We start from the raw sequence: 57,671 nt of genomic DNA, 5'->3' as shown, positions 1-57,671 counted from the left end.
TCGCGATCGCCCCAATAGGTTGCTGGATCAAACATCACCGGTACGCCTGTCACCGTCACCGCAGCATTCCCTGACCACAGATCCCCGTGGACAAGGGAGGGGTGAGGCTGGTGATGGAGCAGATTGGGAAGGGCGGTCAAAAGCGCTTCAGATTGGGGGAACTGTACCCCCCCGTCTCCGGGCAAGCTGGAATTGATAACCCAGGCGGTGACGGCTAAAAAACGCCGCCCAGTTGCTGTCCCAGAGATTGATCTGGGGTGTGGTGCCAATGGTGTTGGCAATCTCCCAGCCAAAGGCATCGCTGCCCCGGATCTGGTGGAGGGCTGCCAAGGCTCGACCCATGGCTTCCCAGGCAGGGAGCTTACCCGCCCCTAAGTCCAGCCATTCCAGAACCAGATAGCTGGAATCAGCCGCCACTCCCCAACAGATAGGTTGGGGAACCCGAATCGTCTGCTGTTGGTAGATCTGATGGAGACCACGGGCTTCTGCGGCAAACATCGCCAGCTGCTGCGCTTGGTTCAGTTTCACAAAGTAGGAGCGATGGGAGTCAGCCAATTGGTAGGTCTGATTAATACATCCCCCCGCCACGGATCGTGGAACCAGGGTTCCCAACCGTTTCCCAGTGGTGTGACTAATATGATCCGCAATGCTTGTCCACATAATCCCATGACTCAAGCAGGCTGTGGCCTGACAATCACTACCCCATAGGCATCTGGGGATAAATAGGTCTGAGCCGCTGTCTGTAAGTCTGCGGCGGTTAGTGCCTGAATCTGTGCCGGATAATCCAACGCCGATTCCAACTCTCCCATCAGGGCATGGTAATAACCATACAAATTGGCGCGATCGCTGGGGGTTTCATTGCCAAAGACAAACCGATTTACCACCTGGGTGCGCACCCGGTTAATCTCGGTAGTACTCACAGATTCTGCTTGTAAGCGGCGGATCTGTTGCGCGATCGCCGTCTCCACCGTTGCCAGATGCTCGGTGGGCAACTGGGCAGCGATATAAAACACACCCTGAGCCACATGACTCATATTGCTGGCCGAAATGCTAGAGACCAACTGCTGATGCTCCCGCAAATCTTGAATCAGGCGGGCTGTGCGTCCATGTCCCAAAATTGAAGCTAGAACATCCAGGGCATAGGTCTGCGATTGTTGCTGCAACCCTGGTACTCGCCACACCATCACCAAGCGAGCCTGTTGCAGGCTATCATCCACCCATTCCTGACGCACAATCTCCCGAAAAGCCGGTTCCACCCCTGGCTGATCCTGGGGACAAGGGTGAAGTCTGGCCCCATCGGTGGGTTGCTGCACCCCGTCGATCACGGTTTGAATTAAGGTGTCAACCGGTAAGTTACCTACCGCCACGGCTGTCATCCCTGAGGGCTGATACCAGGTGTGGTGGAAGGTGCGCATCTGTTGGGGAGTTAACTGGTTAACGACGGCGGCGGGACCCAACACCGAACGCCGGTAGGGGAGGCGCTCAAAGGCGGTCTCAATGGCTCGTTGAAATGTCCGCCGCCGTGGGTTATCTTCAGAACGACGAATTTCTTCCAGTACCACTAAGCGTTCTCGCTCAAAGGCTGCCTCTGGAATGCTGGCATTCAAGACCACATCCATTTGCAGGGGAGCCAGTTCCGCAAAATCTTGGGGAGCTGTAGTGATGAAGTAGTGGGTATAGTCCTGACTGGTGGCAGCATTGGTGACCGCACCTCGCTCCTCAATCAGTCGCTCAAACTCACCACTAACTAGTTGGGGAGTGCCCTTAAACACCATGTGTTCTAAAAAGTGAGCCATGCCGTTGATGGTGTCTGACTCTACGGCTGAACCCACGGGTAACCACAGACTGAGGTTGACAGCATCCACCGGAATCTGCTCGGCAATAATGGTCAGACCATTGGCAAGTCGGTGCAGGGTGGGAGTATTCAAGCAAGGAATCGAGGATGGGATCAATGCTGCGGACATAGAAAGACCTCTGGCACCAATGACAATGAGCGATAAACAGGTTGTGCCTGTTCCCAGGACTTAGAAAGAGGTCTATTGCCACTGAGAGTCGCGTCCTTGCTTTATTTTAACTGCCATAATGAAAATTTATGATAGTGGGCATGAGGTGCAGGCAAGCAGCATGAGGATAGGCATTGTTGGTCTGGGATTAATGGGAGGATCACTGGCCTTGGATCTACGACCCTTGGGGCATGAAATTCTGGGGGTGAGTCGGCATCAACGCACCTGTGAACAGGCGATCGCCCTGGGAATGGTGGATGCCGCGAGCACCGATCTGGCTCTGTTGACAGCTGCAGAGGTGGTGTTCCTCTGCACCCCACTGGCAGCCCTGGAGCCCACCGTGGGTCAGTTAGTTCCCTATCTGCATCCGGAGACGATCCTGACAGATGTGGGGTCAGTCAAAGCCCCGATCGTTGAGGCGATCTCCCCTCTGTGGCCCAACTTTGTCGGGGGACACCCCATGGCAGGTACCGCTGAAAGTGGATTAGAGGCTGCCCAGCCCCATTTGTTTGTGGGTAAACCCTACGTCCTAACTGCGATCGCCACCACGCCGGAAATCGCCATCACCACCATTGCCACACTGGTGCAGCAACTTCAAGCCCATCTGTACTACTGCCTGCCCACTGATCATGACCAAGCCGTTGCCTGGATCTCACATTTGCCAGTCATGGTCAGCGCCAGCCTGATTGCTGCCTGCTGCAACAACGCCGATACCAAGACACTGAAACTAGCTCAGGCACTGGCGAGTTCGGGATTTCGAGATACGAGTCGGGTGGGCGGCGGTAGCCCCGAGCTAGGCGTGATGATGGCTCGCTTCAATCGGCACCAACTCCTGCATACTCTTTGCGCCTATCGCAACCAACTGGATCAATGTATCGCCTGGATTGAGCAGGAAGACTGGGGTAGCCTAGAAAGCCAACTGCATCAAACCCAAGAAGCAAGGCCCCAATTTCATTCAGCACTAAGTTGATTCGACCCAGCCCCCACCGGATTGAAGCTAAAGAAAACCTTAAGCAAATTTATTTTTCTTCACAAGACTCTACATTCATATTAAGGGGTAAGCATAAATACGCATTGCCTCTGATTTCAGCACTGATTTTGTAGCCCATGCTGGTAATCCCAGCGGATTAATTTAGATTTCGTTTAATATGCAGAGGATAAATGCAGCAGACCTCCTGGCTGAGTATGCTAGGGGTCGGCGAAACTTCAATGCCATCGATTTAAATGCCGCCGATCTATTTGAAGCAAAACTTCCAGGTATTAATTTTCAAGCGGCAAACCTGTCTCAGGTCTACTTGCCCTATGCAAACTTAAACCAGGCCAATCTCTCTCAGGCAAACCTCCAGTCAGCCCAACTGAGTGCAACCCAGCTTTATCGAGTGAATCTCTCTCAGGCCAACTTGCAGGGAGCTGATCTCTCCCGTGCTAACCTGCGTCATGCCAATTTACAGGGGGCTGATCTCTCAGGAGCCAACTTGCATGGAGCCGATCTATACAGTGCAGATCTGAGTACTGCCAACCTGAAAACAGCCGATCTCAGCCAAGCCAACCTAGAGAATGCCAACCTCAGAGACACTCAGTTTGCTGGAGCTAATCTCGCCCGAGCACGGAAAGCTGACCTAACCCAGGCATTTCTAGACGGGGGAACCATCCATCCAGATGGGCACCGAGGAGACGGAATCAAGTTATAGCAGCACAACTAGAAATCGAAATCAGCGGGGAGAAAAATTGACCCCCCTGCTGTTTTAGGTTAGCGTGGAACCGCTGCAGGAGGTAGTTGCAGTTCGTCAGAGTCGCAAAGTGCAGATTCATCGCAGTCAAATGCACCGTGTCTACTGGTTTTGAATTGTCTTACATTTCACTTTTCCATGGGTTCCCAATAAATTAATCATCTAGAATGGAAACGGTGTGAGGATATATATTCAGATGCATAGATCGCATATTTAAGTTTGGAGCGGATAGAAGTTCTAGTATTTTATGAACACATTTTTTAGATAAGTAGCAGTATCTGTAACAGGAATGGCATACCTCTGTTTAATCGATCAATGGAGCGATGAGTTACTAACAAAAAAAGGCGGAAACAAATATGAAACTATACACCTAGATTTAATAAGTCTGCTTATATATACCAGTCCTAAGTCAGTTGTAAATTTTGATTCTTTCTGGGTGAGGATTTTAGGCTAATTTAGTTTGCGACTTATTTAGGATTGCTATAGAGTTTCGTCCGTTTTAATACACATCATGGTAACGCTAGAATTCTCTCAATGAAAAACTTCAAAATGCTACACCTTGAAGTTTAACTCGCAAAATCTAATTATTTAATAAGCCTCTTTTCCCATACTTCTGTCTTGCATGACCAATTCTGGAATCAGCTACAGATCTCTTGTTTAATCTTATACTAAGAGAGTAATAACGCTATCTCAACGCTTGACAACCCCAGTATTCTAGGAAGGTAACATGCAACAAGATAGAAGCAGAACCCAGGCATACTTCAACTCAAGAGTAATAAATTCAGACCTTTTGTTGAGAATGGAATCAAGAAGGATTATGCCTAATCTAAATCTTGTAGTACTAAAGAAGCTTTAGTGAGTGTCTGGAGAAGAATTTTAGGGAGGCTGTACTTCCTCAGGATCTGAGTCTATAGATTTTATCTAGGTGAAAATCGATAAGCTCTTTAGAGTTTATAACTTGTATTTTAAGCATCTAAGTATTAACCTCTGAATCTTGCGGGCTATCATACCCTCCTAGCCATTTTTTAATATCTTGCATGCGTCAGATGCTATATAACAAATTTCGCGAAGATCTTGTAATCACAAAAACCATACAAAAAGATGGTCATACCCCACTCTATTTGGTTAAAGATCCATTAACCAATGAGGTATTTGAGTTTGGCGAAGAAGAGTATTTTTTGTGTGAAGCAATTGATGGAAAATCTTCGCAATCAGGAATTTCCAAAGAATTTTATCGCCGCTTTAACTTATCACTTTCCGAAGAAGATTTAATTAATTTCTTCGATCAAATTAATTCATTTGGCCTCCTGACATCGTCTGAGAATAATCATGTTATCTCCCCGTCAATATCAAACAATACTCATCGCTCAACATTCACGAATGATCACCAGATACCACCTGTAGAAAGTAGGTTATTAGAATCTAATAATAGTAGTCATAAACTAGCTGTCAGTCCTGAAAAATTAATTGCCAAGAAAAGCAATAACCTTAAATGGTTTCTGCCAAATCCACATCCATTTCTCAGTTTTGCATTAGGAATTCTCAAGCCTTTTAGGTATGGCTTTATTATATTGGCGTGGAGCTTGGTTCCTTGCTCATTGATTGCTATTTATACATTTTTCAACAACAAATTATTGGTTTCTTTGAGCATACAACAATATTTAGCCCCATTGCCTTGGATAACTTTGCATTTATTAAATATGGCATTTGTCAATATGACAAGCAAGTTTTCTCAAGGAGTCATTGTTACTTATTATGGAGGTGAAGTTAAAGAATTAGGCGTAAAGTTGGCATTTGGAATTATGCCGCGATTTTATATTGATAGGCAGTCAGTATATAAATTGAAGAATCGTGATCAGCAATTGTGGGCATTTGCAACACCAATTGCAGTCCGGATGTTCCTATTTAGCTTTGGAATCTTTCTATGGTACTCAAATTTTGGAGCACCCACCTCTCTGAAGGTTTGGGCTCTGTCGCTAGCATACATGGGCTTACTTGACTTCCTCTTTGACAGTAGCCCTCTCTGGCCATCTGATGGCTATGGCTGGATTATTTCATACTTCCGCCTGTCGCCGACCTTAATTAAGCAAAACCGGCTTGTGTGGGACATGATGGTTAGCCGACGAGCCCTTCCTAAACAGCTAAGCCTTTGGAAAAAGCTGCAACTTCAAATATTCCCCCTATTAATGATTATTTCCTGGGGATATTTGGCATTTAAAGTTGCACACGAAATGGTCAAGGATATAACTCCTGGCATTCTGAGCCAAGGGGCTGTTGTAGTTCTAGTTTCAATTCCTTTTATTATAACGTTCCGTTGGTGGTTGAATACTGCTTTTAGAACAGTTCTGGAAGATCGCCAATCCTCAATTAAATCGCAATCCGCTCAGAAAAATTCCGAAGAATTAGTTCAATTTTCTGCGCCGGATAAAAGAGGAGGATTAGCGTCAGTGATGAAACTTCCTGGTAAAGAGAAGCTGACTAACTTTCTAGCAAAAAAATGGAAAACACTTTTGATATTAGCTGGCATCACTGTACTGTTTTTGTACCCTTATCAGTCCCGTCCAGGAGGGGTAGTCGAGCTTCTACCTCCTACCCAACAATTGATCCAGGCCCAGTGGGACGGTCAAATTTCCCAAGTCTTCTTCAAGGGTGGAGATGGTGTGCTGATTAAAGCTGGCACAGTGATTGCTACCATGAAAGCCCTGGATCTTGAGAGCAAAATTCAAACAACCCAGGAAGCCATTAAAGCTCAGCAATCAGACTTGGCTGCAAAACAGTCAAAACTCAATAAACTATTAAATACTCCAAGACCTGAAGATGTCGCAATCGCTCAAGAGCAAGTTGCGAATATAAAGCAGCAAGTTGAGGCTGCTCGTCAAATGGTGGAGGTGACTCGAGCTAAGTTTCAAACTGAAAAGAATAAGGCCATCTTTAGTGTTCGAGAAGCGAATCGTTTTAAAGAGTTGTATGACCAAGGGGCCACTTCGTTACAAGTCTATGAAAATGCAGAGAGCAAGGCACAGACTGATCAAGATAATGCTGATGAAAAGCAACAGAAGATGTTACAGGATCAACAAGATGTTTTAGTTAAGCAACAGGCTTTAGCAGAATCTCAAGCTAATTTAGCAAAGGTGATGGCCGGACCCTATCCCGATGAAATTGAAGCAGCCCGTCACGAGACTGAAGCAGCCCGAGCTGAATTACAAAAGTTAAGACAAGAATTGAAATACTATCAGGAGCAAGAAAAACAGACAACCTTTTTAATGCCCTTTACTGGTTATCTTGATACACCCTACCTAGATCAAAAAATTGGCAGTTATCTCAAAAAGGGAGAAACCTTCGCAGTCGCCGAAGATAATCGCAATATTCGAGGCGAGATTAATGTTCCAGAATATAACATTGGAGAATTTGATATCGGTGGCTCTGTGGAGATAAAGTTACTTGCATATTCAGATAAGCCCATTACAGGGAAAGTTATTTCCATTGAGCCTACCGCTTCTTCAAGCTCTACCAATTCATCCACATCTTCTGTTACTTCAACAACATCAGAGTCTCCTGCTATCACTCCGGAGCGATTTGTTGGAGTAATTATTGAAATTCCGAATTCTAAGCAGTTAATCAAAGCAGGAATGTCAGGTTATGCAAAGATCGAAGGAAGACAAATGCCACTTATCATTGCCTTTACTCGCCCAATTATTCGTTTTGTACAGGTTGAGATTTGGTCCTGGCTTCCATAGAAAAATTGGGAGAAAACTGTTTAACCTAGGAGGGTTGAACGTTAGCTTAAGGCTAAGAAATTGGGTCGCTTTTGTTGATTATGTGTTTTACGTTAGGTGCCAATCAAGCCACTTAATGCGTCTGCTCTCAATAAGCGAGGCTTTAAAAGCGCTCCAAAGGCCAAATGGTAAAACTTTACCATCAAGATTCAACACTTTTGCCTATAACCTAGTGATACCGAAGAGACGGGACGGCAATGAAAGTTATTCTTCTTGGAAACGCTGGATCAGGCAAAAGTACCCTGGCCAAGAAACTCATGGCAAAGCAACTCGCTGCACGCTTGTCGCTGGATGAAGTGGCGTTTCAATGCGGCACGGAAAGACGCTCTTTGCAAGACAGTCTCGCTGATGTGAAGCGTTTTATTGCAAATAATGAAAGCTGGATAATTGAAGGCTGTTACGCAGATATTGTTGAGCCAGTATTGCCGTATTGTGAGGAGCTCATCTTTCTTAACCCTGGGGTTGAGGCATGCATAGCACAGTGCCGCGCGAGGCCCTGGGAACCGGAGAAGTTTCCCTCCAGTCGCGAACAAGACGAGAATTTGGAGAATCTGATCGAGTGGGTTCGCTCTTATGAGATCCGCGAAGATGAATACGGACTCCGCAGTCATCGGGCACTCTTCGACTCCTTTCAGGGCAAAAAGCGTGAGTTTAATCATCCAAATCAATATGGATCGGTATCATAACCAGCTGCTACGCACCGTCGCTGAACCGGAGCATTAGCTGAGACATCTGTCCTGTGTCAAACCCTTGACTGCTGATCTAGCTTTTGCAGGCTGACGGTGACTAAAATCTCCCCGTCCCTCGGTGGGGGCTGAGAAGAATTACCGCTGTTCCCATCAAACACAGCCCTACGCCGAGCCAGTCTCCCTGATCCGGTTGAGTCCCTTCAATCAGCCACAACCATAAGGTTGACATCAGAATGTAAACTCCGCCATAGGCAGCATAGGCTCGGCCTGCCTGGGTGGTTTCTGTATAGGTAAGCGCCGTAGCAAAGATGACGAGAGCTATCAATCCTGGCAGCAGCCAAAGCACACTATTGCCTAGGCGCAGCCATCGCCAAAAAGTGTAGCAACCGGAAATTTCCGCCAGCGCCGCGATCGCAAAAATCAGCAGAGATTTCATGGAGGTTTGTCCTGTGCAACGGATCAATCAACTGGATCGACATAGGATGCGGCACGGATGCCGATATCCTTAGACTGTGGGATTAGTTCTGAATCCCATCCGGTTGACAGGATGTTTCAGATCCTTACCTAGCTGCCGTCAAGATAGCTCTCTGCTAACAAGTTTGGCTCCGACCGCCGCAGTTTCTGCTCACTCAGCAAAGGCTGTCAGCACTGATAGTGGCCAGCGAGGGAGCTTCGTCTTGCCAAATCTATAGGTTTTCTTGATAGGTAACTTTACTTATTAAAACTTTACAAGTTGCGCAGATTACGGTCAATAATAGGAGTAGAGATCAATATTCCATAACATTTTGGGAAGGGGGTCGCTGATGGTTGTAACTGCTGGTGGTGTTAAGGCAAGTTCAACAGCGCCGAAGCTGGGTCGATTGGCAGTACAGACGGTCGAAATTGCACCCGAGACATTGGCACTGCGATCGCTCGACTGGGATCGTGATCGCTTTGATATTGAATTTGGCCTGCAAAATGGCACCACCTACAACTCCTTCTTGATCCAGGGGGACAAAATTGCCCTCGTGGATACCTCCCATCGCAAGTTTCAAGATCTGTATCTGGAAATCCTGGCCCAGCAGGTTGACCCCCAACGGATTGATTATTTGATCATCAGTCATACCGAGCCTGATCACAGTGGGTTAGTCAGCGATATTTTGGCTCTGGCTCCTCAGGCTACGGTGGTCGCCTCTAAAGTGGCGATCCAGTTTCTCGAAAACCTCATCCACCAGCCCTTTGCTCGTCAGATTGTCAAAAATGGAGATCGCCTAGATCTAGGACAGGGACACGAACTAGAGTTTGTCATCGCCCCCAATCTCCACTGGCCGGATACCATTTTTACCTACGATGCCAAAACCCAGATTCTCTTCACCTGTGATGCCTTTGGCCTGCACTTTTGTGACGATTCTGTCTTTGATGAAGACCTCGATCTGATTGCCGAAGATTTTCGTTACTACTATGACTGTCTGATGGCACCCAATGCCCGCTCTGTGCTGTCAGCGATGAAGCGCATGGCAGAACTACCTGACATTGAGACGATTGCCACCGGGCATGGTCCTCTGTTGCGCCACAATGTTGGGGAACTGACGGGGCGCTATCGAGCCTGGAGTCAAGCTCAAACCAAAGGGGAAACCACCGTCGCCGTCTTTTATATGTCCGACTATGGGTATAGTGACCGCCTCTCCCAGGCGATCGCCCACGGAATCACCAAAACTGGAGTTGCGGTGGAGATGATGGATCTGCGGACAGCTGATCCCCAAGAGGTTCGGGAACTGATGAGCGAGGCGGCAGGCGTCGTGATTGGCATGCCCCCGCAGTCAGGAACCGCTGCTGCAACTGCTAGTACTGCCTTAAGCACTGTTTTGGTGTCAACCTCCAGTAAGCAGGCCGTGGGTCTGTTTGAAGTTGGGGGTGGGGATGATGAATCGGTGTATCCCTTGCGTAACCGTTTACAAGAAATGGGGGTGACAGAGGCATTTCCGCCAATTCTGCTCAAGGAAGTCCCCTCGGAGGCCACCTACCAGTTGTGTGAAGAAGCTGGCACCGATCTGGGGCAGTGGCTCACCCGCGATCGCACCGTCAAGCAGATGAAAGCCCTGGATACCGACCTCGATAAAGCCCTGGGACGACTGAGTGGAGGACTGTACATCATAACCGCCCAAAAGGGAGACCTGAGTAGCGCCATGTTGGCCTCCTGGGTATCTCAGGCCAGTTTTAAGCCCTTGGGCGTTACGATTGCCGTTGCTAAAGACCGTGCCATTGAGTCTTTGATGCATGTCGGAGATCGCTTTGTGCTCAATGTCTTGGAAGAAGGTAATTACCAACTCCTAATGAAGCATTTCTTAAAGCGGTTTTCCCCCGGAGCAGATCGCTTTGCTGGGATTAAAATCTACGCTGCTACCAATGGCTGTCCGATTCTAGCCGATGCTTTAGCCTATTTGGAATGTGAAGTCAGTAGCCGCATGGAATGCAGTGATCACTGGATTGTCTACAGTACGATTCAGGCGGGTCGAGTTTCTAAACCCGATGCCCTAACTGCCATTCATCATCGTAAAGTAGGGAATCATTACTAAATTTCTGAGGAGTCTCCTCGGGAAGCAACCAATCCTTAGCGATGAGATCGGGTATGTACAGAATCTATGCCTTAGTTAATGCCAAGCTGGATCGCTACGCAGGGCCGTACTTCGAGAAGGACATTACTGATATCTTGAGTCGAGAGAAGTTACAGGCCCTCGCCATCGACCTGCAGAAGGTGACGTTTATTGATAGTGCGGGTCTGGGAACCATGGTGCGGATTCTCAAAGCGGTTACCCTCGCAGGCGCTAAACTCTACCTCTGTTCTGCCAGTGAGCAGGTGGAAATGCTGCTGGAACAATCCGGGCTTTACGAACGATTTCGGCACTGTCATCTGCAAGACTTTCCAGACCACTTAGAAACCTGAGTCCCATGTCAGACACGAAACCGCGTGATGTCCAGGTTGCGACCATCGCCGCTGATACCATGATGCTGCGATCGCGGACTTGGGAGCGATTAAAGTTTGAGATCGAGTACTCCCTTCAGCGAGGAACCACCTCCAACTCCTACCTGATTCAGAGCGAGAAAACAGCCCTCTTCGATCCGCCGGGGGAATCCTTCACCGCCATCTACCTGGAGGAGTTACAGCAGCACCTCAACTGGCAGAAGTTAGACTATATCCTCTTGGGGCATGTCAACCCCAACCGCATGGTTACCCTCAAGACCCTGCTAGAATGGGCTCCCCATGTGACGCTGGTGTGCTCCCGCCCTGGAGCCATTACCCTCAAGGCTGCTTTGCCGGAACACGAATCAAAAATTTGGGGAGTGCGGAGCGAAGAGACGCTGGATCTAGGGAAAGGTCATGAGTTGCAGTTCCTGCCTACCCCACCCCCCGGTGGCCCGATGCCCTCTGTATCTACGATCCGGCGACTAGAATTCTATTTACCGACAAATTGTTCGGTGCCCATGTCTGCGGCGATGCCATTGTGGATGAGCAGTGGAAGCAGCTTGATGAAGACCGCCGCTTTTACTTTGATTGTCTCCACGCGGCTCAGGTGCGCCGTGTTGAGGCCGCCCTGGATAAATTTGCCCCCCTGAATCCCAAGTTCTATGCCCCGGCCCATGGCCCTCTGGTGCGCTACAGCCTCAGTCGCCTCACCTTAGACTATCGCCAGTGGTGTGCCCAGCAGCAGTCCAGTGATCTCAATGTTGTGTTGCTCTACGCCTCGGCCTATGGCAATACCGCCATCATTGCCCAAGCGATTGCCAAAGGCATTACCAAGGCAGACGTGGCCGTTGAATCGATTAACTGCGAAGCAGCGGAACTGGCGGAAATTACCAGTGCCATCGAACGGTGTGACGGCTTTGTGATTGGTTCCCCCACCCTGGGCGGCCACGCTCCCACCCAAATCCAAACTGCCCTCGGTATCGTTCTCTCCTCGACCTCAAAAAACAAACTAGCGGGGGTGTTTGGCTCCTATGGCTGGAGCGGGGAGGCGGTGGATTTCCTCGAAGGTAAGCTCCGGGATGCGGGCTATCGCTTTGGGTTTGAGCCGATTCGCGTTAAGTTTACCCCCACCGATATGACGCTCCAGCAGTGCGAAGAAGCGGGTACGGATTTTGCCCAGGCGCTCAAGAAGGTTCGCAAGCAGCGATTTGTCCGCCAACCGGTCACGGAAGGCCAAGCCGATCGCACCGAACAAGCAGTAGGGCGAATTATTGGCTCTCTCTGTGTAGTAACCGCACGCCGGGGTGATGTCACCAGTGGCATGTTGGCCTCTTGGGTCTCCCAGGCCACCTTTAACCCCCCCGGACTGACGGTGGCGATCGCCAAGGATCGGGCCATGGAACCCCTAGCCCATGTAGGGGATCGTTTCGTTTTAAATATTTTGAAGGAAGGCCAAACCCTGCGGCGGCACTTCCTCAAACCCTTTGCCCCAGGGGAAGATCGCTTCGCTGGTCTGGTAGTGCAAACCGCCAGTAATGACTGCTTTATCCTCAGCGATGCCCTAGCTTACCTGGAATGTACGATCCAAAATCGCATGGAATGTGGGGATCACTGGTTACTCTATGCCATCGTCAATCAAGGTAAGGTTCTGGATGGAACAGGTGTTACAGCTATTCAACACCGTAAGACGGGCAGCTATTATTAAGGCTGAGCCTGCGATTGGTTCCTCGTTTTCCACCCGGTTGATACCCCCCATGATGTTTTTCCTCTCTTGGTTGCTGAACACTGTTGTCAACTTGCTCTCATGGCGAACCCAGCCGTCAGTGCCASGGGGGGAGGGCCGCTGTTCTATAGCTACACCGTTCACTGAGCATCGTGCCCCGTGTCGAGGGTGGGGTTGGCTGCTGGCACTGCTTTTGCTGGTCAGTAGCCTCGGGATCGGCGTTTCCCCCGTGCAGGCTGGTTTGAATGATGATCGCTTTGATGGCAATATTTTTGCCCTTTATGCAGGGAATGGTTCCCTGGTACCGCCCAAAGTCACCCTTGCTGAGTCGATGCAGGGGGATAAGCCAACGCTTTTAGTGTTGTACACCGATGATAGTCGGGACTCTAAGGCCTACTCGACGGTTATTTCCCAACTCCAGGCCTATTATGGTCGCGTGGCGGATCTACTCCCCATCAGTATCGATGCCATGCCCATCAAAGCTGCCTATACGCCCACGGAACCTGGTTACTACTATCAAGGGGTCGTCCCCCAAACCGTCTTGTTTAACCAAGCTGGTGCAGTGGTGTTAAACGCGTCAGGGAATATCCCCTTCGAGCAGGTGGATGATGCCTTCCGAGGGGTCTTTAACCTGCTGCCGCGATCGCAATCTGTGGAGTTACGGCGGCGGGCAGTGAACGAACTCAACACGGAACTCGTGCCTTAAAGGTTCCATAGGAATCTTAGTAAAACGTTAGAGTCAGTGGCATCTGCTGTCTGAACAGACTCCCTGTGATTAGATGGAGGAAGTGTGCTGTGTTGTGGCAACCTCCCAAGCTGTCATGGTTCAGCGCTTCACTGTACAAGTCAGGATATTCCTCCGTTTAGACAACCGTTTTTGATCGCTGTTTTCATGCCAGTTGTACCCTTTGGTGTCCATCTCTTCCGGAACTGCCAGGAACTGTATCAGTTCCTCTTTGCCTGCAAACAGATCGCCATTGAGAAAGACCGTACCCAACTTGTCAGTATTTCCCTGGAGACCCCCACCCTTGACCCCCTAGGGGTGCTTCAGGTGCTCCATCAACCCCAACACCTGCACGTTTTACCTGGAAAAGAGGCATCATCCCGACAGTGCGGACGGCCTAGGATTCGGGTTGAGCAATGAACTGGGCAGTGGTTGGGCGATCGCAGCCATGGATGCTACCGCCTATCTGAAAACCGAAGGCCCCCAGCGGTTTAACCTTGCCCAAGACTTCATCCAAGCCTGCCTGGCTGACATCATCAAAGCTGGGACGCTGGATCATCCCTTTGCCGGCCCTCATTTCTTTTGCAGTTTCACCTTTTTTGATCACCACTCCCACCAGGCTCCGGTGTTTCCGGCGGCAACGGTGTTTTTACCTCGGTGGCAGGTGGCTTGCCAGCACGATCAGACGGTGATTGTAGCCAACCTTGTGGTCAGTCCCGACAGTAATCTTCAGTTGCTCACCACCAATCTCTGGCAAGAATGGCAGCGGCTGCAAGCCATCCCTGCGGCACCAGATCGATCCCCAGAGGGGCGCTGGGCAAAGATCGCTGTGCCGTCCTTTGCCCAGCAGGATGTAGTCCCAGCCCACCAGTTTAAGACCGCAGTGGGTTCTGCCCTCTCTGCGATCGCCGCTAATTACTTCCATAAAATTGTCCTGTCCCATCCCCTAGACGTGATTGCGCCGACACCCATTGACTGGGGACACGCCCTGGAAAACTTACGACAGCTCAACAGCGATTGCTATATTTTCTCCACCAGTAATGGGCAGGGGCAAACCTTTATCGGTGCCAGTCCTGAACGCCTCCTGAGCCTGCAACAGGCAAATTTAATCACCGATGCCCTGGCTGGCTCGGCTCCCAGAGGCAAATCTCCCCTTGAAGATGCCCAGTATGCCCATCATCTTCTCCGCAGCACCAAAGAACTGCATGAACACCAGGTTGTGATTGATTTCATTCGTCAACGGCTATCACGCCTTGGGTTAATCCCCCACTGCTCAACGCTGCAACCTTGCCTGCTGCAATTGCCAAACATTCAGCATCTGCGCACCCCAATTCAGGCCCAGGTGCCCCCTGATGTTCACCTTCTGGAAATCTTAGCGGAGTTGCATCCCACCCCCGCCGTTGCCGGAGCCCCCAGAGACATTGCCTGCCAGGAAATTCGTCGCCATGAAACCTTTGAGCGGGGTCTTTATGCTGCTCCTCTGGGTTGGGTAGACCATCATGGCAATGGGGAGTTTATCGTTGGCATTCGTTCAGCGCTCCTAGATGGCTGTCAAGCACGCCTCTATGCCGGTGCGGGGATTGTCGCGGGGTCAGATCCGGATCAAGAACTGGCTGAAATTCACCTCAAACTCCAAGCACTGTTGAAAGCACTCAGCTAAAATCATCTGGCAAAAAATATTGACAAAGCCTACCTTTGGCAAGATTATTAGAGATCGCGGTATTAATCGCGACCTGCGGAACTGGCGGAATTGGTAGACGCGCTAGATTCAGGTTCTAGTGGCAGCAATGCCTTCGGGGTTCAAGTCCCCGGTTCCGCATTTATCGTTGCGTTAACGGACATCAATCTGGGCGAGCTGAGTGTTCTGGTAGTAGTGAGCCAGAATCTGCTGGTAGGTGTAGCCCTGCTTGGACAGGTTATAGGCCCCCCACTGGCTCATTCCGAGACCATGGCCGAAACCCCGGCCATTGATCTGAAACCCCTTGGGTACAGACTGTAAACTGCCCGCGCTGGCAACTGGATCAAATAGGGGGGTGACCTTAAACCAGGTGCTTTTCAAACCCAGGGCACTCCGCACCGCATCCGCATCGATCACCCGTGTCCCTCTGTCCCCCATGACGCGCACACTAATTAGTCGTCCCGTTGGCGAAACTCGGGCGGGGGTAACGGAGATCACGCGTCCGACACCAGAAATCCGTTGGCTGATTTGATCCCGGGAGAAGGTTTGCATCCATTGAAAGACGGGAGACCCCTGATCATAGTCCGGAACACCACGCAGGTAGGGCAGGGGGCGAGACCATACATCCTCGACGTTTTCGGTGTGCCCTCCCGAGGAGGAATGGAATACCGCTTGAATAATTCTGCCTCCATAGCTGAGGACTTGCCCCTGGGTGGCATTCACCGCCGCTTGGGTACTGGGAGATTCTGTGGCCACCCCTTTATAAACTTGCCAAGCAACTGTATCACCGAGATCGAACAGGGCATTGCCTTCGGTTTGGCGTTTTTGCAGGGCATAGGATCGAGAAGCCACGGCCTGAGCCTTCAGGGCTTCCTGGGGCCAGTTGATGCCCATCTCAGCTCCGATCACACTGTATAAGTACTGCTCCAAATCCACATAGTTAATGGCATCTAAGCCCCCAGCCGTTGGCAGCAGTAAGGTTCGTCCTCGATACCAGCGATCGCCAATATAGACATATCCTCCCTGGGAACGGTTCAACCCAAAGCCGCCGCGACTGCCAGCGCTCCAGGCGCACAATGCCTCCAGACAGTTGGGCATTAAAGGCATCCATGGCAGCAATTTGCCCTAAGGGTTTACCCGCACTATCCCGTACAATCGCGGGGGTGGAACTACCCACTTTTACCTGGCTAGCCCCCTCTTGAATGGCAACCCGCAACTCCAGTGCCGCTTGGGCAGGGAGAACCACCAACATCCAGATCAGAGCGGTCAGCCAGCTCTGGCGTCCTAGTATTAATGGAGACTTGAGAAACCCGAGAAATTTTTGCCCCGGTGAGGTCTGATGGGATCTCAGTTTGGCAGTCGTTAACATGATTAGCAAGTCCTCTCCTCACAGCCAAAACATTGAACGAAGGTCACGAATCCTTACACATAGCTACACATAGCTCTGGTCAGGCAGCTGAGAGCATACTCAAACTGTCAAACGCCGATTCCAGGAGGCTACCTGATATACCATTGCCCAAAGCTTTGTAGCCATGGCGATACAACCACAAATTACAATCCAGTCAGTCTTCCTTCGCGTCCTATGTCACCATAGGTGAAGCAATGTCAATGACTCCAGAATTTTGCCGTAGGTTGCTGAGTTTTGCAAATTACTTTTCTCGGAACTAGTTCAGGGGTGCCCACGCGATCGCGCAATGTCTCGAGTATTGCCCTGCGATTGCCCCAACGGGCAGAGGTTTGGCTCTTGGACTGTGGAGAAGGCACCCAACATCAGGTGCTCCACAGTGAGATCAAAATCAGTCAGATCACCCGCATCTTCATTACCCACATGCACGGGGATCACATCTTTGGGCTGATGGGCCTCTTAGCCAGTTGCGGTCTGGCGGGCAACCCCAATCGCATTGATATCTATGGCCCCCCAGGATTGGATGACTATCTGCGAGCCTGTGGCCGTTACTCCCAAACCCACTTTTCGTACCCGATCAAGGTTCATACGGTTCAACCGGGTCTCCTCTTTGAGGATGAAGAATTTCGAGTCCGTTGTGGCCCCTTAAAACATCGCGTCCCGGCCTTTGGTTACCGGATTGAAGAAAAGGATCGCCCCGGCCATTTTGACGCTGATCAAGCCGCAGCTCTGGGAATACCCTTTGGTCCCCTCTACGGCAAACTCAAGCGCGGAGAACAAATTACCTTGCCCGATGGGCGTAAAGTTCAGGGTCGGGATCTTTGTGGCCCCACCCAGGTGGGGCGGAAGCTCGCCTACTGCACCGATACCATCTACTGTGACGAGGCGGTAGAACTGGCTGCGGGGGTGGATGTTTTGATTCACGAAGCCACCTTTGCCCACCAGGATGCAGCGTTAGCCTATCAACGCCTCCACTCCACCTCAACCATGGCGGCTCAAGTGGCATTGGCTGCCCAGGTACAGCAATTAATCATGACCCATTTCAGTCCCCGCTATGCCCCTGGCAATGCCCTAGAACTGGGGGATCTGTTGGCAGAAGCCCGGGCTATTTTTCCCCATACGGAGATGGCCTACGATTTTCTCACCTACGAAATTTCTCGCCACCCTAACACGGGGGGAGACCGTCGCGGCACGGCTGCCCTAGCCGATCTGACCCATCGCTAGGCGAAATTCAAAATAGAGGCTCCTATGGAAGTTGCATGGCAGGTTGCGAAAACCTACGAAGATATTCTTTATCACAAGGCAGACGGCATCGCCAAAATTACGATCAATCGCCCTCACAAACGCAATGCCTTCCGACCCGAAACGATTACGGAACTCTATGATGCCTTTAGCAATGCTCGGGAAGATGGTCGCATCGGCGTTGTCTTACTCACGGGCGCTGGCCCCCATACCGATGGCAAGTATGCCTTTTGTTCCGGGGGGGATCAGAGTGTCCGGGGGCAGGCAGGCTACGTGGATCGCGAGGGTGTGCCGCGATTGAATGTCCTGGATCTCCAACGCCTAATTCGCTCCATGCCGAAGGTGGTGATTGCCCTAGTGGCTGGTTACGCCATCCGGGGGTGGGCATGTCTTGCATTTAGTCTGTGACTTAACGATCGCCGCAGAAAATGCAATTTTTGGCCAAACAGGTCCTAAGGTCGGCAGTTTTGATGGGGGCTTTGGAGCCAGCTACCTCGCACGGGTTGTCGGTCAAAAGAAAGCCCGAGAAATCTGGTACCTCTGTCGCCAGTACACAGCGGCTGAAGCGGAAGCCATGGGACTGGTCAACTGCATCGTAGCCGTGGAGCAGTTAGAGGCGGAAGGGGTACAGTGGGCACGGGAGATCCTCGACAAAAGCCCGATCGCCATTCGTTGTCTCAAATCAGCCTTCAATGCTGACTGTGATGGCCAAGCTGGGTTACAGGAACTGGCCGGCAACGCCACCCTGCTCTACTACATGACCGCAGAGGGATCGGAGGGCAAACAAGCCTTTCTGGAAAAACGTCCTCCTAATTTCCGCCAGTACCCCTGGCTGCCGTAACCTGCAAATTTTCCCCTGATGAACTTACTGCCCACGAGTGTTGCTCTCTGCCTCTGTTTGCTGGCTGTCTTCGGGTTCCTGCTCAGCCTTTGGATTGTGATCCCAGCACCCACCGAGTGGCTCCTCCCCTTGGCCGTGGGTGCCCCAGAGTTGAGTCCCTGGTTGCTGGGGCTGAATCTGTTGGTCATGGTGCTGTCGTTCCTAGGATGTCAGCTGTTAGGCTGGCAACAGATGGGATGGCTACGTCTGAGTTTGGGGTTGAGTCTGGTGGCGGTGATCTGGAGTGCTGTCCCCTTGGTGCAACTACCTGGGGTGATTGACCATGCCAACCTGGTAATGCAGCGATCGCTGGGGGCTGACTATGCCTGGAAAATTCCTCACCAGGTGGTGTCCAAGCTGCGATCGCAGCCGTTTCAGTTCCAAACAGCCTTCACTGGCATTGCCATACCAACCGGGCGAGAGACCCTGGGCATAGAGTTTGCAGCCCCCGATCACCAGCCCTTAAAACTGGATGTTTACCATCCCGATGACGTGGGTCTCTATCCGGCCATTGTCGTTATCTACGGGGGCGCATGGCAGCGGGGCAGTCCCAGCCAGAATCAGCCGTTTAGCCGTTACATGGCAAATCAAGGCTACACCGTGGTCGCGGTTTCCTACCGACATGCTCCCAGATTTCATTTTCCGGCTCAGTTAGAGGATATTCAGGCGGCGCTGGGATTTATCCATGACCACGCGATCGCCCTCGAAATTGATACCCAGCGCCTCGCCCTCATGGGTTGGTCTGCCGGAGCCCACCTAGCGATGCTGGCCGCTTATCAGCCCTCGACTTTCCCCGTACAGGCAGTGGTGAGTTACTATGGCCCCGTAGATCTGGCCAAAGGATACTACGATCTGCCCAAACCTGATCCCATGGGAGCCCAAGCCATCCTCCGAACATTCATCGGCGGATCGCCTCCAGAATTTCCCCTAGCGTTCCAGCAGGCTTCCCCCATCCATTGGGTTAGATCCCAGTTACCGCCCACATTGCTGGTTTACGGGGGGCACGATCATGTCGTCGAGGCGAGATTTGGTCAACACTTATCAGAGGAATTGCAGGCAGCGGGCAACACCACGGTATTCCTAGAAATACCCTGGGCCGAACATGCCTTTGATGCGGTGTTTAATGGTCCCAGTAATCAGTTGGCTCTTTACTATACGGAGCGCTTTTTAGCTTGGGCCTTGAAACCGGGTACCTAGCCAATTTATCTGTCAAGTCCCCCAAGGGGTTTGTTCTCCGGTTGCCATGATTAAAATCCTGCATCTCTCTGATATTCACTTGGGTAGTGGCTTTATCCACGGGCGCATCAACCCTGCCACAGGGCTGAATACTCGCCTAGAGGATTTTGTCGCCACCTTGGGACAGTGCATCGATCGCGCCATTGCCGAGCCTGTTGATCTGGTGTTGTTTGGGGGCGATGCCTTCCCTGATGCCACCCCTCCCCCCGTCGTTCAAGAAGCATTTGCCAGTCAGTTCCGTCGCCTTGCAGATGCTCAGATCCCCACCGTCCTGCTCGTCGGCAACCATGATCAGCATTCCCAGGGGCAGGGGGGAGCGAGTCTATGTATCTATCGCACCTTAGGGGTACCAGGATTTATGGTTGGCGATCGCCTGCACACCTATTGCATCCAGACCTCCCATGGCCCGGTGCAGGTAATGACACTCCCTTGGTTAACCCGTTCGACGCTCCTCACCCGCCCCGAAACCGAGGGACTGTCCCTGGGGGAGGTCAACCAGCTCTTGATTGAGCGACTGCGAGTGGCGCTGGAGGGAGAAATTCGGCAGCTTGATCCCGATATTCCCACCGTCCTACTGGCGCATTTAATGGCAGATACGGCTCGTTATGGTGCTGAACGCTTTCTGGCCGTGGGCAAGGGGTTTACAATTCCGCTGTCCTTGCTGACCCGCCCCTGCTTTGACTACGTGGCCCTAGGTCATGTCCACCGGCATCAAATTCTCTGTGAGCAGCCCCCCGTTGTTTACCCCGGCAGCATTGAGCGGGTTGACTTCAGTGAAGCCCAAGAGGATAAGGGCTTTATGCTGATTCATTTAGGGCAGGGGCAGACCCAGTTAGAGTTTTGCCCCCTCTCCGTCCGCAGCTTCCACACCGTTGAGGTGGATGTCTCCGATGTTGCCGATCCCCAGGCCGCATTGATGGCAGCCTTAAAGCCCGACCAAATTGAATCCGCAGTGGTGCGGCTAATCTATCGCCTTCGCACTGAGCAGTTGGATCAAGTGGACACAGCACTGCTCCATCAAGCGCTAAGTTCGGCGCACAGTTACACGATCCAACCGGAATTGATCAGTCAACTGGCGCGATCGCGACTGCCTGAACTCGGAGCTGACAGCAGCCTCGACCCCCTAGAAGCCCTGAAGACTTATTTAGCAAGTCGTGAAGATTTACAAGATATTGCTACCGATCTCCTGGAAGCAGCTCAGCATCTATTGACGGATGCCAGCATCGACGACAAACCCGAGGTGGCATCGGTTACCGTTAGCCCAACCCTAGCAACAAGCTCCGACTCAGAACCCCAAGGACAGCTGCGGTTGCTATAGCGCCCTTGGGCCTTACCTACTTCACTTCACTGGGTTATCGTCCAGGGGATCGGTGACTAGCCGCCCAATGGCATCAATGGCTGCTAAGTCTTCCGCATTTAAATCTACGGTTACTGCCAGAGCATTTTCTCGCACTTGATCCGCTGCCCTGGCACCCACAATCGCCTGGGTTTGGGGCTGGGCAATTAACCAGGCCAGCGCTAAATTTCCCAGAGTTGTGTGATGGCGCTGGGCAATCGGACGCAATTTTTCCAGGGCTTGTTGCGCCCGTTCCATATTCTCGCCCTGGAAAAGTTTGTTCGCCGCCCGGTTATCTTCAGGAGGAAATTGATGCCCTCGCCCAAAGCGCCCGGTCAATAACCCCTGAGCCAAGGAAGAATACGCCAGAATGGAAATTTGGTGTTCAACGCAGTAGGCAACCGACGCTTGCTCCACCTGCCGCCAAAACAAAGAATAGGAGGGTTGCAGACTATCAATTCGCCCATATTGTGACGCTTCCGCCAGTTGTTCACAGGAGAAATTAGAGACCCCGATCGCTCGAATTTTGCCCTGTTGCTTCAAGGTATTCAGAGCTGTCATGGTTTCAGAAATAGGAACGATTTCTGCGCCGAAGGCTCCGGTCGGCCAGTGAATTTGATACAGATCGATATAGTCGGTCTTGAGATTTTTCAGAGAGCGATCGCAGGCTTGAAGGACCTGATCGAACTTTAAATGGGTAGGAAATACCTTGGTGGCATAAACGACCTGATTGCGGACTGTTGAAAGTGCTGCTGCCACCATCTGCTCAGAGTGACCCTCGCCATAAACCTCAGCTGTATCAATGGTGGTAATGCCGCAATCAAAAGCGGTGCGAATGGCCTGCACCGTCTCTGAGTCTTCAATCCCAACCCACCCCCGTTTTCCAGCCTGCCAAGTTCCCATCAAGATGGGAGTGATCAAAATATCCGTCGTCCCCAGTTTGCGTGGTTCCATTAGGTGCAATTGGCATCAGAGGAGCCATCGTCGCCAGCCGTTCGCATGGTGCCGATCAGGGTTGAAACCCAAACACAACGCCTAGGCATGGTTCTAGTTTTGGGGATGAAGGTAATTCTCCCCATTGAGCCATCTACCCAACCATCGTCTTGAAAGCGAATACTCCGATAGCTATTTCGCAGGGTCATAGAGCTATTGGTGGCATCGACCTGAATGTTAGTCCCCCCTGTAACCAGGGTCTGCCAAGCGCCCATGCAGTTATTCGCAGCAACCTCTGGTTGGGCAACGGTTTGTACCTGGTACTCAACCCCATTGGTACTACTGGTGCGAAAACAAGCTTGTACCTTTTGTGAACTCTGCTTGGCCGTTGATTGCGCTTGCCTGATTACATTTAAGGCATTGGCTTGGGCACTATTTAGCTGCTGCCGTGTGAGCAGGGCAAATAGACTAGGCGTGACTAGGGCAGACAAAACACCCATCACAACTAGCGTGATCATAATCTCAGTTAAGGTGTATCCCGAAGTAGAGTTTTTCATAACAGCTAAAAAATGAGTTATCCACTGAGTTATCCACACTTAATTAGGTGGGGTTCGTTGAAAGACACTGCGAGCTTGGGCTTGGGTTTGCACACTGGGTTTGTAAAGCGGTTGTTGGGCCGTACTGGCTTGAGAAAAATTAGCCCGTGTCAAGGCATTCCCCCGCAGGTATAGGATGGCATCCTGAACCAGACCAATATTCCTGTCTTCTACAGGACTTCTGACACAGGCATAGAAATTGCTATTGATCAGTGCTGATGCATCTGCAAACTGCTGACCACTTAGGGTATAACTGGTTGCACAGGTGACAGGTGCCGTCGCAATATCGTAGTCAACATAGTCAACCACGGTAATGGGCGATTCCATTGCCAATGATTCACAGGTGATAGTGCCGCCGCTTTCAGAACAAGGCCACTTTCTAAAGCTGGAATCAGGGTCGGTGGTGTAATTTTTGGTGAGGGTTGCCACACCACCAGACGGATATTGCTGCAACTGATAGCGACGCAGAAAGGCTGGCCCCTCCCAGAGCCTAGAGGGGTCTGTGGTGGAATTATCTGGCACCAAGGCATAGACCACTAAGGTGTAGGCATTTTGGACAATTCTGAGGGCTTCACATTCAGACCGCTGAAGATTCTGGGCCGTTGTGGCTGTGGCGGGGTTGGGGGCAAAGGCTGTACATTGAGCCGTGGTGGGCAGATTCTCATCGCCAGTGGGGCTATCCACATAGGGGACTTTATCCAGTTTCCAAAAAGCCACGACCGGAATCACTTTAGCGGCACCCGAGCTGGGTAGGTTGATGGTCGAGGCTAAAGAAGCCAGATAATTGGTGGTGGCTCCGACTACAATGCTACGGCTTGGGCAGTTGGTAGCAGAGGCTGTGGCATTCACACACCCTGGTTCGTAGATATAAATCGCTTGCCGCAGATCAGAGGCAATAAAATCGAGAGCTTGAGCCATTTCTCGCTGAACTTCGGTACGGGCAAAATCCCGCCGATCATTTTGCATCAACTCCACCACCATTGAGAGCATTGCCCCAGTCAAAATTGCGGCTACCAAGCCAGCAACCAAAAGTTCTATGAGGGTGAACCCCAGGGTGCCTCGTCGCCGAAGCCTGCCCCAATAGACTGCAAGGTATCTGGTAATTAAATGGTTCATAACCTCAAATCAATGCTACTTTGTTGGACAAGTAAAGGTCAGCCCTAGTCTCTGTTTTTCAAGATCACAGTAGTTTTTCAAAGAAGAATATCTGGGAGATAAGGTGTCGTTATTACCCGGAAAATCACTGCGAACGATGGGGGCGTATAACGTGATCAGAGGCCGCCGCCCTCCTGAACCAGGTTCGATCCGGCTCTGATTGGTGGATAAACCTAAGGTCGCATTGGCCACGGGGGGAGATTCTAAGGTACCTGCTTTCAGGGCATTGATGTCATAAACTCGTACCCCAATGCTCATCGACATTGGCAGACTGGTGACACTGTCTGTTACCGTATTCACTCGAAACGTCTGAATGCCCAAAACAATATCCCCACTGACGGGGTGCTTCACCATGCACCAACTGGTGGATGTTGAGGCAGGGAGGCAGGTTGTGTCTAAGTAGGTTAACGTCGAGGTAGTTCCAGAGGGGGCGGGTACACTCTGGGGGGTTGTTTGAGAGGCGATGGGCGGTAGCTGAGGATTTAACTCTGAATAGGTTAAATCTCCCCGTTCCACTAGCAAACGAATCCGATTCACTTCGCCCTGAGCCACTTGCAAAGCTAGCTCTGCCTTCTGATTCTGACCTCGAGTCATCACGGTCATGGCAATGGCTGGGAACAGGGTCAGGCCAACAATTCCTAAAATAAACGTTGCAATTAACGCCTCAATGAGGGTGAAGCCAGCCTCTGACCGTCGGGAAGGTATTCGTTGCATTGTGATTCCTCGATATCCAAGGATTAACTAACAAGGTTTGGTGGTAACAGCGCGGAGTTTGCAAATATAGGGGTCGGTGGCATCCAATTCGCGGTAAAACTCATCTCGACTTTTTGTGAGTTCTGCCATCCGCTTGGTAACGGGACTCGCCGCCGAATATTGCAGACCCACGTCATAGCCCCAACGCCGATTGGGTGGCGAGTAATAGCCAAAACAGATGCCCCCGGAACAGAGACCTGTGGAAGCTGCTGTGGGTGGCTCCCAAGCGTCTTGGTCAAAGGGACCATTGGCAGAGCTACTGTAGTTGAGTTGAATCAACGCACCGGAAATAAACAAATCGACACCAGACCAGTTTTCTAGAAAGCGGGGGAAGTTGTGCAACCCGCCATTACTGGCGTTGGGTCGTGGGGGGATGAGGCCACTAATGACAATGGCATTCACCCGTGTACCTGTAGAGTTGATCAACTGACTGCCACGCCGAGTTGAGGAACCCACGTTAAAGCTTTCTATCCCTGGAACTGGAATCGGACGGTGGGTGAGTTCATCCAGCAGCACCACCCGCACTGGGGTTCCCAAGTTACTACCATCTAGAGCCTTCGTCTCGGTGGCAGTTTCAACAGCAATGTTATAGGTGGTCGTGTCAGTCCCGTTGTCGAATCGCATCTGACCACTGGCATTGACGCGGAAACACACCCCTTCGGTTTTAAAAGCCTTACTTGTAACAGCCAGCGTTCCCACAGTGCTAGTGGTATTAGCCGTATTACTACCAGCAGCCACAGAAAACGGCTCCAGGTTCTGCACCTTCGGTATAGGGAATCAGAGGGTTACCTGCAACAACTGTGGTTCCCGTATCCGCTCTATAAGGGATAAAGCCGCTGTAGCTGCGGGTATAGTTGGGCGGCGTTGTCGTTGGGGTCGGCGGAATCGTGTCATAGGTGGGGCGAAACACACCCAGGATATAGTTGGTCGGGTCAGCGCAGTTGGGCAGACCATCAGCATCAGTGCCAACACCACGTCTATTTGCATCTTGGGCAGGCGTGGTGGCTTGAGTTGTATTGGCAGGCCAAATATCACTTCCTGATATGGTAGTCGCACTAGTCCGATCAATATTTAGCCGTCGAATTGTGCCAGCGGTATTTGACCAAGTGGTAGCCCCCGTATCAACAACAGGGTTGCCCTGGGCGGTAAATCGCACGGGGGTCATCACCTGCTCCAGAACCACCCAGTGCTGCCTCCCGCTGCCAGGTGAGATTTGCTACGGTCGTAGACGGCCAGTTGAGACCATTGGCATGAATGAGGTTCTGATTGATGTAAGAAGTGTTGTCAACACTGGTGTTGCAGCCATAGTGGTTATCTCGCACCGCGCTATCGGTCAAAATCCCACTTCCTGGGGTAATGTTTGCGGTGTCGTTGGTCAAATCTCCATCCTGGCGAATTAAATCTTCAAGACTGCCATCACAGAAGTTTGACGACAGCAGCGTGATCCCATCGGCCAGTAGCTCTGCGGGTCGCCAGGTGTCAGAGGTGGAACGGGCAAAGGCGTTGTTAATCTTCGATGCCACATCCCCACGGGTGTAGAAGTTACTATAATCTGCGAGCAGAAACGGAGAATTGAACTCCTCAATATCATTGGCGGCACCATTGGTGCTGTGGAAATTAAAGTTGCCCTGAACATAGGTAGGGTTATCAGAGACAAAGGTAATGCCGTAGATATTGTCGCCATCTGAAATTCCAACTCGCTTCAGGATTTCTCCCTGGATCAGACGGAAACCATAGGGTTTGCGCGCTGGATCGGGGAAGTAGTCAATCGGCTTCGGGCTAATGCCGCGATCGCTGCTGTTAGCGGTTGGTTTATAGACAGGTGGATCTTGCCCGATCGCCCCCAGACGTGGATCTGTGGACACCACATTGGTGTTCATAATGTTCGTCAAGCTGCTGGGGTTGGCGAAGGCCGTATTCCAGGCAGACAGGTAGGTACTCCAATTAGACAGCTGTGGTCTTGCAATGGAATCTTCCCTGGCGGCATCCTCTCGGAAGGCGAAGACCAACCCACTACTAGGCAACCAGGTGTCACTACTACCTGTGGGTTTGTTCTGCCGCAACAGACCCAGATCGAAATTCAGCACCCGCACGGCCATTTGTTCCCGACCATTGAATACCACCGTATCTTTGAGGGGAATTCTGTAGAAGGTTCCCCCGGTAACGGTGGGGGCTGTGGTGGGAGTACCGGGGGTGCTGCGCGTACCCCCGACATTGATCAAGTTAAAGTTGCTACAGTTCACCGTACTGGCGTTGTTGGGGCAGGTGGTGCCAGAGGTTTTCGGTAAGGTCCAATTCGCAAGGGTTCTGGGGGCAACCTGCCCAGCGATGGTATTTAGCTCTGAATCACTAATGGCCTGGTAGTAAGAGGTATTGGCTAAACCGGCACTGTTGATGGAGGCAATGGTGGGGTAGCCCAGAGTGTTGGTACGATCTTCCGCGTGGGCGGTTGAGGGGAAAATATAGTAGAGCGACCGATAATAGGGGACGCTGGTGCCGTAGGTGGTGGGGGTGCCATCCCGGCTTTTTTTAACACTTTGAGAGCCAGGGTTAACATAGGTTGGATCAGCATCGATCCGGGCATCTATGTTAAAGGCCAGCATTCCTAAGGTACAGGCTGCTGAGTGCAGGGTCGATTTGTCAGCAATGCTCAGGTTGGCGTAGGCAACTCCACTGTCAATCACCCGCCGTAGTTCAGAGAAGTTGCCCCAAGCGGTAATGGCAGGGTCAGGGTGGACTGGCACGGTTGCGGTGGTTGCAGTTTCTTGCAGGGGAGGGAAGGCTCCATTGGTGTCACCTGCAAACCGAGCCAGGTTGGTGAGTGCCTTCCACATCGGGGTACCACTGGCAAACACACTCTCCGGGGGAGGGGAATATTCCCACCCGTTGGTACCTTGACCCGTGAAAAAGTCAGCGGCGGTGGCGGTGGTGCTGGGAGCAGCTGAGAAAAAACGAGGAATTGGCTAGGGTCCAGGCAGTACCAGGATGAACGGTGGTTGACAGACACGCAAGGGGGTAGTAGCCCCTGCTGGTATCTGTGGGGTCTTTGTAGTGATAGATGGCTGTGCCTTGAACCGCCGCTAAGTTATCGCGCTCGAACCGCCGCTGCCGGGTTTCATTATCTCGACCGACTCCCAAAAAGCCTGCGGGGATGACATTATAGTTGGACAGGGGTTGAGCCAGTTCCAATCGTTGGCCAACAATGACCCGCATCCCTTCTCGACGGGCACGGCGCTCCCAATAGCCATCTAAACCAATATCTTCCGGATCTCCTCCGGTAGGAGGGTCGTCACGAATCAGGTCATCCCCGGTTTTGCTTTGGGGGAGGGTATCACTTGCCAGAATCGTTGTGCCGATGGGCTGCCCCGAAGATGTAATGGTACAAACACCGCTGGCATCGGCCAAACTTTTGGTGTAGCTAGGCTTGGGACCATAGCGATTATCGGCACGGTAGGTGTCATCCACATAGGGGGGGGCACTTGGGTGTTAACACCTGTACCCTTCCCGCCACTTTCTTCGTACCCGCCTCTGTACTGCCGGAATTGTAGACGGTGTCCCGATAATCTGTATAGCTTGTGCTTCCTGATCCGACCCCCCGAGGCTTAGACTGGTCGTTAATCAGGAGAGCCAAGGGGTCTTGAGTGAGTAGAGGAAAGGTATTAACAGCTCCCGTCGGATTGAAGGCATCTCGAGATGCGGTTGCACTTCCAGTAGTGGGGTTCAGATTAATCGTATTGGCGGCAGGGGGAGCTGTCGTAGTGCCGGGATGAATATCAAACTTTACCTCAGTACTTGATTGAGCAGTATTATCGTCGGCATTACCCGCAGCTAACAAGCCCCGAATTGTGATATCTGAGTTCTCAACCGGCAGGTAGAAACAAGACGCCGGGGCACTGACCATGTAGCTTCGGAATTCACTACCATTCTCATAAAGAAATAGACTACCTTCGGTATGAACTCGCCCGTTAGAGGTAAAAGGGGGAGTTTGCTGAATCATTAAGTCAGTACGGAACCAGGAGGCGTAGGTGTTGCCTGGTTTGATTTCCCGATCCTGTTGGTACTGAAGCGTGGCAAACCCCGTGGCGCTGGTGGGAACAGCAACGGCAAAAATTTGAAAGTTCTTTCGGGAAATCCCAGTGGAGGACTTGAACCAGCCCGATCCTGCTTGGGTCAGGGTGCCACTACTAGAAACTTGGCAAACGTTACCAACGGCACCCCGTGGGCCATTGCGAACCATGAGGTTATTAGCTTTTGTCGTGTCAGAGGGCTGGGGATCGTCACTAATGGTAACGGTGCCATCCGCGCTGGCGGCTCTGAGAAAGATTCCATAGACAATGGTGGCATCGTTGACCCCATCTGCATTGGAATCGATGGGAAAACTCCAAGCAGTGTCTTCATTGCCGTCCCCATCAATATCTTTTCGGGTTTCGCCAGGAAGGTTATAGGGATTGTTCGTCAATGCTGCCACCCCAGCAGCGCCATTATTAAGTAAGATGCCCAAGAGAGCATCCTCAGCTGGCTCCCCACTGGGTAGACGGGTGTCGTTATTGAACAGGTACTCCAGCTTGGCCTTCGCTCGGTCGATCGCGGGTGTCACCGCGTTGACGATCACTTGTTTTTGGCGTTCAGAAATCACCTGGGTAGAACGGTTAAAAGCCCGGAAGAGCAACGTACTGGTTACCAAAGTAACAATCAGTAGCAGGATCATTACGGTTGGTAGCACAAACCCCGCCAGCGATCGCTTTGACTGTTGACTGAGGAGAACTAGACTACGGAGCAGCCAGGTCATGAAGCGTTGGGTGACCGTGTAAGGCAGCTTCCAGATTGCTCTCAGGAGTTTTTGAACAGTTTGAGCGTGCTGAGGGGTGGACATGGTTGCTTTCCTGGCAAAGAACTGAAAGGCGGGGCAAAAATTAAACTTGGTTTCAGTCGATAGGCGACGGTGAGCCACTCAGGGGTAACGACAGCAACAGGTTTTTATGGGGAAATTGGGTAAATGGACAAGGGGGCTACTACTTAAACTATGATACCAAGACCTTCCAGTATCCACTGTGATCTGAAACCATGCCAACAGGAAATTAATAGGGAAGGATTCCTCTCAGGCAATGCTCTTGGATAGGCGGTGGCAGTGTTGGCAGGGATTATTGCTATAGATTGATCTCAATTCTTAGCAGCTCGACTCCAGGAACTTCATCCGCAAACACACAGAAATACAAAAAAAACTACAAATAAATTGATTTATAGCAATTCTCAAATGGATGAGTTAAGGCTCCTTGGTTAGAATTCAGCACCCAAGAGCCAGAATCACAAAACCTTTCTGGATTTGGGCTCCTGGATGCTGAAACCAGAATGTATCTCACGTGGGCGAGAACCGCTATATTAAATATCTTATAGAAGCTGGAACGCAGAAACTGTCTCGATCAAAACATCTGTCTGGCAGATTGCAGGACAAATCTTGAGAAAACTTTGCGTTTTCTGATACAGAATGTTTTTCCTTCCTATACTGGGGGGCAGTTGTCGAGATTCAGAGAGAGCTACCATGAACGAAGATGTCAAAAACTTAATGGGTGCGGCGGGGAATCTGATCAACCAGTTGAAAGACAAAGCCGGAGATGTGGTTGAGAATCTGCAAGAAGGGGCAGGAAACTTGGTCGAGAAGGCAGAAGACCTCGTGGGTGAAGAGAACCTCCAAAAAGTTAAGCAAACTCTTAACACCGATGTGGCTGTAGTGGCTGAGAACATCACCGATCGGGTGGGAGATGCCCTCGGCAATATCAAGGAGCATGCCGAAAACCTGGTGGATAAGGTTAAAGGCAACGAAGGCAACGATTGATGGATCGGATTTAATGCCTCAGTTACAACGACTGGCGATCGCAGCATCTCAAATTCAGTACCCCCAGATTACGTTGACCGCAGACCAGCAACACTATTTAAGTCGGGTGCTGCGATTATCAGTCGGCGATCAGTTTATTGCGATTAATGGCCAAGGACAGGCGTGGATTGCCGAGATAGCTGCCGATGCTGCACAGATTCTTGAAGTTGTAGAGATGGCACCCGAGCTGCCTATTGTCACAACTTTGCTCGTTGCTCTTCCCAAAGGCACTGGCTTTGAAGATGTGATCCGGCAGGTAACGGAGATGGGGGTTACCTGTATTCAGCCCCTTTTGAGTCAGCGCACATTACTCAAACCCAGCCTGCACAAGCTAGAGCGCTGGCAGCGAATTGCCCAAGAAGCTGCTGAACAATCTGAACGTGCGGTGATACCGACAATATTAGCGCCAGTTGCCTTCAGCGCTGCCCTGGCTCTGGCGACGCAGATTTCCCCCACGCACCACTATCTGTGCGTCGCCCGGGGCAATGCGCCCCATCTGCTTGATTGCTTACGCCAGTCTATGAATTGGATGCTGACACCCCCCCAGACTCCATTGGATGGAGCCAGAGGCCGATCTTTGATCATCGCAACGGGACCGGAGGGTGGCTGGACCGATTTAGAGATCAAACAGGCGATCGCTCAGAAATTTCAACCTGTCTCCCTGGGGAAACGGGTTCTACGAGCCGTGACAGCTCCCTTGGTGGCGATGTCTTTGGTGGCGGCGGTCTGTGAATCGCGACAACAACCCGCTGAAACACCAGTTAATCTAAGGCATCCTTGAGGGCAGTACGAGCGGCCAGATGGTTACGGGTAGAGGTCAAAATCTCCATTTCCCGCTCCAAGCGAGTGGCGGTATCCTGCATTTGCAGCATCGACTGCTGTTCACTCGCCACCCCATAGAGGTTACTGGCAACCCAGTAGGAAAGCTCGGTTGGTAGAGTAGGAATATGATCGGGCAGAGTGATGTCTTGACTGGTTAACTTTGCCGACAAGCACACCACATCCCGTAGGAGTTGCTCAACATTGGCAGCCAGATCATGGAGATCCTTCTCCGGGGGATGATCCTCAATCCACTCCACCAATCCGACGCGATAGGGCTTTTCACGGACGTAATCGAGAACCCGGAACCGCTGCTGCCCGAGAGTCAAAACCTTCATCCGATCATCGGGCAACCGCTGAAATTGGACAATCTCAGCACAGCAACCAACCATTGCCGACTTGCCTTCCACCGGGTCCCACATCAAGACACCAAAGCGGCGATCGCTCCCCAGAATCGTGTTCATCATAATCCGGTAGCGAAATTCAAAAATATGAAGGGGAAGGGGTCTGCCCGGAAACAGCACAACCTCTGGCAAAGGAAATAACGGCAGTTCGCGGACAGCAATTGAGGAAGAGGGTGTCATTATTGACGACGTGAAGACAGTGCTTTTGTCTCTACTGTATCTTATCTAGCCAGTGGTTCGAACCAGAACTCGGTAGCTTTTTCCACTGAATCAATGCACAGGCTAAAGCTTGACTTCAATATCAACCCCTGAAGGTAGGTCTAGTTTCATTAACGCATCAATGGTTTTAGAGGAGGGCTGATAAATGTCAATAATGCGGTAGTGGGTACGGGTTTCAAAATGTTCACGGGAATCTTTATCGACGTGGGGTGAGCGGAGCAAACAATAGATGCGACGGCGAGTTGGGAGCGGAATTGGCCCGATGGCCGTCGCGTTCGTTCGATTGGCCGTATCGACAATTTTTTCGCAGGACATGTCAAGCAGACGGCGATCAAATGCTTTCAGGCGAATGCGAATTTTCTGCTGTTGAATCGTTGCCATGGAAAATCAAATGCCTCTGTAAAATTGTCAAGGTTCAGCGCCATGGGGTAGCGTTTTTCAGACTGCGTCACGAATTCGGAAGTGCTACCCACAATGCAACGTCAATGATTGGAGTCTTTGGGTCACCTTCAATAGGTAGCCCTATAAGCTTTAGCCGATCTTGCTAGTATCCAGCATGCTGATTGCAGGCAAGATGCATGCACCGGAAAATCAGTCCCACCCAAGATTGGAGTCTGCTCCAAGAGCCAGACAAAAATATTAGCTGTCAGCCAATAGCTACGAGAGCCGATGACCGACAGCTAACAATTAGACGTTACTTGAGGATTTTGGCGACGACACCCGCGCCAACGGTGCGACCCCCTTCCCGGATGGCAAAACGCATCCCCTGTTCAATGGCAATGGGGTTGATCAACTCAACCGTCATTTTGATGCGATCGCCCGGCATAACCATCTCAGCTTCTTCCCCTTCATCGGTGGTGAAGGCACTGATCGTACCCGTCACATCGGTAGTGCGCACATAGAACTGGGGCCGATAGCCAGGGAAGAATGGGGTATGACGGCCACCTTCTTCCTTTTTCAGGATGTAGACCTCAGACTCAAAGGTGGTGTGAGGGGTAATCGAACCGGGCTTGGCAATCACCATTCCCCGTTCAATATCAGCCTTCTGAATCCCCCGGAGCAGGACGCCAGCATTGTCACCCGCCATCCCTTCTTCCAGGCTCTTCTTGAACATTTCAATCCCGGTCACCGTGGTACTGCGAGTATCTTTAATACCCACTAGCTCGACGGTGTCACCAACCTTTACCTTACCCCGCTCAATCCGACCAGTAGCAACGGTTCCCCGGCCTGTGATCGAAAACACATCTTCCACCGCCATCAAGAAGGGCTTGTCAATATCCCGTTCAGGGGTGGGGATGTAGGCATCCACGGCATCCATCAAGTCATAGATCTTATCGACCCATGGATCTTCGCCCCGCTTCGTCTTGGGGTTGGCTGTCATCTTTTCTAATGCCAACAGACCGGATCCCGCGACCACTGGAATGTCATCTCCAGGGAATCCATAGCTGCTCAGAAGATCCCGAACCTCGAGTTCGACGAGTTCCAAAAGCTCTTCGTCATCGACCATGTCCGTCTTATTCAAGAAGACCACCAAGCTGGGAACCCCTACCTGTCTTGCCAAGAGGATATGTTCACGAGTTTGGGGCATGGGACCATCTGCGGCGGAGCAAACTAAAATCCCGCCATCCATCTGAGCCGCCCCGGTGATCATGTTTTTCACATAGTCAGCATGTCCGGGGCAATCCACGTGGGCATAGTGACGATCTTCGGTTTCGTACTCGACATGGGCTGTGTTGATAGTAATCCCCCGAGCTTTTTCCTCAGGTGCCGCATCGATCTCATCGTACTTCTTGGCGGCTGCTTGCCCCAGTGCTGACAGCGTCATGGTGATAGCGGCGGTCAGGGTCGTCTTACCATGGTCAACGTGACCAATCGTACCAATGTTGACGTGGGGTTTTGTCCGTTCGAATTTTGCGCGTGCCATGAATTATGTCTTCCTCTTCCTGATTATGCGTTCCCTTTATTTTTGGCGATGATTGCTTCCGCAACATTGCGTGGCACCTCATCGTAGTGACTAAATTCCATGGTGAATATGCCTCGACCCTGAGTCATCGACCGGATATCTGTAGCATAACCAAACATCTCGGCGAGCGGAACTTTTGCTGTCACCTTCGCAATGCTCTGCTCTGAGCCTTGACCTTCAATCTGTCCCCTACGAGAAATTAGGTTGCCCATAATGCTGCCAAGGAAGTCCTCAGGAACTTCAACCTCAACTTTCATCATAGGTTCAAGGAGAACAGGTGAAGCTTTCATCACGGCTTCTTTGATCGCCATGGAACCGGCGATCTTAAAGGCCATTTCCGAAGAGTCAACGTCGTGGTAAGACCCATCCACCAAGGTCGCCTTCAAATCAATCACGGGATACCCAGCTAAGATCCCAGACTCGCAAGCCTCCCGCATGCCCTGTTCAGCAGGGGCAATGTACTCTTTGGGTACAACACCACCCACAATCTTAGAGACAAATTCAAAGCCTGTACCGGGTTCACCGGGTGATAGTTCAATCACCACATGACCGTACTGACCCTTACCCCCACTTTGGCGAATAAACTTACCTTCCTGTTTGACGGCTTTGCGGACGGTTTCACGGTAAGCAACTTGGGGGGCACCCACGTTGGCTTCCACCTTGAATTCCCTCAGCATGCGATCGACCAGAATTTCTAGGTGCAGTTCACCCATGCCAGCAATCACAGTTTGATTGGTTTCCGGATCGATGCAGACCCGGAAGGTGGGATCTTCTTCCGAGAGGGCTTTGAGCGCTTTGGAGAGTTTCTCCATATCCTGCTTGGTCTTGGGTTCAACGGCAACCGAGATCACCGGCTCCGGAATAAACAAAGACTCTAGAATCACAGGAGCGCTCTCATCACAGAGGGTATCCCCGGTAAGGGTATCCGATAGACCTGGAATCGCGCCTAAGTCGCCTGCGCGTAATTCATCAACATCAATGCGGTCATCCGCCTTCATCACAATCAGCCTGGAAACCCGCTCCTTTTTGCCTTTAGAGGAATTCAGGATATAGCTGCCTTTCTTTAAAACCCCCGAATAGACTCGAACGAAGGTCAATCGTCCCACAAACTTATCGGCCATCACCTTAAAGGCAAGGGCAGACAGGGGGGCAGCATCATCCGCTCGTCGTTCCACCGTGGTGCCATCTGGCAGGGTACCTTGAATCGGCGGTACATCAATGGGGGCAGGAAGGTAGTCAATAACGGCATCCAACATCAGTTGCACACCCTTATTTTTGAAGGCTGAACCACACAGAACCGGCACAATATTCCCTGCTATAGTACCTTTGCGAAGGGCTAGCTTGATCTCCGCTTCTGTGAGTTCTTCCCCTTCTAGATACTTCTCCGTCAGGGCATCATCGGTTTCAGAAACGGATTCCACTAACTTGGCGCGAAATTCCTCTGCCTGAGCTAGGACATCCGCAGGGATATCTGTCTCTTCAATATCCGTGCCTAGATCATTGTTGTAGATAAAGGCACGCATCCGCACAAGATCGACAATGCCCTTAAAGTTGTCTTCACTGCCGATGGGAATTTGGATGGGAACCGCATTCGTCCGCAGGCGATCGCAGACCTGGCTATAGACCTTAAAGAAGTTAGCACCCGTGCGATCCATCTTGTTCACAAAGACAAATCGGGGGACACTATACCGATCTGCTTGTCGCCAGACGGTTTCCGATTGGGGTTGAACCCCCCCCACCGAGCAAAACACGGCGATCACACCGTCTAGCACTCGCATGGAACGCTCAACCTCAATTGTGAAGTCTACGTGGCCGGGGGTGTCAATAATGTTGATCTGATGATCTTTCCAACTGGTCGTAATCGCGGCAGCAGTGATCGTAATCCCCCGCTCCCGCTCTTGTTCCATCCAGTCAGTTGTTGCTGTTCCTTCATGGACTTCACCAATTTTGTGTACTACACCTGAGTAGAACAAAATCCGTTCCGTCGTTGTTGTCTTGCCCGCATCAATGTGGGCAGCGATACCAATATTCCGAACTCTGTCAAGCGGGGTGCTACGGGCCACAGCTACCTCCCTAGGTTCTGCCGCAAAAACTTAGACAATATCACCAATCTGTTAAGATTTTATACTTTTTGTGGAAGCGACCACCGGAAATTAGTACCGATAGTGGGCAAATGCCTTGTTGGCCTCTGCCATCCGGTGTGTTTCCTCACGCTTACGAATGGCACTCCCAGTCTCGTTGGCTGCATCCATGAGTTCATTGGCGAGCCGAGAAGACATCGTTCGTCCAGAACGCTGCCGTGCAAACTGAATCAGCCATCTGAGTGCCAGGGCAGTGCCACGATCGGAACGAACTTCCATGGGCACCTGGTACGTGGCTCCCCCCACCCGGCGAGCTTTAACTTCAACCAGGGGAGTCGCATTGCGAACTGCCTTCTCAAATACCTCCAGGGGGTCGCCACCGGTGCGGTCGGAAATCAGCTTAAACGCATCGTAAATAATATGCGATGCGATGGACTTTTTCCCCCGTTGCATGACACGACGTACCATCATGCTGACCAATCGACTGTTGTAGACAGGGTCAGGAGGAACCGGGCGCTTCTGGATAACTGTACGACGAGACATAGTTAGCCTTTAGAGACGTGACAAGATAATTGGAACAAAGTGTTGGATGGAGCCAAAAAGAGAATGCACGAACTGGTTTTCTAAATTTTTCTCAGAAAACTGACGCGATCAAGGCTGAAAGCGTAGTGAGAGAATCCTGCGAGCCAGGAAATTATTTCTTTGCCTTGGGTCGCTTCGCACCATACTTAGAACGCCCCTGCTTGCGATCTTTGACACCGGCAGTATCCAGCGTGCCGCGAATAATATGATAGCGAACACCGGGCAGATCCTTGACCCGACCTCCACGAATCATCACCACAGAGTGTTCCTGGAGGTTGTGGCCGATACCGGGAATGTAAGCGGTGACTTCAAACCCAGATGTCAAACGTACCCTCGCTACTTTCCGAAGGGCCGAGTTTGGCTTTTTAGGAGTGGTTGTGTAAACCCTCGTGCAAACGCCGCGACGCTGGGGGCAACTCTTCAAAGCTGGCGATTTAGTTTTCTTAAGCGTTTTCTGGCGTTCACTACGAATGAGTTGCTGGATAGTGGGCATGGGTAAGGGAGACTGCTGTTTTTTGATTTGCAACTTTCAACAATCTCTAATCATATCGGGCTAATGCAATTACTGTCAATTTATCGGCAGATCGATTGTCAATCGCCCCACCCGATTCCTAGGGAGTTGCTTTGAGGATTACTGCTTTGCCAAGGCCGCAGGTTTGCAGTCGCCGGTGCCTGTTCTCACCTGTCGGGGATAGGCCCGCAGCATTGCTTGGAACTTGACCGGATTGAAAGAACGAGGATCTTGGCGAGTACCCGAGCGATCAACGGCTTTATGGGTCGTAATTCTTGACTCGGGTACCGACGTTCGTGACAGGAGCCAACCTAGGGATTGATACTGAAGCTCGGTATACCCACTATGACGACTGCCATTATGAGCGCCATCCGGCGGTGTTTCTAGGGAGACGTGATAAGCAAAGTTATTGACCGATGGTGGTAGCTTGGGATCGGTCTTTACGGTTTCTGAACCTCTCGCGCCCTGAAACACTGAATTCCCCGCTCCAAAGGCACGTTTTTCCGGGGGAACAATGTAAATCACCGTTCCATCCCGGGCGATTAAGGTGTGGTAGCTTGCCTGATCGAGATCGTTGGCATGAGGAGTGCGGAAAAAGTTGATCGCACTCTCCGCTGAATACACTGTTTCGTGGAGTACGACAATGTACTCATGATTTGCTGGTTTGCCATAGATGTCTGTTTGATAGCGATCGCCATAGTTGCTCGGATCCGCCATGCGTACAACTTCTCTCGGCCGGTAGCCCTGGAGGCTCGTTGCCAGCTTCTCCAGGGATTTGCTCCGTTGTGTCCATGCTATTGAGCCATCTGAGGGGGGTAGATCGAGACCCAATTGTTCGGCGTTCCAGGTTGGGGGCAGGCTGCTTGGATCACAAGTTCGAGCATCTTGATCTCGGGGGTTCATGGTTGACACCGCACCATTGCCGATCCACCGTGTAGACGCAAAGGACTGCTGAGCTTGGGCAGTTCCCCTATACCAGATTGTAGAAACGACCAGCAGAGACACTACCAACAGGGCAATCATCAGGAGCTTGGACTTTAAGTTCATTGTTGAGAAGTTGCAGACAAAACGGCTGGGCAACGAACATCCGGAGTTTGAGGTTTGACTAATAAGCCATGGGGGGCGTGGAAGCGATGCTGGTGTCCTTCCCCGGCACGATCCTCTGTAGCGGACGGGTTGGTAGGGGCTTCAAGAAAATGGTTTTGGTGGGACTGGGAGGTATCAACCCCGCGCTGGGGCGTAATGCCATCTCTGCCATCTGGTTCTTTAAAGCCTCATTGGCGGCAGTGAGTTGGCGTTCTTGGCGCTGTAGGGTTTGTAAGTGTTCAAACTGTTGACTCCAAAGTCGCTGGGAGTAGACAGACCACCCATAGACGCCTAAGACTGCGATGACGATCAGTAGTAGCCCCATGGTACTGCCCTGCTGAATCTCACCTAGTAAGCGTAATCCTAGGGGAAGGGGCCGCGACCCATTGGGGAGAATCTCAATGGTTGGACTCGCTAGACCAGGAAGGGCCTGCCGCTGAGAATAGCGGATATTCCGAGAGCCACTGGCCGCAATCGGAACGTTACGGGAGCGGGGACTCCCCTCAGGACGAAGCGACAGATGGGGCGAACCCTTGGCGGCACGTGAACCAACAGACATAAACCTTCCTCCTCAACCACGTCTCAATCTGGTGTGAGTGGATTCCCACTCAACCTATTTCGCAAAGACTAGCATTCGTGACAATTGGGTTCCGTTCAACCATTGAAAACAGCGAACTGAATGATCTGGATTCTAAAATAATAAATATTGCTTAACATTAAAGCCTATGCCTCCCAAAATTGAAATCTACACCTGGCAAGCTTGTCCATTTTGTCTGCGTGCCAAGGCATTATTGTCGAAAAAAAAGGTTGAGTTTACCGAATATCGGATTGATGGGGACAATGCGGGACGTGCTGCGATGGCAAAACGAGCCAGTGGCAGACGTTCAGTGCCTCAGATTTTTATCAATGATCAGCACATTGGCGGCTGCGATGACCTCTATGCTCTAGACAGACAGGGACAGCTAGATCCCTTACTTCGCTGAGTTTTTCAGAGGTACGGATGAAATTTGTTTTTGTGATTGATCCGATTCAACAACTTGATCCAGGGCATGACACCAGTGTGGCTCTGATGGAGGCCGCCCAAGCCTTAGGGCATGAAGTCTGGATTACCCAGGCTCATCAACTCAGTGTCGTAGATGGTAAGGCATGGGGCCTGCTGGAGCAGGTGCAGCTGGTTCCGGTCACCCTGGTCGGTGAGCGGTGGGTGACCCGTGACGCTTGGTTCTCGCTGTCTGAGTCGATCCCCCAGCCCCTGGAGTCTATGAATGCCGTTTTTATGCGCACAGACCCGCCCGTGACGGTGCCTTATCTGTTTGCAACCTATCTCTTGGACTATATTGACCCCACCCAAACACAGGTAATCAATGCCCCCCAAGGGCTACGGGCTGCTAACGAAAAAATGTATGCGCTGCAATTTCGGGATGCCATCCCAGAGACCATTGTCACCCAAAGTAAGCCCGTGATCCGGGAGTTTGTCGAGCAGCAAGGGGCTGCGGTGCTGAAACCCCTGGGGGGTAAAGCCGGAGAAGGGATTTTGTTTCTGGAACCCGGCGATCGCAATCTCAACTCCCTGATCGAAATCAGCACCCAACAGGGACGGATTCCGGTTATGGTGCAGACCTATCTACCCGCAGCGAAGGAGGGAGACAAACGGATTATTCTGCTTCATGGAGAACCCATTGGAGCCTTGAACCGCATTCCCACGGGGGCTGAGTTTCGCGGCAATATGGCGGTTGGGGGGCGCGTGGCTCAGGTGGGAATTACAGCCCGGGAGCAGGAAATTTGCCAACAACTGGCACCGACGTTGCGTCGGGATGGCCTGATTTTTGTGGGGATTGATGTCATTGGTGGGTATCTGACCGAGGTGAATGTTACCAGTCCTACGGGAATTCGAGAAATTGACCGACTGGAGGGACGCTGTTTAGGACAGCAGGTGATCGAGTGGGTAGTGGCTCATCAGCCGCATAGAGCCGCAACTTGATGGGCTGGCTAGGGTTGGGGCACCTGAATTTCTAGGGTCAATTGATAGAGTTGACGCCGAGGTATGGCGGTGGTTTGAGCTAGTTGGCGGCTGGCCTGCGATCGCGAAAGGCCTTGTTCCAATAAGTGCTGTAGCTCTGCTTTCAAGACCGCCAGGGTGGGCACTACCTGGGAAACCTCAGCCCCGGCGACGACCAGGGTAAACTCCCCTTGGGGTTCCCGATCGCCATAATGGGCGATCGCCCCTACCAGGGTACCCCGCCAGAATTCCTCATGGAGTTTGGTCAGTTCTCGCCCAATTACAATCCTACGATGATCACCCAGCATGGCCGCTAAATCCACCAAGGTTTGACGCAGGCGATGGGGGGCTTCATAGAAAATCAGGGTACGACCTTCGCTTTGAAGCCGTTCCAGATAGGTGCAACGCTCCTGATGTTTGGCGGGCAGAAAGCCCTCAAAGACAAAGGGCTCTGTCGGCAGTCCAGAGGCGCACAGGGCCGCAGTCACGGCACTTACGCCTGGAATGGGAATGATGGGAATCGCCGCAGCCACACAAGCCTTCACCAGTTCATAGCCGGGATCAGAAATACAGGGCATGCCAGCATCGGTGACCAGGGCGATCGCTTGCCCTTGCTGTAACCGCTGGAGCAGCTCTGGGGTGCGGGACTGGCGATTGTGATCGTGGTAGCTAATCTGGGGGGTGGTGATGTGAAAATGCTGGAGCAGCTTGCCCGTATGACGGGTATCTTCAGCGGCGATCGCATCCACCTGCTGCAACACTTGCACCGCCCGGAAGGTCATATCTTCCAGGTTGCCGATAGGGGTACCCACAATGTAGAGTCTGCTTGCTTGTAACTTCATGGGATCATCCAAACCAATTCAGGTATGCAAGGGGATCGCCCAGAGGGGGAGTAAGATCACCAACAACCAGTTCCACGACCACCAACTAGGCGGATGTATGGGTTCGGCGGCGGCTGTTAATAGTGCTTCGATGCGTTGGGTGAGGCGATGGGAGGGAGCGACCGTACTAAAGGCAGCAGAAAAATTTTCGGCCAGGATCGGGGTCGGGGGTGATTGACAACCAGGAGTAATGCTTCGGCGAGGAGCAGGGCATCGGTTTGCCGAGATGCCCAAAGATCAGCCCGGAGTTCCCGCAGCATCAAGAGTTCCTGCCAGATGGATTCAGTTTGTGGCAGCCAAGCTGTCATCTGCCGTATCCACCCCAGCCAGAAGAACCAGAACGTATCCCGATAATGGTGGTGAGCCTGTTCATGGGCGAGTACCGCCTCTAGATGATCGGCTCCTAAGGTATCTAAGATTCCCTGACTGATCACCAGTTCCGGATGCCAAAAACCTACTTGGGCACAGTAGAGAGTAGGTATTTCTAGGACGCGCACTACGCTTCCCCTGAGATTGGTGGTGGAGTGGGTGCGGATGGTTTGCAGGATATGCCAGCCCTCCCAGAAATGCTTTAGCCATAAAATCCCAGCAAAGACGAGCCAGCCGATTGCCAGTGCATAACTGAGCCAACCCTCCCACGCCCAGACCATCTGCCCATGGGGGCCCATCCACATCACGGCGATCGCTGTTGAGAGTAACATCAGAGGGGGAAATAGCAACCGTCTTAACCCCCATTGCCAACGTTTTTCCCAGTGACCTCCGGATTCTACCCAGCGGTAACGTACAGACCAGGCTAGTCCCAAAGCAACCAGCAACATCATCAAGTGCATGTTCCATCCTCCTTGGCTTTGCGGACAGCTTGGAGTTTTTGGGCGATCGCCTCCAGTTGTTCCACACTGGCTTGATCCAGGCTATCGGCGAAAGCGGCTACCACATCCGGATTGCCCACCGCCAAAAACTGGTTCAACTGTACATAGGCATGGAGTGCCCTAGCTTGCTGTTCAGATACCAGGGGTTGCCAGGTGAAACTTCGATCCTGCTTATTGCAAGTCAGCCAACCTTTCTTGGTCAGACGATTCAGCACTGTGGTCACCGAGGCATAGGCAAGCTCGCGGTTGGGATCAGCCAAAATGAGCTCGTGGACATCTTTAACCGTTGCAGAACCGAGATCCCAGACAATTTTCAATATCTCTGTCTCTAGGGGGCCGAGGGAGAGTTGTTGCGGGCGGTGGTTGGGAAGGGGAACCATACAATATGTATCTCGACCAGACTGAGTCTCTTTATTAGGGTATCTCAAAGTATCAGGCCAACCCTCTGCCTAGTCCATGGGTTTGACAACCTGTCTTTTGACGACGCCAGCGACTCAAATCAGAATGAAGAGAATTCTTCAAAGTTCCCTGCCTTAGCAATATTTTGATCAAGAATCAGCCAGGATTCCCCCTGTATTTCTTGGGAATAAAAACCCCAATCTGCCGCTCTACAAGGGATTGGCTACCCTCGGTCAGCTTCCTCTTGATGACCCTCGTGGGTACTGGAGCAGGGATCGCCCATACTGCAGATGCACCTGCTGGGGTGCTGTTTGCCCACGAGTCCTCTGGAATGAGCCTAGACAGTGATGGAACCCACGCTCACCAACAACTGGAGATTCCCCCAGGTCAGCCCGTCCCAACTGTGCAGTTGATAGTGCATCCCGATGCCATCAGGGGCTGGAATTTGGAAGTCAAGGTTACAAACTTTCGCTTTGCGCCAGAGCGGGTCAATGCTGCCAGTATCCCCACCGAGGGACACGTTCATCTTTACATCGATGGCAAGAAAATTACTCGCATCTATGGCTCCTGGTTTTATCTCCCCAGTTTAGAGCCAGGTCAGCATCAGATTAAAGTCACACTCAATGCCAATGGGCATGAGACCCTTGTTCACCATCATCAACCCATTGAAACCACTGTTATTATCCAGGTTCCAACCACCCGTCAATAAATCACCATGTTGGACTTCCTGCTGATCATGGCGCTGGGATTTCTAGGGAGTTTCGGGCACTGTGTTGGCATGTGTGGCCCGCTGACGGTGGCCTTCTCCCTTTCCCAACAATCGGCCTCCCCTCCCACCCTATGGCAACAGTTCTGTTTTCACGGGTTGTTGAACCTCGGGCGGGTGATAAGCTACGTTCTCGTGGGGATGGGGATTGGTGCCCTGGGGTCTGTCCTTGTGGCCGGGGGACAATTGGCTGGGATTGAGAGTGGGTTGCGCCAAGGACTGGCTATCTTCACAGGGACGCTGCTGATCTGGATGGGACTGGCTCAAATCAATCCCCAGCTTCTCCCTCCGACCCCTCTCTTCCACCCCTTCACCCAAGGAAGACTACACCAACAACTCAGTGCTGCTATGCTGCAGCTCTCCTCCCAAGCATTCTGGTTAACCCCTGTGCTGGTAGGCATCACTTGGGGGCTGATTCCCTGTGGTTTTTTGTACGCAGCTCAGATTAAAGCCGCTGCCACTGGTGATCCACTCCGAGGTGCTGCCACGATGTTGGCTTTTGGATTGGGAACGTTACCTGCCATGGTGGGGGTGGGACTATCGGCATCGGTGATCAGTGCGGATCGTCGCAGCCAATTGTTTCGCATCGGCGGTTGGGTGATGCTGCTGATTGGTGGGTTAACCCTCCTGCGAACGGGCAACACCATGACGGATTTCACAGGTCATGCGTCCCTATTTTGCTTGATGCTGACCTTAGCTGCCCGGCCCATCAGTCGCCTCTGGGCGGCTCCCCTGCGCTACCGACGGGTTTTTGGGAGTCAGCGCCTGCCTCCTGGCGATCGCCCATACCCTGCACATGGTGCAACATACCCTGAACTGGCACCTGGATGCGATCGCCTTTATGCTACCGGAACAACAGGGGGCACTTTGGCTAGGGGTGGCAGCCCTTGGGTTGATGTTGCCTGCAGCCTGCACCAGCTTTGATGGGATGATGCACACCTTGGGTTCCTACTGGCGACGGATTCATTTATTGAATATCCCGGTGCTCCTCTTCGCTGTGATTCATTCGATTGGTCTGGGTTCTCACTATCTGGGTGCCTGGGAGCACTCATGGCTTCATTGGCTGGCAGTTTTGGGTCTGTCGGTGATGACCCTTGGGGTTCTCCTCCTTCGCTGGCGCTGGGTTTGGTCACTGTTTTCCTTGGAGCGATTTTATGCCCCGATTTACCCGTCGAAGTAAGTTTTTTGGCAGTTTGCTATTGTCTCTGCTGGTTGTTCCCCCGGTCTGGGCTCACGAGGTTGAGGTTGCTGGAGAGGTGGCGGCGACTTTTCATATTGAGCCGAATGATCAACCCCAGGCAGGCGTACCTGCCAAAGCCTGGTTTGCTTTGACCCGCCGGGGTGGACAAGTGATTCCGCTCTCACAATGCAACTGTCAGTTGGCAGTCTATCCGATTCCCCACGTAGAAGGAAAAACTCCCCCCTTGATGCAACCGCTGCTGAGGGCTTTGAACATTGGACAGTACCAAGGCATTCCTGGCACCCTCATTACCTTCCCCAAGGCAGGGATCTATGAACTAGAGCTGACAGGAACGGCAAAGTCAGGTGTCAGCTTTAAACCATTCACCCTATCTTTTCAAGTGACTGTTACTAAGTAGAGATCAACAGAAGCAACCAGGGTAGCCAGATGGAACGACCATGGGAATATTTGGATATTGGGTTACCCAAGGGCTGAAATCGTTGTCTTGAAGCCTGCTTGCACCCCTTCAGAGCCAGGTTCTTGGATCGCTACATCACAGTTTCCTAAGCGTTTGTTTCCTTACTTCTTTAGAAATAAACTTCTATTAAACTCTGGTTAAGGCTCGTGGGCTGCATGATAGTCTAAGTTATAGACACAAGGAAGACAGTAAAAACTTCCCCAATCTTAAGGCTTCTGGGATTGTGTCTCCTTCCCTGGCCACCCCAATGCTTGTCAGGTTCGTAAAATTTCTGGTGCTACAGATTAACTGAGGGTTTATACGAGATTCTCCTCAGATCCACAGGTTGCTTACTAGCAATTTCGCTGGTGAATTAAGGGTTGGGGTTCAGGCATCTATGAGTAGTAGATAGCGGATCTCCCCTAACGACAAAGGTCCCTGAATCGATATTCCCTAGAAAGGAGGGATAAGTAGACTTCAGCTCTGACCAGCAAAGGGGTTCCTGTTCACTGATTTGGAAATTAATTTTGAGTGACTTTAAAGTGGATCTGATAGCCTTCTATCAGATCCACACTTTTATGTGGATTATTTTCTGTTCTGAACAGTGAAGGAGCCTGCATGGGGAACGCCAAGATCCGAGGGATGCTGGATGTCAAAACCCTAACCCAAATGGTTAGGGATGAGGAAATTGAAACGGTGTTGACTGTTTTCCCTGATCTCTATGGACGGCTGCTAGGTAAGCGGATCACGGGTGACTACTTTATTAACGATGTGTTGGCCCATGCGGTTCATGCCTGCGACTACCTGTTAGCCTGCGACATGGAAATGGATCCGGTTCCGGGCTATGCCTTTACCAGTTGGGCTAAGGGCTATGGTGATTTTCGGATGATTCCCGATCTGAGTACGTTGCGAATTGCCTCCTGGTTAGAGAAAACTGCCATTGTACTGTGTGATGGTTTTTAATGAGGAAGAAGATATTCCGGTGGCGATCGCGCCTCGCAGTCTGTTGAAACAACAGCTCGAACGGGCCAAGGCGCTGGGCTATCAACTCATGGGAGCTTCCGAATTAGAACTCTATGTGTTTGCAGATTCCTACGCCGAGGCCAAGCGCAAGAACTACCATGACCTCCAGCCCATTGGGGATTACATTGAGGACTACCATATCTTCCAGGGAACAAAGGAAGAATTGATCATCGGTGCCATTCGCAAGCATTTAGAGCGATCGGGCATTCCCGTGGAGTTCTCAAAGGGAGAATGGGGACCGGGACAACAGGAGATTAATCTCCGCTATACCGATTTCTTAGAAATGTGCGATCGCCACGTTCTCTACAAACATTTGGCGAAGGAAATTGCCTGGCAAAACGATAAATCCATTACCTTTATGGCGAAATGGGATGAACGCTTTGCAGGATCTAGTATGCACCTCCATGCTAGTGTCTGGGATCAGGCGGGCAACCCCCTGTTTCCAGGGGACGAGGCCTTTGGCCCCGTGCATAGCTCGCCGCTGTTCCGGTGGTTCTTAGGGGGCTGGATGACTCACATTCGGGAGCTGTTTGCCTTTTATGCCCCCTATCCCACCTCCTATAAGCGCTATGTTGCAGGTTCTTTTGCCCCCACCGGAATTGCCTGGGCCTATGACAATCGCACCGCTGGGTTCCGCATCTTAGGGCATGGAGCCTCCCTGCGCTTAGAGTGCCGTTGTCCAGGGGCGGATGCCAATCCCTATCTGGCCTTTGCGGTGACCCTGGCGGCTGGACTGGATGGGATTCAAAATCAAATTGAACCGCCCCCGATGTTTGAAGGCGATGTCTACGCGGCTCGGGATCTGCCCCAGGTGCCAGCGAGTCTCCATGAGTCGATTCAGGCATTAGAAACGAGCACTTGGGCACGCCAAACCTTGGGGGATGAGGTGATTGACCACTACCTCCACTTCTTCCGCACCGAACAACGGAAGTTTGATGAGGTCGTGACCAGTTGGGAGCGGGCTAGATATTTTGAGCGCGCTTAATCAGTGCCTAGGTTTGACACCCTCTCCTTGATCTTCAGGCTCACCATAGGCCATGCCATTGGCTTCAGCGTAGCGGTGCATGAAGCGCATAAAGCGATCCCAGTGCTGATCCTGGTCGATTTCTAGCTTGCATTCCATCCGCTGCAAGTCGTCACCATCGTCGCCCCCGAAGATGAATTTGACGCTGGCAGGTTGAAGCTCCATTTGCCCTTCGGCATCGGCGAGGATCAGAGCTTGGGAGAATTTTTTGGTAAAACTATTGAACCGGGTCAAGGACTGCAAATCTTCAAAGGTCATGACCACGACTCGCATACCAGAATTCTTATCCCGACGCAGGCTGACATTACTGATGTGCTCAGGAATGCCTTCAAAAAACTGAACCGTAGGGATGGGATCGGACATGGAACCATTCAGTGAACATACAAATAGTATACAAAATACAAAGTTTCCCATGAACCCTTCCCCTAGCATCGCCACCACTGCCTTAGGAACCGACTCAACGATTCTGGCAGTGCAGGCATTGACTTGCCGTTTTGGGGGACTGGTGGCCGTCAATCAAGTTTCCTTCAGTATTCAAGAGCACGAGATCTTTGGGTTGATTGGCCCCAATGGGGCTGGAAAAACCACCTTATTTAATTTGATCACCGGACTGATTCCTCCCTCCAGTGGTCAGTTGCTCTATCGCGGTCAGGTGATCACAAAACTCCCCCCCCGACCGAGTTGCAGCCAAGGGGATTGCCCGTACCTTTCAAAATATCCGCTTGTTTGGTAATCTCTCGGTGCTGGAAAATGTCCAGATTGCCTGCCATACCCATGCCCATAGCCCACTCTTGGTGGGGCTGCTAGGATTGACCCCCCGCTCCCCAAGAAGAACGACAGACCCTGGAAGAATCCCTGGCCTTACTGGATCTCATGGGGCTGTACCATCGAGCAGCGGAACCCGCCAAAACACTGTCCTATGGCGATCAGCGGCGATTAGAGATAGCCCGAGCCTTGGCCTTGAAGCCCCAAGTGCTGCTGTTGGATGAACCGGCTGCTGGCATGAATCCCAGTGAAAAGCAGGTGTTGTGCGAATTAATTCGGGATCTGCGGCAACAGTTCCAGCTGACGGTACTGCTGATTGAACATCATGTACCCTTGGTGATGGAATTGTGCGATCGCATTGCAGTCTTGAATTTTGGGGAATTAATTGCCTTGGGAAATCCCGCCACCGTCCGCAATGATCCCGCCGTGATCGAAGCCTATCTGGGAGGAGAGGCATGAGCTACTCAGAACTCAAACCACCTGCCAAGGCACCGCTACTGCAAATCCAACAACTCTGCGTCAACTATGGAGGCATTGAGGCCCTCCGAGGGATTGATCTGGAGGTGTATGGCGGTGAGGTCGTCACCCTGATTGGGGCCAATGGTGCGGGCAAAAGTACCACCCTCCGGGCCATTTCTCGGTTGATCCCCCCTCGCAGTGGGCAGATTTACTTTCAAGGGCGAAAGATTACGGCCTATCGGCCTGATCAGGTGGTGAAGCTGGGCATTGCCCAAAGTCCAGAGGGTCGCCGGGTGCTGGCTCATCAAACGGTTCTCGATAATCTGGAGCTAGGCGCATACACCCGCGACCATGGCGCTGATATTCGCGCCGACATCGATTACCAATTCCAGACCTTTCCCCGGTTGGCAGAACGTCGTCATCAACTCGCGGGAACTCTGAGCGGTGGTGAGCAGCAGATGCTGGCGATCGCCCGGGCGTTGATGAGTCGCCCCCAACTTTTGCTCTTAGATGAACCCAGTCTGGGCTTAGCCCCGACCATTGTTTTAGAGATTTTTGCCATTATCCAATCCCTCCACACCGCTGGCGTCACCATTTTGCTGGTGGAGCAAAATGCCACTCTGGCACTGCAAGCTGCCGATCGCGGGTATGTTTTAGAGGCGGGATGCATCACCTTGGAGGGGCCTGCGACCGAATTGTTAACGAATGAACAAGTGAAGCGAGCCTATTTGGGCTAGGTAATTTTCTGGTTCTAAGAGAGTTCATTTGCAGTAATCTTCAGAAGACACCCATGATTTAAAGGGAATTGCTGGATCATCTGCCCTTCCCCATTGCTTCAGTGTCCGCAAACCTGGATAGCTCTGAGTCTAATTGGAGCAAGAATATACGCTCCAAAAACAAGCGGAAGCCATCTAGATTACCCTATTGTCTGGCCAACCGATTCGCCTGTTACTGTCATGCCCAAGTGTTGGCTGTAGATATGGCATATTTGCACCAAAAACTCGGCAATGCGCTGTATAATCGTGCTCAATCTGACCTGCGGAATGCTCTGATTACTTCAATCAGGCAATCTTGGAAAATCCAGATGACTTGCAAAATTATCATAAAGCGCTGAAAATTTAACCCAATGATACAGAACCATACCTGAAATTGGGGAGTGTGCTGTTCCGACAACATCAGTTGGATGGTGCCATTTTTTGCCAAATTGTGATGAAACTAGAGCCGATTAATATCATTATTTCTTATTTTTCGAATCAGGTTCTGATCCAAAAAAAACATCGCAAGCTTAATGAGTCCATACATGAATTAATGAAATCTCAAATGTCTACATAGTAGAAGCTTCGGTTTTTGATCATTTACAAGCCCATTCATTTTGAAACAGCAATGCATCCCTATAAGAACCTTGAGGAAAAATTTTTTTGGTCTTCGGCGATCGCAAAAAAGAATATGTTTGATATTGATGGATTGTGGGATCCAAAATTTCCCATAACACCGCGCCAAAAAATAGTTACTTTCGGTTCTTGTTTTGCTCAACATATCGGTCGAGCACTAGAGTTACGTGGCTTCAATTGGCTGAACACGGAGCTAGCACCTGCTGGTCTTAGTGCAGAAAATGCGAAGAAATATAATTATGGTATCTTCTCATGCCGAACCGGCAACATTTATACCGCTTCTCTGCTTAAACAATGGGTGGATTGGGCGACCAAAGAGGCAAGTGTGCCTGATGAAATTTGGGAGAAAGATGAAAGATTTTTCGATCCCTTCCGACCCAACATTGAACCGAATGGATTTGCTTCAAAGAACGAGCTTTTACATTCCCGTGAACGCACTTTAGAATCCTTTAATGAAGCTCTCACAACTGCAAACCTCTTCGTCTTCACCCTTGGCCTCACTGAAACCTGGATTCACCAGCAAGCCAGCTATGAATACCCGATGTGCCCTGGGACAGCAGCCGGTACATTTGACAAAAATACCCACAAATTCGTTAATCAAAAATACCCGTTAATACGGAAGGTACTTCAAGAAACAATCAAAAAAATAAAGGAGCTGAATCCGAATATCAAGTTCCTTCTAACGGTTTCGCCAGTTCCATTGACAGCGACTATGTCTGGGAATCACGTACTTGTAGCGACGATGGAATCAAAGGCAATTTTGAGGTCTGTTGCGGGTCAATTAGCTGACCAGTCTAGCTCGGTGGACTACTTTCCTGCCTATGAGATCATTAACGCTACACCTTTCCGGGGTACATTCTTTGAATCCAATCAACGAAGCGTCAATCCTGTCGGCATCGATCATGTCATGAATTGTTTCTTTAACTGCTTAAACATGAAATATCCTATTGAGCGATCCCCAGAAAAATCACATAAAAGTAGTGATTTACATATAAGGCAGTTGAATGCTGCTCACGAAAGTGCATACGACGTGGTATGCGAGGAGGAAATCTTAAGCGCTTTTGGTAAGTAATTAATTGGCTTTAAATATGAAGATATGTGTTTTAGGCAATAGCCATGTAGGAAGTCTTAAGAATGCTTGGGATGAACTACAAAGGAAATATCCAAATATAGAGATTACGTTTTTTGCAGCCCCAAAAAATGATTTGAGCGGCCTTTCTATCCGGAATCAAGAGCTTGTCCCAACTAACAAAGGACTTGAAAAAATACTGCACTATACTTCGGGAGGGAAGACAAAAGTTAACCCTAAAGACTTTGATTTGTTTTTGATATATGGGCTTTATTTTAGGGTATTAAAATTAGACGAACGTTTCTCAGATGCGGTATTGATCCAAGCTTGCCGAGATAACTATCTTCAGTCCCTGAATTATCAAGTGGCTGCCATGGTTCGCCAACTGTCTTCGAGACAGATTTACATAGGCCACCACCCCCTCAAAGCAAGTGAGTCAACAGTCTGCTCCGAGTCAAAGTCTATCAGCTACAATCGGGTACTTGGAATGACTTCAACAATACCTAATATAAGTAATCTTTACTTCCTTCCCCAGCCTGAAATAACGATCGAGAATGGCTGGAATACTAGAATAGAATACTCAAAAGGTTCAACAAGGCTCGAAATTAATGTGAGCAGGAAAAACATCGAGCATCCAAACTCAGATCTAGTACACATGAATGAAAAATTCGGTGAAATTTATCTAAATGCCTTTTTGGAAAAAGTTTCTACAGAAGCATTAATATCAGGAAATTTCTTCACTTGTATTGGAGCTCAAAAAGCAGGAACACGTTGGCTTCACGATAATTTGGACTCTCATCGAGACGTATGGGTACCTTACATTAAGGAACTCCACTACTTCGACGGCATACACATAGAAGCGAATAGAAATTTTTTGCAGAAATTGATTGGAAATGCTAAACGGAGGGCGGACTCAACGGTGTCGATGCCAGATGTTGAACGCCTATGGCGCAAGAAGTATGGAAATCCAGCGGAAATTGGAGATCCATGGTATGTTTCATTATTTGAGATCGCTAACGGCGCTAAGGCATTTGGAGAAGTAACACCAGAATATTCCATGCTCCCGGATGAAGGTTTCGCACACATAGCGCGTATTGCACCCCAAGCGAAAATAATCTTCATTATGCGAGATCCGGTCGGGCGGGTATGGTCACAAATTCGCTTTCGGGCGACCAAAAAGTCAGACAAAGGAATGCTTGAGCCAAAACGGGCTATAAAATTTGCAGACTCATTACCAGTAGTTAATAGAACTACATACGATAAGACTATTGAACGTCTCGAGCATTTTTTCCCAAAGGAACAGATTCTTTATCTATTTTATGAGGATATAGCTAGAGACGGATTATCCGTGTTAAAAAACGTTTGCAACTTTCTACAGATCGAATTTGATCCGGTCTATTTTCCGAAAGCTGGGAAAAGGCTCAATGTCAGTATATCTGCGGACCTACCGAATACTGTGCGCAAGCACCTTAAGACCAAGTATGCATATCTTATTGATTTTGTAGAGGATAAATTTGGAAGAGTTCCCGCCGAATGGCGCGATTCATAAACGTTCTGGATTTATTGGAGCATTAAAGACCACTCACTGGTTTTTTAAACTCATAATAGTCAGAGAACAAACTAGGGTAATAATGTGAATTTCCAAAAGTATAGGAAACTTGATGTCTCTGACTAAACTGTGCAGCTTGAATTAATTTATTAATAACTTGATCCAGAGCCTCATCAATATCAATTAAAATAGATCCTTCAATTTCCTGAACTCGTTCAGATATAGCACCAATATTCAAAGAAACTGGTATAAAACCAAGAGATAAAGCTTCACTTAGAGTATATGAATATGTTTCTGGCCATGTACTAAAAAAAGCAGCAATATTACATGGGTTGGCTTCTACAGCTAGCTTTAACTCATTAAAATTAGCATACTTCCCTAAAATATGAACATTCGATAGATACTCAAATTCACTGTCGTCTTTGGTATGACCAAAGACAATAAATTCTAATGGATAGTTATATTTTAAAGCATACTTAGCACAATCACGTAAAAAGTAATGGCCCTTAATCTCGGAAATTGCTCCAATTATCGCAATTCGATAAGGGACTTCAGGGTCAGCAGAAAGAAGGGACTTCAGGGTCAAATCCCGAAATTTCTCTAGGTGCGGCCTAACATCAATTTCCAATGACGGGAAATACTTCAATAGCCTAGCCTTTGTGTCATGGCTGGGTACAAAGATTTTTCTTGCTAGGTTCATTTTTGATAAGTAATAACTTCGCCATTGAGCTATAGTTTTGAGCTTTGCACTAAGATTTTTAATTCCTTCATCATTATAAGTGCCATTTTGCAGGATACATATGTTGCAAGCACTTTCAACAGGCTCTCCACAATATTTCCCATCAACCGCTAAATTTACTCTTGGACAAATAGATTGATAGTCATGAACAGTTATATCATAGGGAATCTTAGCCTCAGAAATAATCTTCCATACAATTTCTTCATCACCAAAACCAATCGTACTATGGACATGAATATGGAAGACATTAATTAAAGCTAGGTCGTTTAACAGAGTTTGTAACTCCACTGGATCCGCGATCCAGTACCGAGAATGAATATCAATGCCACCAAGCGTTATTAATTTGATCCATCCGTCTTTTTCAGGAGCTAAACAGACAACAGGATATCCTTCTGTTTGTAATTGCTCACTCATATCCGAAATATGACGATACGTTCCACCCCCAAGATCATGAGCTATGAATAGGATGTAATATTGAGCAGTTCTTTTTAACCTCTCAATATCAATTTTACGACGATACTTAGCTAGTGGATCTGCTTTGATAAAGTCATGAACAATAGCATCAAATTCAGGATACTCAGAAGCAATTTTAGTTAACGCATTACTGATAGCTTGCAGTTTATTTTCAGAAAAAGATTGACTGCCAACATGATGGATAAAAATACCTGGAACAGCTACATGTCGCCATCCTAGTCGTAATGATCGTTGAGACCAATCAACTTCTTCACCGTAACCCTTCTCCCATTTCTGCTCATCAAATAATCCTACTTGAGTGAGTGTTTCTCTACGCAAAAAGCAGCAAAATCCATGATTCGTAGGGACATCTACAAGAAAATCTTTATTCACCAACGTGCAAATATTATCAATTTCTTGCGCATCAATCTCTTCCGGCATCTGCTCTACCTCTTCCGCCATTCTTGGATAACTAAAGATAGAAGCATGATTGCTTATGGGAGTCGCAGAGGCAATATTAGATGAGGAATAGGCAGCTTTCCTTAGTCTATCTAACCAATAGTCAACAACAATGGCATCTGAGTTTAAGAGCACAACATCTCTATCATTGCTCAGACTCATGCCACGATTTACACTATGAACAAAGCCTTTGTTAGAGTGATTGATGAGTAGTTGTATCTTGCCTTGATTGGCTAGATCTTCAAGATATAGCCAAATTTCCGGGTCTGGACTTTCATCATTGATGGCAACCAAATTAAGAGGTGTTTCATTCTTTGAATTCAAGACACTTTCAATACAAATCTTGGTAATTACATAGTTTTTATAAATTGGGATAATGACATCTACAACAGGAGATTTGCTGGCACTTAGAAGTTTGCTGTGAATGTCTTGGTTAGGGTGGAAAGTTAAAATTGATTCTCCTCCATCCCTAACAGAGTTTCTAAAACTTGTAATCAGATCGGGAAACAAATGATTTAGTATCCAGTTCTTTTCAATCTGTAAAAAATCACCAGAACCTGCTCGGACAGTATTTCCCAACTTGTATAGGGTGCTAATCGCACCTACAGGGGAAAATAAAAATTTCGGCGTATCAAGTATAGGTATATTTGAATCTTTTAATGTAATGAGAACACTTTGGAAACTGTGATTAGCAATTGGAGTTGAAAGGTCAAAGCCACATCCAAATGCCTCAGTGACATCCAATCGTTTGAGATTTGCAGGGATCGAAATATATCTATTATTGTCAATATATATATCTATTTCAACTGAGTGATTACTTTGTGGATCTAATACCCAACCAGCGATATGGTGCCTTTGAATAATATCGAGATTTCCCTTAAGAAAAAACTTGTATTGAATTGGCTGATCCAATATTTTCTCATCTGGAGTAAGAACTTCAAACACATATTCTTGACCGGTTAAATATGAATCAGGTATTTGTAATTTGAACCAGCAACGGTCATTTCTATCTTCAGGAATTTCTGGGATTTCTTTTCTTGATAAATTAGCGCTAGCAGAACTAATAATTTCAGTCTCGATTCTTAGTCGAACATCACAGAATTCTGAGTGTGAGTTGCTAGTAATAATCCACCCCACAATAAAGTTTCCTGAAATATACGCGATTCCACCATCAAATAAATGATTATTTTGGTCTGGCAGTTGTTTAAGTTTTTCTAATTTCAACTGTATTTCATTGTTGATAAATGGTTTCTGCTTTGAGTATTGAGATGTCAAAGCAAGTGCTTTTTTGTAAGCATTCAACTCTGCTGGTCCCAACTGTTCCAATTTAGTAAATGCTTTGGATAAATTGGCAAAGCTCCATTCGAAGTCTGGCTTGAGATTGATTGCTTGACTGAAGGCATTAGCAGCTTCTTCACACCGATCTATGATCAGCAGAGACTCCCCCAGAGAATAAAAAAAACTGAACTGATCATTGTCAAGCTGTAATGCCTGCTCATATGAGTTAACTGCTAATTCCCATTGTTCTAAGTGACGTAGAACATCACCCAGATAGTAAACTGCCCAAGCGTTCTGTGAGTCAAGGATCACAGCTTTCTTATAGGCTGCTAGTGCCGCTGTCCATTTTTGTTGCTGCCGCAGTACATGGCCTAAATTAAAATACAACCAGAAGTTATCCGGGTCAATTTCAATTGCACTAGAATAACATTGCTGGGCTTTGTGCCACTCTTCCAACAATGTCTGAATGTTCCCTAAATTGTGATGTGCTTGCGCTGAATTAGGGTCTAACTGAATTACCTGCTGATAAGCTACTGCTGCCTGCTCAAGTTTTCCCTGGGATAGCATCTCATCGGCAGTGTTGAGGTATTTTTCTAAGGTGATTTTGTGAGGCAAGCTCTGACCCTTTTTTATTTGCATCTTTTATCTTGACTAGTTTGTTTGGCTCTTGTGGGATCTTGATGAAAATGTATCATTAGATACGGGTTAATTCATGAATAAAGCTTGAAAGCCTTATGGAGAAAGTCATTAGGCTTGCTTATCATCTCAAACCCAGAAGAGCTGTTTGTTTTGTAGAAATAAATACACATAGACACGGGGAATTAATTGCAGATATTATAGTCTTTATTTTAAGAAAATCCCTAAAAATAACTCAAAAAATCATCTCAATATCCAAAAAAATCAGTATACGAAGATTTAGCAGTTGCTCGAATTTCAGCTAATATGGGTGAATCTGAAAAAGTTTGTTTGATAGGCTCCGAGAATTGCTTCTTTTCAGAAACATTTATAGTCTTAAGCTGTATATTACTATCGATGCCAATCGAGTTTAATATCAATGGAAAAGATACGTTTAAATCCTCATATCGAAATAGATAGGTGTCGCACCAACCACTCTCTTTCTTATAGACATGACTACCGATTTCTCTCATATCAGAGATGCTAAAGCCCAAAAACTGCTCGAAGTGATTTCTAAACCAATTGTGGGGACTTACAAACGTTTTGAAGAACTGCAAGAAATGACGTAACTCCTTTTTGTCTGCAATTCCAATTTGCTTGTATTCTTTAGAAATGCATAGCCAATCAGGAGAATCTATAGATTTCAATAATTTGAGAGCATTGTAAATTTGATCAAAAATATGGGGAAGAACCTTGACTATTAATTCATTTTTATCTGAAAAAGTAAAATTATTAGAAGCAGCTATTTCTTTAAAGTAGGGAAAATGTCCAGCAATATTCTGGGAAACGACGGATCGAAACCATTCAATTGGATCTCGTGAAGTTGAGATGAAAATGAGTTTCCCCTCCTCGCACAAATTCTGACGATAAGTATTTATCCTTCGAAGTAGCCTAAGGTTTTTTATTAATTGACCTTCCTTGTGTTCTGAAAAATAATCATTGTTCCTGGGGTCAATAATGAAATTGATAATTTTATTGAAATCCTCCTTGCCAAGAAAGTGACTTTGAAAGCATTCAATATTTCCTAAGCCATTGAGTGAGCTAACTATTGATTGACTAGCAACCTTTCCAAATTGATAAACTACAATGGTAAAGTCAAGGTTTGTTTTCATATTCGCCATTGGAAATCTTTGAACTATGGCACCATTTTTTCAGCGCATTTAGAATATGGTCTAATCCTCACCGATTTTCCGCTATTAATGCATTGCTTGGAAAAACAATTACCACTTATCCCTCTGAGCCTGGAGAGCGGCTTGATACAAATATGGCGATTCTGTACTCTTCGACAAGAACTGTAATGCTCAATCCTCGTCTTCGCCTCTACTTTCCGGGGATAGTTGTGGGCGCTTGGCGAGATGATTCAGCATGACTCTGACGAGATCCGGGGGAAAATGATTTTCTGACACTCGTATCTCATCAGAATTCTCGATCAGCGGATCGGTAAATTCGTGACCCTCTAGAAACGAGTCAAAGAGCTGACGGTTCGATTCCTCATACTTTCTCATGAATTGTTTCCTCTCGGAGGGTGCCATGAGGGAGAACTTCTGCTTGTCTTTCAGTTGCGCACCATAGCGACTGACAACGCCCACAAGTTCCTTGTAGGTATAGTCATCTTGCTGGTTGCTGCGAAGCTGGTTGATCACCCTGAGCGTGCCTGTGAGTCGTGAGTCCAGGGATCGATTTGAGAAGCGATGCGTCGGCTCTTTCAAGGTAGTGGTGATGCCGACAAGTTTGCAGAACTCTTCGATGATTGATGTGTTTGGATGGTACGGCCTTACAAGTATTCGTTCCTTGCCAAATGCCGTGGCCCAGTGTTGGCAAAGTGCCATGTAATCCAGCCGACCCTGGCGGTCAAGCATTTCAGCAAACTGGGCCAGCGGCTTGAAGTAGATTCCT

The 57,671-nt window shown here is 49.8% G+C and carries 49 protein-coding genes, 1 tRNA gene and 6 pseudogenes (2 of these 56 running past the window's edge); 28 read left to right on the top strand and 28 right to left on the bottom strand.

The genetic code is table 11. The features are described from left to right. Positions 1-660 (bottom strand): annotated as a pseudogene (locus tag DO97_RS30990) (fructosamine kinase family protein) (it extends 202 nt beyond the left edge of the window). 11 nt (positions 661-671) lie between these two features. Continuing rightward, positions 672-1,964, bottom strand: a complete 1,293-nt coding sequence (locus DO97_RS09320) for a M16 family metallopeptidase (protein WP_036532684.1) — start codon at positions 1,962-1,964, stop codon at positions 672-674. A 118-nt stretch (positions 1,965-2,082) separates the two neighbouring features. Between DO97_RS09320 and DO97_RS09315 the strand changes: the two genes are divergently transcribed. The 4 genes from DO97_RS09315 to DO97_RS09300 all read left to right on the top strand — a co-directional run bounded on the left by DO97_RS09315 (position 2,083) and on the right by DO97_RS09300 (position 8,195). Beyond that, positions 2,083-2,973: a prephenate/arogenate dehydrogenase gene (locus DO97_RS09315; RefSeq protein WP_275574984.1), complete on the top strand. Its 891-nt coding sequence runs from the start codon at positions 2,083-2,085 to the stop codon at positions 2,971-2,973. Positions 2,974-3,151: 178 nt separating this feature from the next. Further along, positions 3,152-3,694 (top strand): pentapeptide repeat-containing protein, encoded by a 543-nt coding sequence (locus DO97_RS09310; RefSeq protein WP_036532681.1) that lies wholly within the window; start codon positions 3,152-3,154, stop codon positions 3,692-3,694. A 1,076-nt stretch (positions 3,695-4,770) separates the two neighbouring features. Next, complete coding sequence (locus tag DO97_RS09305) at positions 4,771-7,470, top strand: HlyD family secretion protein (RefSeq protein WP_036532678.1); 2,700 nt, start codon at positions 4,771-4,773, stop codon at positions 7,468-7,470. 236 nt (positions 7,471-7,706) lie between these two features. Then, positions 7,707-8,195, top strand: a complete 489-nt coding sequence (locus tag DO97_RS09300) for an AAA family ATPase (protein ID WP_036532676.1) — start codon at positions 7,707-7,709, stop codon at positions 8,193-8,195. A gap of 100 nt (positions 8,196-8,295) precedes the next feature. Here DO97_RS09300 and DO97_RS09295 read toward each other — a convergent pair whose 3' ends face one another. Beyond that, positions 8,296-8,634 (bottom strand): YnfA family protein, encoded by a 339-nt coding sequence (locus tag DO97_RS09295; RefSeq protein WP_036532674.1) that lies wholly within the window; start codon positions 8,632-8,634, stop codon positions 8,296-8,298. Positions 8,635-9,001: 367 nt separating this feature from the next. On the opposite strand from DO97_RS09295, the gene DO97_RS09290 reads away from it, so the two are divergent. From DO97_RS09290 to DO97_RS09265, 7 genes and pseudogenes are all read left to right on the top strand, one after another. After that, complete coding sequence (locus DO97_RS09290) at positions 9,002-10,753, top strand: diflavin flavoprotein (protein WP_052128559.1); 1,752 nt, start codon at positions 9,002-9,004, stop codon at positions 10,751-10,753. Between the two features lie 53 nt (positions 10,754-10,806). Next, entirely contained in the window at positions 10,807-11,121 is a 315-nt protein-coding gene (locus DO97_RS09285) for an STAS domain-containing protein (protein ID WP_052128558.1), read from the top strand. A gap of 5 nt (positions 11,122-11,126) precedes the next feature. Further along, positions 11,127-12,847: pseudogene (locus tag DO97_RS09280) on the top strand (diflavin flavoprotein). Positions 12,848-13,094: 247 nt separating this feature from the next. Then, positions 13,095-13,571, top strand: a complete 477-nt coding sequence (locus DO97_RS09275) for a thylakoid membrane photosystem I accumulation factor (protein ID WP_239651596.1) — start codon at positions 13,095-13,097, stop codon at positions 13,569-13,571. A 186-nt stretch (positions 13,572-13,757) separates the two neighbouring features. After that, positions 13,758-14,009 (top strand): hypothetical protein, encoded by a 252-nt coding sequence (locus tag DO97_RS25025; protein ID WP_204368552.1) that lies wholly within the window; start codon positions 13,758-13,760, stop codon positions 14,007-14,009. Next, positions 13,999-15,249, top strand: coding sequence for an isochorismate synthase (locus tag DO97_RS09270; protein ID WP_204368551.1), 1,251 nt, complete (start codon positions 13,999-14,001; stop codon positions 15,247-15,249). Before DO97_RS25025 ends, DO97_RS09270 begins: the two co-directional genes overlap by 11 nt. 75 nt (positions 15,250-15,324) lie before the next feature. After that, positions 15,325-15,408, top strand: a tRNA-Leu gene (locus tag DO97_RS09265). A gap of 12 nt (positions 15,409-15,420) precedes the next feature. Here the strand turns inward: DO97_RS09265 and DO97_RS26265 are convergent. After that, positions 15,421-16,519, bottom strand: a pseudogene (locus DO97_RS26265) (SpoIID/LytB domain-containing protein). Between the two features lie 390 nt (positions 16,520-16,909). Between DO97_RS26265 and DO97_RS09255 the strand changes: the two are divergent. The 4 genes and pseudogenes from DO97_RS09255 to sbcD all read left to right on the top strand — a co-directional run bounded on the left by DO97_RS09255 (position 16,910) and on the right by sbcD (position 21,348). Next, entirely contained in the window at positions 16,910-17,896 is a 987-nt protein-coding gene (locus DO97_RS09255; RefSeq protein WP_036532671.1) for a ribonuclease Z, read from the top strand. A 24-nt stretch (positions 17,897-17,920) separates the two neighbouring features. After that, a pseudogene (gene menB / locus DO97_RS09250) lies at positions 17,921-18,755 on the top strand (1,4-dihydroxy-2-naphthoyl-CoA synthase). A gap of 18 nt (positions 18,756-18,773) precedes the next feature. Next, complete coding sequence (locus tag DO97_RS09245; RefSeq protein WP_052128557.1) at positions 18,774-19,991, top strand: alpha/beta hydrolase; 1,218 nt, start codon at positions 18,774-18,776, stop codon at positions 19,989-19,991. A 46-nt stretch (positions 19,992-20,037) separates the two neighbouring features. Then, positions 20,038-21,348 (top strand): exonuclease subunit SbcD, encoded by a 1,311-nt coding sequence (gene sbcD, locus DO97_RS09240; RefSeq protein WP_036532667.1) that lies wholly within the window; start codon positions 20,038-20,040, stop codon positions 21,346-21,348. A 21-nt stretch (positions 21,349-21,369) separates the two neighbouring features. Here the strand turns inward: sbcD and DO97_RS09235 are convergent, their stop codons facing one another. Genes DO97_RS09235 through DO97_RS09195 form a run of 9 tightly spaced genes read right to left on the bottom strand, consistent with a single transcriptional unit; the run spans position 21,370 to position 29,676 of the window. Then, positions 21,370-22,320, bottom strand: a complete 951-nt coding sequence (locus tag DO97_RS09235) for an aldo/keto reductase (RefSeq protein WP_036532665.1) — start codon at positions 22,318-22,320, stop codon at positions 21,370-21,372. Beyond that, entirely contained in the window at positions 22,320-22,856 is a 537-nt protein-coding gene (locus DO97_RS09230; protein ID WP_036532663.1) for a pilus assembly FimT family protein, read from the bottom strand. Before DO97_RS09230 ends, DO97_RS09235 begins: the two co-directional genes overlap by 1 nt. 39 nt (positions 22,857-22,895) lie before the next feature. Beyond that, entirely contained in the window at positions 22,896-24,011 is a 1,116-nt protein-coding gene (locus tag DO97_RS09225) for a PilW family protein (protein ID WP_036532661.1), read from the bottom strand. 15 nt (positions 24,012-24,026) lie between these two features. Then, entirely contained in the window at positions 24,027-24,764 is a 738-nt protein-coding gene (locus DO97_RS09220; protein ID WP_036532659.1) for a type IV pilus modification PilV family protein, read from the bottom strand. A gap of 27 nt (positions 24,765-24,791) precedes the next feature. Further along, a complete protein-coding gene (locus DO97_RS09215) occupies positions 24,792-25,541 on the bottom strand; it encodes a hypothetical protein (protein WP_036532657.1) in 750 nt (249 codons plus the stop codon). Further along, positions 25,528-25,968 carry a hypothetical protein gene (locus DO97_RS09210; protein ID WP_036532656.1) on the bottom strand — a complete coding sequence of 147 codons (441 nt, stop codon included), beginning with the start codon at positions 25,966-25,968 and terminating at the stop codon, positions 25,528-25,530. The genes DO97_RS09215 and DO97_RS09210 overlap by 14 nt, the downstream gene beginning before the upstream one ends. Continuing rightward, complete coding sequence (locus DO97_RS09205) at positions 25,925-27,658, bottom strand: hypothetical protein (protein WP_036532654.1); 1,734 nt, start codon at positions 27,656-27,658, stop codon at positions 25,925-25,927. Before DO97_RS09205 ends, DO97_RS09210 begins: the two co-directional genes overlap by 44 nt. 55 nt (positions 27,659-27,713) lie before the next feature. Next, positions 27,714-28,268 carry a hypothetical protein gene (locus tag DO97_RS09200; RefSeq protein WP_036532651.1) on the bottom strand — a complete coding sequence of 185 codons (555 nt, stop codon included), beginning with the start codon at positions 28,266-28,268 and terminating at the stop codon, positions 27,714-27,716. After that, positions 28,261-29,676 (bottom strand): hypothetical protein, encoded by a 1,416-nt coding sequence (locus DO97_RS09195; RefSeq protein WP_036532649.1) that lies wholly within the window; start codon positions 29,674-29,676, stop codon positions 28,261-28,263. Before DO97_RS09195 ends, DO97_RS09200 begins: the two co-directional genes overlap by 8 nt. A 666-nt stretch (positions 29,677-30,342) precedes the next feature. Here DO97_RS09195 and DO97_RS09190 point away from each other — a divergent pair. Both DO97_RS09190 and DO97_RS09185 read left to right on the top strand, forming a co-directional pair. Next, entirely contained in the window at positions 30,343-30,636 is a 294-nt protein-coding gene (locus DO97_RS09190) for a hypothetical protein (RefSeq protein WP_036532647.1), read from the top strand. Positions 30,637-30,649: 13 nt separating this feature from the next. Next, complete coding sequence (locus DO97_RS09185) at positions 30,650-31,456, top strand: 16S rRNA (uracil(1498)-N(3))-methyltransferase (RefSeq protein WP_052128555.1); 807 nt, start codon at positions 30,650-30,652, stop codon at positions 31,454-31,456. On the opposite strand, the gene DO97_RS09180 is transcribed toward DO97_RS09185, so the two are convergent. The 8 genes from DO97_RS09180 to DO97_RS20895 form a co-directional block, all read right to left on the bottom strand. Beyond that, positions 31,437-32,078 (bottom strand): LON peptidase substrate-binding domain-containing protein, encoded by a 642-nt coding sequence (locus DO97_RS09180; RefSeq protein WP_036532645.1) that lies wholly within the window; start codon positions 32,076-32,078, stop codon positions 31,437-31,439. The two genes, DO97_RS09185 and DO97_RS09180, sit on opposite strands and share 20 nt — an antisense overlap. 102 nt (positions 32,079-32,180) lie before the next feature. Then, positions 32,181-32,498, bottom strand: coding sequence for a 30S ribosomal protein S10 (rpsJ, locus tag DO97_RS09175; RefSeq protein ID WP_036532644.1), 318 nt, complete (start codon positions 32,496-32,498; stop codon positions 32,181-32,183). A gap of 313 nt (positions 32,499-32,811) precedes the next feature. Next, complete coding sequence (tuf, locus tag DO97_RS09170) at positions 32,812-34,041, bottom strand: elongation factor Tu (protein WP_036532642.1); 1,230 nt, start codon at positions 34,039-34,041, stop codon at positions 32,812-32,814. Between the two features lie 23 nt (positions 34,042-34,064). After that, a complete protein-coding gene (gene fusA, locus DO97_RS09165) occupies positions 34,065-36,143 on the bottom strand; it encodes an elongation factor G (RefSeq protein ID WP_036532640.1) in 2,079 nt (692 codons plus the stop codon). A 90-nt stretch (positions 36,144-36,233) separates the two neighbouring features. After that, on the bottom strand, positions 36,234-36,704 hold the full coding sequence (gene rpsG / locus DO97_RS09160) for a 30S ribosomal protein S7 (RefSeq protein ID WP_036532638.1): 471 nt from the start codon (positions 36,702-36,704) through the stop codon (positions 36,234-36,236). 151 nt (positions 36,705-36,855) lie between these two features. Beyond that, a complete protein-coding gene (rpsL, locus tag DO97_RS09155; RefSeq protein ID WP_036532635.1) occupies positions 36,856-37,236 on the bottom strand; it encodes a 30S ribosomal protein S12 in 381 nt (126 codons plus the stop codon). A 138-nt stretch (positions 37,237-37,374) separates the two neighbouring features. Next, positions 37,375-38,301 carry a peptidoglycan recognition protein family protein gene (locus DO97_RS09150; protein ID WP_052128554.1) on the bottom strand — a complete coding sequence of 309 codons (927 nt, stop codon included), beginning with the start codon at positions 38,299-38,301 and terminating at the stop codon, positions 37,375-37,377. Positions 38,302-38,359: 58 nt separating this feature from the next. Then, positions 38,360-38,899, bottom strand: coding sequence for a hypothetical protein (locus tag DO97_RS20895; protein ID WP_052128553.1), 540 nt, complete (start codon positions 38,897-38,899; stop codon positions 38,360-38,362). A 166-nt stretch (positions 38,900-39,065) separates the two neighbouring features. Between DO97_RS20895 and grxC the strand changes: the two genes are divergently transcribed. After that, entirely contained in the window at positions 39,066-39,323 is a 258-nt protein-coding gene (gene grxC / locus DO97_RS09140; protein ID WP_036532633.1) for a glutaredoxin 3, read from the top strand. A 17-nt stretch (positions 39,324-39,340) separates the two neighbouring features. Next, entirely contained in the window at positions 39,341-40,321 is a 981-nt protein-coding gene (gene gshB / locus DO97_RS09135; RefSeq protein ID WP_036532631.1) for a glutathione synthase, read from the top strand. Between the two features lie 8 nt (positions 40,322-40,329). Here gshB and rsmI read toward each other — a convergent pair whose 3' ends face one another. From rsmI to DO97_RS09120, 3 genes are all read right to left on the bottom strand, one after another. Then, complete coding sequence (gene rsmI, locus DO97_RS09130) at positions 40,330-41,181, bottom strand: 16S rRNA (cytidine(1402)-2'-O)-methyltransferase (protein WP_036532629.1); 852 nt, start codon at positions 41,179-41,181, stop codon at positions 40,330-40,332. 116 nt (positions 41,182-41,297) lie between these two features. Then, the gene (locus DO97_RS09125) at positions 41,298-42,050 is read right to left on the bottom strand and encodes a M56 family metallopeptidase (RefSeq protein WP_239651594.1); all 753 of its coding nucleotides are present in this window, start codon (positions 42,048-42,050) and stop codon (positions 41,298-41,300) included. Then, a complete protein-coding gene (locus DO97_RS09120) occupies positions 42,041-42,469 on the bottom strand; it encodes a BlaI/MecI/CopY family transcriptional regulator (protein WP_036532627.1) in 429 nt (142 codons plus the stop codon). The genes DO97_RS09125 and DO97_RS09120 overlap by 10 nt, the downstream gene beginning before the upstream one ends. A 266-nt stretch (positions 42,470-42,735) precedes the next feature. Between DO97_RS09120 and DO97_RS09115 the strand changes: the two genes are divergently transcribed. The 5 genes and pseudogenes from DO97_RS09115 (at position 42,736) to DO97_RS09100 (ending at position 46,899) form a co-directional block, all read left to right on the top strand. Beyond that, positions 42,736-43,197 (top strand): hypothetical protein, encoded by a 462-nt coding sequence (locus DO97_RS09115; protein WP_052128552.1) that lies wholly within the window; start codon positions 42,736-42,738, stop codon positions 43,195-43,197. A gap of 6 nt (positions 43,198-43,203) precedes the next feature. Beyond that, positions 43,204-44,434, top strand: a pseudogene (locus DO97_RS09110) (urease accessory protein UreH domain-containing protein). Beyond that, positions 44,409-44,852 carry a hypothetical protein gene (locus DO97_RS09105; RefSeq protein WP_036532625.1) on the top strand — a complete coding sequence of 148 codons (444 nt, stop codon included), beginning with the start codon at positions 44,409-44,411 and terminating at the stop codon, positions 44,850-44,852. Before DO97_RS09110 ends, DO97_RS09105 begins: the two are co-directional and overlap by 26 nt. Positions 44,853-45,509: 657 nt before the next feature. Then, positions 45,510-45,854, top strand: coding sequence for a hypothetical protein (locus tag DO97_RS25020; RefSeq protein WP_204368550.1), 345 nt, complete (start codon positions 45,510-45,512; stop codon positions 45,852-45,854). Beyond that, positions 45,844-46,899, top strand: coding sequence for a glutamine synthetase family protein (locus DO97_RS09100; protein ID WP_239651601.1), 1,056 nt, complete (start codon positions 45,844-45,846; stop codon positions 46,897-46,899). The genes DO97_RS25020 and DO97_RS09100 overlap by 11 nt, the downstream gene beginning before the upstream one ends. On the opposite strand, the gene psb28 is transcribed toward DO97_RS09100, so the two are convergent. Beyond that, positions 46,900-47,301, bottom strand: coding sequence for a photosystem II reaction center protein Psb28 (gene psb28, locus DO97_RS09095; protein ID WP_036532623.1), 402 nt, complete (start codon positions 47,299-47,301; stop codon positions 46,900-46,902). Positions 47,302-47,350: 49 nt separating this feature from the next. On the opposite strand from psb28, the pseudogene DO97_RS30985 reads away from it, so the two are divergent. From DO97_RS30985 to DO97_RS09075, 4 genes and pseudogenes are all read left to right on the top strand, one after another. Then, positions 47,351-48,162 (top strand): annotated as a pseudogene (locus tag DO97_RS30985) (ABC transporter ATP-binding protein). After that, positions 48,159-48,899: an ABC transporter ATP-binding protein gene (locus DO97_RS09085; RefSeq protein ID WP_036532621.1), complete on the top strand. Its 741-nt coding sequence runs from the start codon at positions 48,159-48,161 to the stop codon at positions 48,897-48,899. Before DO97_RS30985 ends, DO97_RS09085 begins: the two are co-directional and overlap by 4 nt. Positions 48,900-49,509: 610 nt before the next feature. Then, a complete protein-coding gene (locus tag DO97_RS09080; protein WP_204368548.1) occupies positions 49,510-50,625 on the top strand; it encodes a GSCFA domain-containing protein in 1,116 nt (371 codons plus the stop codon). 4 nt (positions 50,626-50,629) lie between these two features. Then, complete coding sequence (locus tag DO97_RS09075) at positions 50,630-52,171, top strand: sulfotransferase family protein (RefSeq protein WP_036532619.1); 1,542 nt, start codon at positions 50,630-50,632, stop codon at positions 52,169-52,171. Positions 52,172-52,193: 22 nt separating this feature from the next. Here the strand turns inward: DO97_RS09075 and DO97_RS09070 are convergent, their stop codons facing one another. The 3 genes from DO97_RS09070 to DO97_RS09060 form a co-directional block, all read right to left on the bottom strand. Then, complete coding sequence (locus DO97_RS09070) at positions 52,194-55,739, bottom strand: tetratricopeptide repeat protein (protein ID WP_036532617.1); 3,546 nt, start codon at positions 55,737-55,739, stop codon at positions 52,194-52,196. Between the two features lie 245 nt (positions 55,740-55,984). Next, on the bottom strand, positions 55,985-56,887 hold the full coding sequence (locus DO97_RS09065) for a hypothetical protein (protein ID WP_156120505.1): 903 nt from the start codon (positions 56,885-56,887) through the stop codon (positions 55,985-55,987). A gap of 189 nt (positions 56,888-57,076) precedes the next feature. Beyond that, on the bottom strand, positions 57,077-57,671 hold the 3' portion of the coding sequence (locus DO97_RS09060) for a hypothetical protein (RefSeq protein WP_036532613.1). 383 nt of this gene lie beyond the right edge of the window; only the last 595 of its 978 coding nucleotides appear in the window; its start codon lies beyond the right edge, outside the window; the stop codon is at positions 57,077-57,079.

Source organism: Neosynechococcus sphagnicola sy1 (assembly GCF_000775285.1).
Classification (GTDB): Bacteria; Cyanobacteriota; Cyanobacteriia; order Neosynechococcales; family Neosynechococcaceae; genus Neosynechococcus; species Neosynechococcus sphagnicola.
The sequence above is the reverse complement of the archived record's forward strand: the minus strand, read 5'-3'. Positions and strand labels throughout refer to the sequence as shown.

Bases quoted from the DNA above. Each gene is read 5' to 3' on its own strand.
- DO97_RS09320 (WP_036532684.1), bottom strand. From the start codon at position 1,964: ATGTCCGCAGCATTGATCCCATCCTCGATTCCTTGCTTGAATACTCCC.
- DO97_RS09315 (WP_275574984.1), top strand. From the start codon at position 2,083: ATGAAAATTTATGATAGTGGGCATGAGGTGCAGGCAAGCAGCATGAGG.
- DO97_RS09310 (WP_036532681.1), top strand. From the start codon at position 3,152: ATGCAGAGGATAAATGCAGCAGACCTCCTGGCTGAGTATGCTAGGGGT.
- DO97_RS09305 (WP_036532678.1), top strand. From the start codon at position 4,771: ATGCGTCAGATGCTATATAACAAATTTCGCGAAGATCTTGTAATCACA.
- DO97_RS09300 (WP_036532676.1), top strand. From the start codon at position 7,707: ATGAAAGTTATTCTTCTTGGAAACGCTGGATCAGGCAAAAGTACCCTG.
- DO97_RS09295 (WP_036532674.1), bottom strand. From the start codon at position 8,634: ATGAAATCTCTGCTGATTTTTGCGATCGCGGCGCTGGCGGAAATTTCC.
- DO97_RS09290 (WP_052128559.1), top strand. From the start codon at position 9,002: ATGGTTGTAACTGCTGGTGGTGTTAAGGCAAGTTCAACAGCGCCGAAG.
- DO97_RS09285 (WP_052128558.1), top strand. From the start codon at position 10,807: ATGTACAGAATCTATGCCTTAGTTAATGCCAAGCTGGATCGCTACGCA.
- DO97_RS25025 (WP_204368552.1), top strand. From the start codon at position 13,758: ATGCCAGTTGTACCCTTTGGTGTCCATCTCTTCCGGAACTGCCAGGAA.
- DO97_RS09245 (WP_052128557.1), top strand. From the start codon at position 18,774: ATGAACTTACTGCCCACGAGTGTTGCTCTCTGCCTCTGTTTGCTGGCT.
- sbcD (WP_036532667.1), top strand. From the start codon at position 20,038: ATGATTAAAATCCTGCATCTCTCTGATATTCACTTGGGTAGTGGCTTT.
- DO97_RS09235 (WP_036532665.1), bottom strand. From the start codon at position 22,320: ATGGAACCACGCAAACTGGGGACGACGGATATTTTGATCACTCCCATC.
- DO97_RS09230 (WP_036532663.1), bottom strand. From the start codon at position 22,856: ATGAAAAACTCTACTTCGGGATACACCTTAACTGAGATTATGATCACG.
- DO97_RS09225 (WP_036532661.1), bottom strand. From the start codon at position 24,011: ATGAACCATTTAATTACCAGATACCTTGCAGTCTATTGGGGCAGGCTT.
- DO97_RS09220 (WP_036532659.1), bottom strand. From the start codon at position 24,764: ATGCAACGAATACCTTCCCGACGGTCAGAGGCTGGCTTCACCCTCATT.
- DO97_RS09210 (WP_036532656.1), bottom strand. From the start codon at position 25,968: ATGACCCCCGTGCGATTTACCGCCCAGGGCAACCCTGTTGTTGATACG.
- DO97_RS09195 (WP_036532649.1), bottom strand. From the start codon at position 29,676: ATGTCCACCCCTCAGCACGCTCAAACTGTTCAAAAACTCCTGAGAGCA.
- DO97_RS09190 (WP_036532647.1), top strand. From the start codon at position 30,343: ATGAACGAAGATGTCAAAAACTTAATGGGTGCGGCGGGGAATCTGATC.
- DO97_RS09185 (WP_052128555.1), top strand. From the start codon at position 30,650: ATGCCTCAGTTACAACGACTGGCGATCGCAGCATCTCAAATTCAGTAC.
- DO97_RS09180 (WP_036532645.1), bottom strand. From the start codon at position 32,078: ATGACACCCTCTTCCTCAATTGCTGTCCGCGAACTGCCGTTATTTCCT.
- rpsJ (WP_036532644.1), bottom strand. From the start codon at position 32,498: ATGGCAACGATTCAACAGCAGAAAATTCGCATTCGCCTGAAAGCATTT.
- tuf (WP_036532642.1), bottom strand. From the start codon at position 34,041: ATGGCACGCGCAAAATTCGAACGGACAAAACCCCACGTCAACATTGGT.
- rpsG (WP_036532638.1), bottom strand. From the start codon at position 36,704: ATGTCTCGTCGTACAGTTATCCAGAAGCGCCCGGTTCCTCCTGACCCT.
- rpsL (WP_036532635.1), bottom strand. From the start codon at position 37,236: ATGCCCACTATCCAGCAACTCATTCGTAGTGAACGCCAGAAAACGCTT.
- DO97_RS09150 (WP_052128554.1), bottom strand. From the start codon at position 38,301: ATGAACTTAAAGTCCAAGCTCCTGATGATTGCCCTGTTGGTAGTGTCT.
- DO97_RS20895 (WP_052128553.1), bottom strand. From the start codon at position 38,899: ATGTCTGTTGGTTCACGTGCCGCCAAGGGTTCGCCCCATCTGTCGCTT.
- grxC (WP_036532633.1), top strand. From the start codon at position 39,066: ATGCCTCCCAAAATTGAAATCTACACCTGGCAAGCTTGTCCATTTTGT.
- gshB (WP_036532631.1), top strand. From the start codon at position 39,341: ATGAAATTTGTTTTTGTGATTGATCCGATTCAACAACTTGATCCAGGG.
- rsmI (WP_036532629.1), bottom strand. From the start codon at position 41,181: ATGAAGTTACAAGCAAGCAGACTCTACATTGTGGGTACCCCTATCGGC.
- DO97_RS09125 (WP_239651594.1), bottom strand. From the start codon at position 42,050: ATGCACTTGATGATGTTGCTGGTTGCTTTGGGACTAGCCTGGTCTGTA.
- DO97_RS09120 (WP_036532627.1), bottom strand. From the start codon at position 42,469: ATGGTTCCCCTTCCCAACCACCGCCCGCAACAACTCTCCCTCGGCCCC.
- DO97_RS09115 (WP_052128552.1), top strand. From the start codon at position 42,736: ATGACCCTCGTGGGTACTGGAGCAGGGATCGCCCATACTGCAGATGCA.
- DO97_RS09105 (WP_036532625.1), top strand. From the start codon at position 44,409: ATGCCCCGATTTACCCGTCGAAGTAAGTTTTTTGGCAGTTTGCTATTG.
- DO97_RS25020 (WP_204368550.1), top strand. From the start codon at position 45,510: ATGGGGAACGCCAAGATCCGAGGGATGCTGGATGTCAAAACCCTAACC.
- DO97_RS09100 (WP_239651601.1), top strand. From the start codon at position 45,844: ATGGTTTTTAATGAGGAAGAAGATATTCCGGTGGCGATCGCGCCTCGC.
- psb28 (WP_036532623.1), bottom strand. From the start codon at position 47,301: ATGTCCGATCCCATCCCTACGGTTCAGTTTTTTGAAGGCATTCCTGAG.
- DO97_RS09085 (WP_036532621.1), top strand. From the start codon at position 48,159: ATGAGCTACTCAGAACTCAAACCACCTGCCAAGGCACCGCTACTGCAA.
- DO97_RS09070 (WP_036532617.1), bottom strand. From the start codon at position 55,739: ATGCAAATAAAAAAGGGTCAGAGCTTGCCTCACAAAATCACCTTAGAA.
- DO97_RS09065 (WP_156120505.1), bottom strand. From the start codon at position 56,887: ATGAAAACAAACCTTGACTTTACCATTGTAGTTTATCAATTTGGAAAG.